This window comes from Actinoplanes sp. NPDC051494, assembly GCF_044454705.1.
In the GTDB taxonomy this organism is placed as follows: domain Bacteria; phylum Actinomycetota; class Actinomycetes; order Mycobacteriales; family Micromonosporaceae; genus Actinoplanes.
Genome location: NZ_JBITDZ010000012.1, coordinates 178654 through 234717 on the forward strand (window position 1 = coordinate 178654; position 56064 = coordinate 234717).

General features: G+C 71.0%; 56 protein-coding genes (2 of these 56 cut by a window edge). 20 read left to right on the top strand and 36 right to left on the bottom strand.

The genetic code is table 11. The annotated features are described in order from the left end of the window. Positions 1-52, top strand: the final stretch of a protein-coding gene (locus tag ACIA6A_RS33785) for an alpha/beta hydrolase (protein ID WP_396102034.1). Its footprint begins 476 nt before the window's first position; the window shows 52 of its 528 coding nt (coding positions 477-528); the start codon falls outside the window, past its left edge; its stop codon occupies positions 50-52. Here the strand turns inward: ACIA6A_RS33785 and hisS are convergent. Both hisS and ACIA6A_RS33795 read right to left on the bottom strand, forming a co-directional pair. Continuing rightward, positions 35-1363 carry a histidine--tRNA ligase gene (hisS, locus tag ACIA6A_RS33790; protein WP_396102035.1) on the bottom strand — a complete coding sequence of 443 codons (1329 nt, stop codon included), beginning with the start codon at positions 1361-1363 and terminating at the stop codon, positions 35-37. The genes ACIA6A_RS33785 and hisS overlap by 18 nt on opposite strands. 7 nt (positions 1364-1370) lie before the next feature. Beyond that, positions 1371-2045: an MBL fold metallo-hydrolase gene (locus ACIA6A_RS33795; protein WP_396102036.1), complete on the bottom strand. Its 675-nt coding sequence runs from the start codon at positions 2043-2045 to the stop codon at positions 1371-1373. A 211-nt stretch (positions 2046-2256) separates the two neighbouring features. Between ACIA6A_RS33795 and ACIA6A_RS33800 the strand changes: the two genes are divergently transcribed. Together ACIA6A_RS33800 and ACIA6A_RS33805 are read left to right on the top strand one after the other, a co-directional pair. Continuing rightward, complete coding sequence (locus ACIA6A_RS33800; RefSeq protein ID WP_396102037.1) at positions 2257-3141, top strand: peptidylprolyl isomerase; 885 nt, start codon at positions 2257-2259, stop codon at positions 3139-3141. A 65-nt stretch (positions 3142-3206) separates the two neighbouring features. Next, on the top strand, positions 3207-4031 hold the full coding sequence (locus ACIA6A_RS33805) for a peptidylprolyl isomerase (RefSeq protein ID WP_396102038.1): 825 nt from the start codon (positions 3207-3209) through the stop codon (positions 4029-4031). Between the two features lie 60 nt (positions 4032-4091). On the opposite strand, the gene ACIA6A_RS33810 is transcribed toward ACIA6A_RS33805, so the two are convergent. The 8 genes from ACIA6A_RS33810 to ruvC form a co-directional block, all read right to left on the bottom strand. Beyond that, the gene (locus ACIA6A_RS33810) at positions 4092-6521 is read right to left on the bottom strand and encodes a RelA/SpoT family protein (RefSeq protein WP_396102137.1); all 2430 of its coding nucleotides are present in this window, start codon (positions 6519-6521) and stop codon (positions 4092-4094) included. Between the two features lie 1257 nt (positions 6522-7778). Then, on the bottom strand, positions 7779-8342 hold the full coding sequence (locus ACIA6A_RS33815) for an adenine phosphoribosyltransferase (protein WP_396102039.1): 564 nt from the start codon (positions 8340-8342) through the stop codon (positions 7779-7781). A gap of 78 nt (positions 8343-8420) precedes the next feature. Then, a complete protein-coding gene (secF, locus tag ACIA6A_RS33820; RefSeq protein ID WP_396102040.1) occupies positions 8421-9626 on the bottom strand; it encodes a protein translocase subunit SecF in 1206 nt (401 codons plus the stop codon). A gap of 1 nt (position 9627) precedes the next feature. Continuing rightward, positions 9628-11565, bottom strand: coding sequence for a protein translocase subunit SecD (secD, locus tag ACIA6A_RS33825; RefSeq protein WP_396102041.1), 1938 nt, complete (start codon positions 11563-11565; stop codon positions 9628-9630). 229 nt (positions 11566-11794) lie between these two features. After that, complete coding sequence (yajC, locus tag ACIA6A_RS33830) at positions 11795-12217, bottom strand: preprotein translocase subunit YajC (protein WP_396102042.1); 423 nt, start codon at positions 12215-12217, stop codon at positions 11795-11797. A gap of 133 nt (positions 12218-12350) precedes the next feature. Next, entirely contained in the window at positions 12351-13409 is a 1059-nt protein-coding gene (gene ruvB, locus ACIA6A_RS33835) for a Holliday junction branch migration DNA helicase RuvB (RefSeq protein ID WP_396102043.1), read from the bottom strand. After that, a complete protein-coding gene (gene ruvA / locus ACIA6A_RS33840; protein WP_396102044.1) occupies positions 13406-14011 on the bottom strand; it encodes a Holliday junction branch migration protein RuvA in 606 nt (201 codons plus the stop codon). The genes ruvB and ruvA overlap by 4 nt, the downstream gene beginning before the upstream one ends. Then, positions 14011-14541 carry a crossover junction endodeoxyribonuclease RuvC gene (ruvC, locus tag ACIA6A_RS33845; protein WP_396102045.1) on the bottom strand — a complete coding sequence of 177 codons (531 nt, stop codon included), beginning with the start codon at positions 14539-14541 and terminating at the stop codon, positions 14011-14013. The genes ruvA and ruvC overlap by 1 nt, the downstream gene beginning before the upstream one ends. A 112-nt stretch (positions 14542-14653) precedes the next feature. On the opposite strand from ruvC, the gene ACIA6A_RS33850 reads away from it, so the two are divergent. Continuing rightward, positions 14654-15187: a hypothetical protein gene (locus ACIA6A_RS33850; protein WP_396102046.1), complete on the top strand. Its 534-nt coding sequence runs from the start codon at positions 14654-14656 to the stop codon at positions 15185-15187. A 6-nt stretch (positions 15188-15193) separates the two neighbouring features. Here the strand turns inward: ACIA6A_RS33850 and ACIA6A_RS33855 are convergent, their stop codons facing one another. The 8 genes from ACIA6A_RS33855 to pgsA all read right to left on the bottom strand — a co-directional run bounded on the left by ACIA6A_RS33855 (position 15194) and on the right by pgsA (position 21417). Further along, positions 15194-15745, bottom strand: coding sequence for a Uma2 family endonuclease (locus ACIA6A_RS33855; protein ID WP_396102047.1), 552 nt, complete (start codon positions 15743-15745; stop codon positions 15194-15196). A 31-nt stretch (positions 15746-15776) separates the two neighbouring features. Continuing rightward, on the bottom strand, positions 15777-16529 hold the full coding sequence (locus tag ACIA6A_RS33860; RefSeq protein ID WP_396102048.1) for a YebC/PmpR family DNA-binding transcriptional regulator: 753 nt from the start codon (positions 16527-16529) through the stop codon (positions 15777-15779). Positions 16530-16548: 19 nt separating this feature from the next. Continuing rightward, the gene (pdxT, locus tag ACIA6A_RS33865; protein WP_396102049.1) at positions 16549-17154 is read right to left on the bottom strand and encodes a pyridoxal 5'-phosphate synthase glutaminase subunit PdxT; all 606 of its coding nucleotides are present in this window, start codon (positions 17152-17154) and stop codon (positions 16549-16551) included. Between the two features lie 4 nt (positions 17155-17158). Beyond that, positions 17159-18055 carry a pyridoxal 5'-phosphate synthase lyase subunit PdxS gene (gene pdxS, locus ACIA6A_RS33870; RefSeq protein ID WP_396102050.1) on the bottom strand — a complete coding sequence of 299 codons (897 nt, stop codon included), beginning with the start codon at positions 18053-18055 and terminating at the stop codon, positions 17159-17161. Positions 18056-18155: 100 nt separating this feature from the next. Beyond that, positions 18156-18674 carry a hypothetical protein gene (locus tag ACIA6A_RS33875; protein WP_396102051.1) on the bottom strand — a complete coding sequence of 173 codons (519 nt, stop codon included), beginning with the start codon at positions 18672-18674 and terminating at the stop codon, positions 18156-18158. 25 nt (positions 18675-18699) lie between these two features. Then, positions 18700-19854: a glycosyltransferase family 4 protein gene (locus tag ACIA6A_RS33880; protein WP_396102052.1), complete on the bottom strand. Its 1155-nt coding sequence runs from the start codon at positions 19852-19854 to the stop codon at positions 18700-18702. A 10-nt stretch (positions 19855-19864) separates the two neighbouring features. Further along, positions 19865-20755 (bottom strand): phosphatidylinositol mannoside acyltransferase, encoded by an 891-nt coding sequence (locus tag ACIA6A_RS33885; RefSeq protein WP_396102053.1) that lies wholly within the window; start codon positions 20753-20755, stop codon positions 19865-19867. Next, positions 20752-21417 (bottom strand): phosphatidylinositol phosphate synthase, encoded by a 666-nt coding sequence (gene pgsA / locus ACIA6A_RS33890; protein WP_396102054.1) that lies wholly within the window; start codon positions 21415-21417, stop codon positions 20752-20754. Before pgsA ends, ACIA6A_RS33885 begins: the two co-directional genes overlap by 4 nt. Positions 21418-21631: 214 nt before the next feature. Here pgsA and ACIA6A_RS33895 point away from each other — a divergent pair, with 214 nt between their 5' ends. Continuing rightward, complete coding sequence (locus ACIA6A_RS33895) at positions 21632-23743, top strand: elongation factor G-like protein EF-G2 (protein WP_396102055.1); 2112 nt, start codon at positions 21632-21634, stop codon at positions 23741-23743. Here the strand turns inward: ACIA6A_RS33895 and ACIA6A_RS33900 are convergent. After that, positions 23730-24878 carry an FAD-dependent monooxygenase gene (locus ACIA6A_RS33900; protein WP_396102056.1) on the bottom strand — a complete coding sequence of 383 codons (1149 nt, stop codon included), beginning with the start codon at positions 24876-24878 and terminating at the stop codon, positions 23730-23732. The genes ACIA6A_RS33895 and ACIA6A_RS33900 overlap by 14 nt on opposite strands. A 54-nt stretch (positions 24879-24932) precedes the next feature. Between ACIA6A_RS33900 and ACIA6A_RS33905 the strand changes: the two genes are divergently transcribed. Genes ACIA6A_RS33905 through ACIA6A_RS33915 form a run of 3 tightly spaced genes read left to right on the top strand, consistent with a single transcriptional unit; the run spans position 24933 to position 28712 of the window. Further along, the gene (locus ACIA6A_RS33905; protein ID WP_396102057.1) at positions 24933-25493 is read left to right on the top strand and encodes a TetR/AcrR family transcriptional regulator; all 561 of its coding nucleotides are present in this window, start codon (positions 24933-24935) and stop codon (positions 25491-25493) included. A 31-nt stretch (positions 25494-25524) separates the two neighbouring features. Next, complete coding sequence (locus ACIA6A_RS33910; protein ID WP_396102058.1) at positions 25525-27456, top strand: putative bifunctional diguanylate cyclase/phosphodiesterase; 1932 nt, start codon at positions 25525-25527, stop codon at positions 27454-27456. Then, positions 27453-28712 carry an extracellular solute-binding protein gene (locus ACIA6A_RS33915; protein ID WP_396102059.1) on the top strand — a complete coding sequence of 420 codons (1260 nt, stop codon included), beginning with the start codon at positions 27453-27455 and terminating at the stop codon, positions 28710-28712. The genes ACIA6A_RS33910 and ACIA6A_RS33915 overlap by 4 nt, the downstream gene beginning before the upstream one ends. On the opposite strand, the gene ACIA6A_RS33920 is transcribed toward ACIA6A_RS33915, so the two are convergent. The 3 genes from ACIA6A_RS33920 to ACIA6A_RS33930 form a co-directional block, all read right to left on the bottom strand. Then, positions 28709-29164: an HIT family protein gene (locus ACIA6A_RS33920; RefSeq protein ID WP_396102138.1), complete on the bottom strand. Its 456-nt coding sequence runs from the start codon at positions 29162-29164 to the stop codon at positions 28709-28711. The two genes, ACIA6A_RS33915 and ACIA6A_RS33920, sit on opposite strands and share 4 nt — an antisense overlap. Before the next feature lie 267 nt (positions 29165-29431). Beyond that, positions 29432-31420, bottom strand: coding sequence for a threonine--tRNA ligase (gene thrS / locus ACIA6A_RS33925; RefSeq protein ID WP_396102060.1), 1989 nt, complete (start codon positions 31418-31420; stop codon positions 29432-29434). Positions 31421-31459: 39 nt separating this feature from the next. Further along, positions 31460-32308: an ADP-ribosylglycohydrolase family protein gene (locus ACIA6A_RS33930; RefSeq protein ID WP_396102061.1), complete on the bottom strand. Its 849-nt coding sequence runs from the start codon at positions 32306-32308 to the stop codon at positions 31460-31462. 102 nt (positions 32309-32410) lie between these two features. Between ACIA6A_RS33930 and ACIA6A_RS33935 the strand changes: the two genes are divergently transcribed. The 4 genes from ACIA6A_RS33935 to ACIA6A_RS33950 all read left to right on the top strand — a co-directional run bounded on the left by ACIA6A_RS33935 (position 32411) and on the right by ACIA6A_RS33950 (position 36994). Next, positions 32411-33100, top strand: a complete 690-nt coding sequence (locus tag ACIA6A_RS33935) for a response regulator transcription factor (RefSeq protein ID WP_396102062.1) — start codon at positions 32411-32413, stop codon at positions 33098-33100. A 104-nt stretch (positions 33101-33204) separates the two neighbouring features. Next, complete coding sequence (locus ACIA6A_RS33940) at positions 33205-34485, top strand: ATP-binding protein (RefSeq protein ID WP_396102063.1); 1281 nt, start codon at positions 33205-33207, stop codon at positions 34483-34485. Positions 34486-34714: 229 nt separating this feature from the next. Then, positions 34715-36805: an RICIN domain-containing protein gene (locus tag ACIA6A_RS33945; protein WP_396102064.1), complete on the top strand. Its 2091-nt coding sequence runs from the start codon at positions 34715-34717 to the stop codon at positions 36803-36805. Positions 36806-36835: 30 nt separating this feature from the next. After that, positions 36836-36994 (top strand): hypothetical protein, encoded by a 159-nt coding sequence (locus tag ACIA6A_RS33950; protein ID WP_396102065.1) that lies wholly within the window; start codon positions 36836-36838, stop codon positions 36992-36994. Positions 36995-37001: 7 nt separating this feature from the next. Here ACIA6A_RS33950 and ACIA6A_RS33955 read toward each other — a convergent pair whose 3' ends face one another. Together ACIA6A_RS33955 and ACIA6A_RS33960 are read right to left on the bottom strand one after the other, a co-directional pair. Beyond that, positions 37002-38018: an adenosine deaminase gene (locus tag ACIA6A_RS33955; protein WP_396102066.1), complete on the bottom strand. Its 1017-nt coding sequence runs from the start codon at positions 38016-38018 to the stop codon at positions 37002-37004. A 9-nt stretch (positions 38019-38027) separates the two neighbouring features. Beyond that, complete coding sequence (locus tag ACIA6A_RS33960) at positions 38028-38792, bottom strand: trans-aconitate 2-methyltransferase (RefSeq protein WP_396102067.1); 765 nt, start codon at positions 38790-38792, stop codon at positions 38028-38030. 76 nt (positions 38793-38868) lie between these two features. On the opposite strand from ACIA6A_RS33960, the gene ACIA6A_RS33965 reads away from it, so the two are divergent. Together ACIA6A_RS33965 and ACIA6A_RS33970 are read left to right on the top strand one after the other, a co-directional pair. Then, positions 38869-39846, top strand: a complete 978-nt coding sequence (locus tag ACIA6A_RS33965) for an aldo/keto reductase (protein WP_396102068.1) — start codon at positions 38869-38871, stop codon at positions 39844-39846. Further along, positions 39833-40273, top strand: a complete 441-nt coding sequence (locus ACIA6A_RS33970; protein ID WP_396102069.1) for a hypothetical protein — start codon at positions 39833-39835, stop codon at positions 40271-40273. The genes ACIA6A_RS33965 and ACIA6A_RS33970 overlap by 14 nt, the downstream gene beginning before the upstream one ends. Positions 40274-40302: 29 nt before the next feature. On the opposite strand, the gene ACIA6A_RS33975 is transcribed toward ACIA6A_RS33970, so the two are convergent. From ACIA6A_RS33975 to ACIA6A_RS34010, 8 genes are all read right to left on the bottom strand, one after another. Then, positions 40303-41433, bottom strand: a complete 1131-nt coding sequence (locus ACIA6A_RS33975; RefSeq protein WP_396102070.1) for an SDR family oxidoreductase — start codon at positions 41431-41433, stop codon at positions 40303-40305. A 474-nt stretch (positions 41434-41907) separates the two neighbouring features. Beyond that, complete coding sequence (locus tag ACIA6A_RS33980; RefSeq protein ID WP_011905669.1) at positions 41908-42111, bottom strand: cold-shock protein; 204 nt, start codon at positions 42109-42111, stop codon at positions 41908-41910. Between the two features lie 269 nt (positions 42112-42380). Next, positions 42381-42653, bottom strand: coding sequence for a DUF4235 domain-containing protein (locus ACIA6A_RS33985; RefSeq protein ID WP_396102071.1), 273 nt, complete (start codon positions 42651-42653; stop codon positions 42381-42383). Beyond that, positions 42650-43087, bottom strand: a complete 438-nt coding sequence (locus ACIA6A_RS33990) for a DUF3618 domain-containing protein (protein WP_396102072.1) — start codon at positions 43085-43087, stop codon at positions 42650-42652. Before ACIA6A_RS33990 ends, ACIA6A_RS33985 begins: the two co-directional genes overlap by 4 nt. Continuing rightward, positions 43084-43521 carry a phage holin family protein gene (locus ACIA6A_RS33995; protein WP_396102073.1) on the bottom strand — a complete coding sequence of 146 codons (438 nt, stop codon included), beginning with the start codon at positions 43519-43521 and terminating at the stop codon, positions 43084-43086. Before ACIA6A_RS33995 ends, ACIA6A_RS33990 begins: the two co-directional genes overlap by 4 nt. 72 nt (positions 43522-43593) lie before the next feature. Then, entirely contained in the window at positions 43594-44823 is a 1230-nt protein-coding gene (locus tag ACIA6A_RS34000) for a mechanosensitive ion channel family protein (protein WP_396102074.1), read from the bottom strand. 98 nt (positions 44824-44921) lie between these two features. Continuing rightward, on the bottom strand, positions 44922-45746 hold the full coding sequence (locus tag ACIA6A_RS34005; protein ID WP_396102075.1) for a DUF1206 domain-containing protein: 825 nt from the start codon (positions 45744-45746) through the stop codon (positions 44922-44924). A gap of 35 nt (positions 45747-45781) precedes the next feature. Further along, complete coding sequence (locus ACIA6A_RS34010) at positions 45782-46105, bottom strand: hypothetical protein (protein ID WP_396102139.1); 324 nt, start codon at positions 46103-46105, stop codon at positions 45782-45784. Positions 46106-46151: 46 nt separating this feature from the next. On the opposite strand from ACIA6A_RS34010, the gene ACIA6A_RS34015 reads away from it, so the two are divergent. Continuing rightward, positions 46152-46433 carry a GNAT family N-acetyltransferase gene (locus tag ACIA6A_RS34015; protein WP_396102076.1) on the top strand — a complete coding sequence of 94 codons (282 nt, stop codon included), beginning with the start codon at positions 46152-46154 and terminating at the stop codon, positions 46431-46433. A gap of 5 nt (positions 46434-46438) precedes the next feature. Here ACIA6A_RS34015 and ACIA6A_RS34020 read toward each other — a convergent pair whose 3' ends face one another. Then, on the bottom strand, positions 46439-47998 hold the full coding sequence (locus ACIA6A_RS34020) for a glycoside hydrolase family 3 protein (protein WP_396102077.1): 1560 nt from the start codon (positions 47996-47998) through the stop codon (positions 46439-46441). A gap of 160 nt (positions 47999-48158) precedes the next feature. On the opposite strand from ACIA6A_RS34020, the gene ACIA6A_RS34025 reads away from it, so the two are divergent. From ACIA6A_RS34025 to ACIA6A_RS34035, 3 genes are read left to right on the top strand one after another with little or no spacing between them, the layout of a single operon-like run. Then, positions 48159-48290 (top strand): hypothetical protein, encoded by a 132-nt coding sequence (locus tag ACIA6A_RS34025; RefSeq protein WP_396102141.1) that lies wholly within the window; start codon positions 48159-48161, stop codon positions 48288-48290. Positions 48291-48309: 19 nt separating this feature from the next. Further along, positions 48310-49251: a TIGR03557 family F420-dependent LLM class oxidoreductase gene (locus tag ACIA6A_RS34030; protein ID WP_396102078.1), complete on the top strand. Its 942-nt coding sequence runs from the start codon at positions 48310-48312 to the stop codon at positions 49249-49251. Positions 49252-49290: 39 nt separating this feature from the next. Continuing rightward, positions 49291-50931 carry a RecQ family ATP-dependent DNA helicase gene (locus tag ACIA6A_RS34035; RefSeq protein WP_396102079.1) on the top strand — a complete coding sequence of 547 codons (1641 nt, stop codon included), beginning with the start codon at positions 49291-49293 and terminating at the stop codon, positions 50929-50931. A gap of 24 nt (positions 50932-50955) precedes the next feature. Here the strand turns inward: ACIA6A_RS34035 and ACIA6A_RS34040 are convergent, their stop codons facing one another. Then, positions 50956-52401: a methyl-accepting chemotaxis protein gene (locus ACIA6A_RS34040; protein ID WP_396102080.1), complete on the bottom strand. Its 1446-nt coding sequence runs from the start codon at positions 52399-52401 to the stop codon at positions 50956-50958. A gap of 37 nt (positions 52402-52438) precedes the next feature. Continuing rightward, positions 52439-53974: an insulinase family protein gene (locus ACIA6A_RS34045; protein ID WP_396102081.1), complete on the bottom strand. Its 1536-nt coding sequence runs from the start codon at positions 53972-53974 to the stop codon at positions 52439-52441. Positions 53975-54080: 106 nt separating this feature from the next. Here ACIA6A_RS34045 and ACIA6A_RS34050 point away from each other — a divergent pair, with 106 nt between their 5' ends. Both ACIA6A_RS34050 and ACIA6A_RS34055 read left to right on the top strand, forming a co-directional pair. Beyond that, a complete protein-coding gene (locus tag ACIA6A_RS34050) occupies positions 54081-55115 on the top strand; it encodes a zinc-binding dehydrogenase (RefSeq protein ID WP_396102082.1) in 1035 nt (344 codons plus the stop codon). A 65-nt stretch (positions 55116-55180) separates the two neighbouring features. Then, complete coding sequence (locus ACIA6A_RS34055) at positions 55181-55684, top strand: hypothetical protein (RefSeq protein WP_396102083.1); 504 nt, start codon at positions 55181-55183, stop codon at positions 55682-55684. On the opposite strand, the gene ACIA6A_RS34060 is transcribed toward ACIA6A_RS34055, so the two are convergent. Then, positions 55685-56064, bottom strand: the 3' portion of a protein-coding gene (locus tag ACIA6A_RS34060; protein ID WP_396102084.1) for a response regulator. It continues 259 nt past the right edge of the window; the window shows 380 of its 639 coding nt (coding positions 260-639); its start codon lies beyond the right edge, outside the window; its stop codon occupies positions 55685-55687.

Consider the following 56064-nt stretch of genomic DNA (forward strand, 5'->3'; position numbering starts at 1 on the left):
GCTCGGCACGGTCGGCACCGCGATCGAAAAGTTCCTAGACGCCCTGGACTGACGGCACGAAATCCTCCGCGGGGGGCGCCCAGGTCGCGGCGTCCGCCTCGACCTGCTCCCCCGACCGGATGTCCTTGACCGTGTCCGGCTCGCCGTCGGCACCCGGGAACCACACGTACGGGATACCGCGGCGCTCGGCGAACCGGATCTGCTTGCCGAACTTCGCCGCCGACGGGGCCACCTCGGTGCTGATCCGCCGCGACCGCAGCGACCGGGCCACCGCGTCACACCGGCCCCGGAGCTCCTCGCTCGGCAACGCGACCACGACCGCCGTCGGGACACTGCGCGACACCGTCAGCGCGCTCTGGCCGAACAGCAGGCCCAGCATCCGTGACACGCCGATCGAGATGCCCACACCGGGGAACCGCTCGTTGCCCGACGACGCCAGGTTCTCGTAGCGGCCCCCGGAACAGATCGAGCCGTGCCGTTCGTACCCCTGCAACTGGGTCTCGTAGACGGTGCCGGTGTAGTAGTCCAGACCGCGGGCGATCTTGAGTTCGGCCCGGATCAGGCCCGGCGCGTGCTCGTTCGCCGCGTCCACCACCGCGACCAGCTCGCCGAGACCCTCATTGAGCAGGTCGTTGTCGACACCCAGCTTGCGGACCTCGTCCACGAACGACGCGTCCGCGGTCGAGATCTGTGCCAGCCGCAGCACCGCGTCCACCTGGGCCGCGCTCGCCCCCAGCGTGGCCAGCAGCTCGCCGACCTTCGCCGGGCCGATCTTGTCCAGCTTGTCGACCGTGCGCAGCACCTCGTCGGGATCCTCGAGGCCCAGCCCGCGGTAGAAGCCCTCGCACACCTTGCGGTTGTTGACCAGGATCGTGGCCGGCGGGATCGGCAGCGACCGGAACGCGTCCCCGATCACCAGCGGCAGCTCCGCGTCGTAGTGGAACGGCAGCGAGTCGCGGTCCACCACATCGATGTCGGCCTGCAGGAACTCGCGGTACCGGCCCTCCTGCGGGCGTTCACCGCGCCACACCTTCTGGATCTGGTACCGCCGGAACGGGAACTGCAGCTTGCCGCTGTTCTCCAGCACGAACCGCGCGAACGGCACGGTCAGGTCGAAGTGCAGACCGAGCGCGTCGTCCTTCTGGTTCGCCGGGTCCTCCTGCAACCGGCGCAGGACGTAGACCTCTTTGGACGTCTCCCCCTTGCGCAGGAGCTGGTCCATCGGCTCGACCGCGCGGGTCTCCAGCGGTGCGAAACCGTACAGCTCGAACGTCGACCGGATCCGCTCGACGACGTTCTGCTCGATCATCCGCTGGGCGGGCAGCCACTCCGGGAAACCGGACAGTGGCGTGGGCTTGCTCATGACTCTCCTAAAGATCCCGCAGGTACGGGTTCTGGGCGCGCTCGCGGCCGATGGTCGTCTCGGGTCCGTGGCCGGGCAGCACCACCGTGTCGTCGGCCAGCGGCAGGACCTTGCCCTTCAAGCTGGTCATCATCACGGCCGTGTCACCGCCCGGCAGGTCGGTGCGTCCGATGGAGCCGGCGAAGAGCACGTCACCGGAGAGGCAGATCTCGTCCGCGTCCCACGACGTGCCCGCACCCGGCAGCCGGAACATCACCGACCCGCCGGTATGGCCCGGCGCGTGGTCCACGGTGACCTCCAGGCCCGCGAGGCTCAGCGTGGCACCGTCGGTGAGCTCGGCGACGTCCTCGGGCGGCGTGTACGTCAGCGCGCCCCCGAACATGTCCCGCAAGCTCATGTTCAGGCCCTTCTCCGGGTCGGCGAGCATCTCCAGGTCGGCGGGGTGCACATACGCCGTGATGCCGCGCGCGCCGCACACCGGCGCGACGGAGAAGGAGTGGTCGAAATGGCCGTGGGTCAACAACACCGCGGCCGGTTGCAGCCGGTGCTTCGCGAGCACCTCGTCGAGCTCCCGCAACACGCCGACGCCGGGATCGACGATCAGTACCTGTTCACCGGGACCGGCCGCGACCACGTAACAGTTGGTGCCGAACGCCTGCGCCGGAAAGCTGGTGACGAGCACTCCGCACCCCCTCGAGACTTTGTTGGTACGCCCGAAGCCTAGTCCGACGCACCGTACACACCGTCACGGAACCTCGCACACCACATTCCCAGCAGTTACCCGTACACTCTTGCGGGCGTGTGGCATGGCGCACTGGATCGGAATTTCGCCTCTGTTTTCTGAGCGTCTTCCGGTCCCGGGCGTCTCTGGTTTTGAGGAGAGGGAGCACTCGGTGCCTTCCAGCAAGGACCGGCAGCGGAAGCTGGCGCGGGACAAGTTCGACCGCCAGTTGGCGCGCCGGGCCGTCAGGCAGCGTCGGCGACGTCAGATCCAGGCCGGCGTCGGCGCCGCGGTGGCGCTCGTCGTCATCGTGGGCGGCATCGCCTGGCTGGGTGGCGCGTTCGACCAGGACGAGACGCCCGTCGACGCCGCGAACTCCGACATCTGCGCGTGGACCCCGCAGAGCGCGGATTCGAACCCCAGCCTCAAGGACGTCGGTGACCCGCCGACCACCGGCATCCCGACCTCCGGCACCCGGGACATGACGATCACCACCGACAAGGGTGACCCGATCGTGGTGAGCCTCGACCTCACGGACTCCCCGTGCAGCGCCGCCAGCCTCGGTTACCTCGCCGGCAAGCAGTTCTACGACAACACCACCTGCCACGAGATCACCACCGAGGGTGCGATCAGGTGCGGCGACCCGAGCGGCACCGGCCAGGGCGGCCCCACGTACAGCGTCTACAACGAGAACGTGCCGGTGGTCCCGAGCCCCGAGCCGTCCGCGTCGGCCTCCACCGGGAAGGCCGCGCCGCTGTACCCCAAGGGCACGGTCGCGATGATCGGTGACCCGCCGGGCAACAACAGCAGCCAGTTCCTCATCTTCTACAAGGACTTCACCCCGAAGACGGAACCCCAGTACTCGATCGTGGGCACGGTGACCAGCGGCATCGCCACCGTCGACAAGATCGGCAAGATCCCGGTGACGGCGAACGCGGCCGGGGACAACGTCACCCCGAAGAGCAAGATCGCCGTCAAGAGCGTCACCGTCGGCGAGTACACCCCCGAGGGGGCGGCACCCGCATCCGCCGCGCCCTCCGCTTCCAGCAAGTCCTGAGCTTTCCGGAGCAGAATTCACCCGATCGCCCCCTCACCGCACGTAGGCAAAACAGGAGGAACACCGTGTCGTCGATCAAGGACAGGCAGCGCGCGGCGGCGCGGGCGCGCCTCGAGAAGGAGATGGCCGAGCGCGCCGCGACCGCCAAGAAGCGGCGCCAGCGGCAGGCCATCATCGGCTCCGCCCTCGCCGTCGTCGTCATCGCCGGCGCGGCGGTCTGGATCGTGGCCGCCCTCGGCAACGACGACGACTCGACCCCGTCGGCCTCGGCCCCGCCGGCCGGCACGGTCGCCTGCGAGTGGATCCCCGAGGACGGCAGCGCCGGTGGAAAGGTCACCGACACCGGTGGCGTCCCGCCGGCCAACGCGCCCAACACCGGCACCAGCACGCTGACCATGGACACCAACCTCGGCGCGATCACCGCCACGGTCGACCTGGCCAAGGCCCCCTGCACCGGTGCGGCGTTCACGTACCTCGCGAGCAAGAAGTTCTGGGACGGCAGCAAGTGCCACCGGCTCGTCACCGAGGGCCTCAAGGTCCTGCAGTGCGGCGACCCGAGCGCCAAGGGCAAGGGCTACCGCGACACCGACGGCCAGGGCGGCCCCAACTTCCGCTACGCGGAGGAGAACCTGCCGACCAACGCCACCCCGACGTACCCCAAGGGCACGATCGCGATGGCCAAGACCCAGGCGCCGAGCAGCACGGGAAGCCAGTTCTTCATCGTGTACGAAGACACCACGCTCCCGGCCGAATACACCGTCCTCGGCACCATCACCAAGGGCTTGGACCTCGTCGAAGGCGTCGGCAAGGCCGGCACCACCACCGGCGAGACCGACGGCCCGCCCAAGAAGGAAGTGGACATCAAGACCCTCACGATGTCCGCGGCCTGACCTGAGCAGAAGGAAAGGGCGGGTCCCCTCGGGGGCCCGCCCTTTTCGTATGTCCCGCGGTCAGGCGCCGGAGGTCACCCGGTAGGCGTCGAAGACCCCGTCGACCTTGCGGACCGCGGCCACCAGGTGCCCGAGGTGTTTCGGGTCGGCCATCTCGAACGTGAACCGGCTGACCGCCACCCGGTCCCGGGTCGTGGTCACCGTCGCGGACAGGATGTTCACCCGCTCCTCCGACAGCACCCGCGTCACATCGGCCAGCAACTTGTGCCGGTCCAGCGCCTCGACCTGGATAGCGACCAGGAACGTCGACGCGGACGTCGGCTTCCAGCTCACCTCCACCACCCGCTCGCCCTGCACCCGCAGGTCCTCGGCGTTGGCGCAGTCCTCACGGTGCACACTCACGCCGCCGGAGCGGGTCACGAAGCCGAACACCGCGTCACCGGGCACCGGCGTGCAGCAGCGGGCCAGCTTCACCCACACGTCGCTGACACCCTTGACCACGACACCCGGGTCCTGAGCGGACGTACGGTTGCGCGGCGGCCGGGTCGCGACGGCGGTCTCGGCGATGTCCTCGACCGCGCCCTCCTCGCCACCGAACCCGGCGACGAGCTTCTGCACCACCGACTGGGCGGAGACCGCACTCTCACCGACCGCCGCGTACAACGAAGCGACATCGGCCAGATGCAGGTCACGGGCGATCGTGGTCAGGTTGTCGCTGGTCAGCATGCGCTGCAGGGGCAGACCCTGCTTGCGCATCGCCTTGACGATCGCTTCCTTGCCGTCCTCGATCGCCTCTTCGCGGCGTTCCTTGTTGAAGTACTGCCGGATCTTGGTGCGCGCCCGGGGACTCTTGACGAAGCCCAGCCAGTCCTGTGTGGGCCCGGCGGTCGCCGACTTCGACGTGAATATCTCGATGACGTCGCCGTTGGACAGCGTCGACTCCAACGGCACCAGCTTGCCGTTGACCCGCGCACCGATCGTCTTGTGCCCGACCTCGGTGTGCACCGCGTACGCGAAGTCCACCGGCGTCGACCCGGTCGGCAGCGGGATGACGTCGCCCTTCGGCGTGAAGACGTACACCTCCTGGCTGGACAGGTCGAAGCGCAACGCGTCCAGGAACTCGCTGGGGTCACTCGCCTCGCGCTGCCAGTCCAGCAGCTGCCGCAGCCACGTCATCTCGTCGACGTGCGCCGGCGGCCCGACGATCGCGACGCCCTTCTGCTCCTTGTACTTCCAGTGCGCGGCGATGCCGAACTCGGCGGTCCGGTGCATCGCGAACGTCCGGATCTGCATCTCGACCGGCTTACCGGTCGGCCCGATGACCGTCGTGTGCAACGACTGGTACATGTTGAACTTGGGCATCGCGATGTAATCCTTGAACCGCCCCGGCACCGGCTGCCAGTTCGCGTGGATGACCCCGAGCGCCGCGTAGCAGTCCCGCACGGTGTCGACCAGGATCCGCACCCCGACCAGGTCGTAGATGTCGCTGAAGTCCCGCCCCCGCACGATCATCTTCTGATAGATCGAATACAGGTGCTTCGGCCGCCCGGTGGTCTCGGCCTTGATCTTGGCGGACTTCAGATCCAGCGAGACCCGGTTCGTCACCTGCCGCAGCAACGCCTCCCGCTGCGGCTGGTGCTCCCCGATCAGCCGGTTGATCTCCTCGAACCGCTTTGGGAACAGCGTCCCGAACGCCAGGTCCTCGAGCTCCCACTTGATCGTGTTCATACCAAGGCGGTGAGCCAGCGGCGCCAGGATCTCCAGCGTCTCCTTGGCCTTCTGCTCCTGCTTCGGGCGCGGAAGGAACGTCAGGGTACGCATGTTGTGCAGCCGGTCGGCCAGCTTGATGACCAGCACCCGGGGATCCTTGGCCATGGCGACGACCATCTTGCGGATCGTCTCCGCCTTGGCGGCATCCCCCAGCTTCACCCGGTCGAGCTTCGTGACCCCGTCGACCAGCAGCGCGACCTCGGGCCCGAAGTCGGACTTCATCTGCTCGAGGCCGTAGTCGGTATCCTCGATCGTGTCGTGCAGCAGCGCGGCCACCAGCGTGGTGGTGTCCATGCCCAGGTTCGCCAGGATCGTCGCGACCGCGAGCGGATGCGTGATGTACGGATCCCCGGACTTACGATACTGCCCGGAGTGCCACCGGGCGGCGACGTCGAAGGCCCGCTGCAGCGCCCGCCCGTCCGCCTTGGGATGACTGGCCCGATGCGTGGCGATCAGCGGCTCGAGCACCTCACTGACCTGCGTGCTCTGCCACGGAGCATTGAACCGCGCCAGCCGCGCCCGCACCCGCCGCCCGGTAGGAGCACTGGCCAGCCCGAACCCACCCGGAGCCGCCTCGACCACCGGAACGCTCTCCGGCACAGCCACAGCCGCACCCGCCCTGACACCGTCGGCCTTCACCCCATCGGCCCTGACTCCGTCAGCCCTGACACCGTCAGCCCTGACACCGTCGGGGGTCCCGGTCCGACCGGCCGCCGGCACACCGGTCCCGACACCGCCTGCCGGGTCACCCTTACCGCCACCCGACGCCGCGGCTGTCGCGGACGCGGCATTCACCGACCCAGCCTTCGTGGCCCCAGCCTTCGTCGCCCCAGCCTTAGCGGACTCAGCCTTAGCGGACTCAACCGTCGCCGGCTCAGTCTTCGCGGATCCAGCCTTCCCCGACCCGACCTTCGCGGACTCAGCCCTCGCGGACTCAGCCCTCGCGGGTGAAGCCTTCGCAGACTCAGCCTGCGCGGGTGAAGCCTGCGCGGATGAAGCCTGCGCGGATGAAGCCTGCGCGGATGAAGCCTTTCCGGGCGCGTCCTTCGCCGCAGAATCAGCCTTCGCCGCGGCGGAAGACCCGCCGGAAGCCGTCGTGCTCGATGCCGACCCGGAAGACGTCGCGCCGACCACACCCGAAACGGAACCGATCACACCAGGAGCCGCATCATCGGTCACCACCGGAGCCGGAATGCCGGTCCCACCCGGAGCCGAAGCGCCGGTCGCCGCCGGAGACGGACCGCTCGTCGCGCCTGAATCCGGACCGCCGCTCGCAGTGGAAGGCCCCGAATCCGTGGGTCCAGAAGCCGTGGGTCCAGAAGCGGTCGGCCCAGACCCGGCAGGACCGGACGCGGTCGATCCAGACCCGGCGGGACCAGACCCGGTGATCTCGGCTGCGGTGGCAGGCGCGGTCTTCCCCGCCGCTCCCTTGGTGGCCGTCGACGAGGCCACCACAGCACCGTCCGCCACAGCACCGTCCGCCACAGCACTATTCGCCGCAGCACCGTTCGCGGCGGCGCCGTCCGCCGCGGCAACCTTGGCCGCAGGGACCTTGGCCGCACCGTCACCCGTTGCGGCCGCGCTGTCACCGTTCAGCGCAACACCGTCACCTGTCGCCACCACGTCCCCACCCATCGGCGTCTTTTGGTGTGATTTGTCGGCGCTCAAGCTTGGCCTCACGGACGTCGGCGCACCAGCGGGAGCTGAGAGGACACCATCGGCCGCAGCAGCGCCACCCTGGGGCGCCGCGCCGGCGAGGGGCAGGTCACGCCCCGCAGCGCCGGTCTGCGGCGTCGAGGCCCTGGCCGCGTCGGTCGGCTGCACCGTGCCCTCCGTCGGAGGGGCGACGTCGCTGGACACCGGCCTCCTCACGTCGCTTCTGCTCACCTGGATCGAAACGCCATCCTACCCGCCACGTCTTCCCCGCCGCCCTGGCCCGAAGCTCCGAAAGCGCGCCACCGCACGGACAGACAAGGATCAAACAGTCAACATGGCATGCACCGTACGGGGTTCGAGGCGCGTGCGGCCGTCGAGGAAGCCGAGTTCGAGCAGGACCGTGAAGCCGGAGATCGTTCCGCCGGCTCGTTCGACCAGGTCGAGGGCGGCTCCGGCGGTTCCTCCGGTGGCGAGCACGTCGTCGACCACGAGGACGCGGTGGCCGGGGACGAAGGCGTCCTGGTGGACCTCGAGGGTGGCTTCGCCGTATTCGAGGGCGTAGGACGCGGCGTGGACCTCGCGCGGCAGTTTGCCGGCCTTGCGGATCAGGACGACGCCCTTGCCGGTGGCGTAGGCGATGGCCGCGGCGAGCACGAAGCCGCGGGCCTCGACGCCGGCCACCACGTCGAAGGAGTCTTCGCCGTGGTGGGTGATGATCTCGTCGATGACCTGGTGGAACACCTGACCGTCGGCGAACAGGGGCATCAGGTCCTTGAAGACGATGCCCGGCTTGGGGAAGTCCGGCACGTCCAGGGCCCGGCTGGCGACCAGCTGGGCGACCTTCGGGCCGCTGTCCCCGCGTACCTCTGCAGCAGTGTCCGTCACCCGCACAGCCTAGATGGCCCCCCAAAGCGACGACCCGCTGTCCCCAGGGGGCAGCGGGCCGTCGGGCCGTCCGGTGTCTCAGCGGCGCTTCTGACCGCCGCTCGGGCGGTTGCCCGCGGCGCCGCCACGGTTGTTGGTGCTGCGCTTGACGACCGGGCGGGCGCCCGGGCGCGGGGTGGTGGAGGCGGGGGTGGTGGAGGCCGGGGTGGAACCGGCGTAGGCCGGGACCTCGTCCGTGCCCGCCTCGGTGGCCGGCCGGGCGCGGTCGCCGCGGGCGACGTCGCCGGAGCGGCCCGAGGAGCGACGGGCCAGGACCCGGGCGTTGTGCGACTTGATGCGGGGGTCGGTGTCCTTGAGCGCGGCCAGCATCGGGGCGGCGAACACGATCGAGGACACGACGCCGAGGCCCATGCCGACGAACAGGACCAGGCCGAGGTCCTTCAGGGTGCCGGCGCCGAGCAGGCCGGCACCGATGAAGAGCAGGCCGCCGACCGGGAGCAGGGCCACCAGACCGGTGTTGATGGAGCGCATCAGGGTCTGGTTGACGGCGAGGTTGGTGGCCTCGGCGTACGTCCGGGTGCTGCCCGCGGTGATGCCCTTGGTGTTCTCCTGGACCTTGTCGAACACCACGACCACGTCGTAGAGCGAGAAGCCGAGGATCGTCAGGAAGCCGATCACCGTCGACGGCGTGACCTCGAACCCGACCAGCGAGTAGACGCCCGCGGTGAGCACCAGGTCGAGCAGCAGCGAGGAGACCGCCGCCACCGCCATCCGCCACTCGAAGCGGACGATGAGGTAGGCCATCACCACGATGAGGAAGATGGCCAGACCGAGCAGGGCCTGCTTGGTGACCTGACCGCCCCAGGCCGCGGAGACCCGGTCGTCGCTGATGTCGGTGGCCGGCACGCCCAGGTCCTGGACCAGTGCGGCCTTGACCGCGGCCGACTCCTCCGGGGAGAACGATCCGGTACGCACGTTGTAGCTGGCGTTGTCACCCGAGCTGAGCTTCTGCGCGGTGGTGACGTCGGCGTCCTCGCCGACCCCGGCCGTCTGGACCGCCTTGACGACGGCGTCGTGCGCCGCCTCGACGCTGCCGACACTGGCCGGCAGCGTGAACTGGGTGCCACCGGAGAACTCGATGCCGAGGTGGAAGCCGCGGATGAGGAAGCTGCCGAGCGCGAGGACCACGAGGGCTCCCGCGATGGCGAACCACATCTTGCGCCGGCCCACGATGTTGAGGTTCGCCTCGCCCCGGTAGAGGCGGTCGGCAAAGCCGTTGGCCATGTCAGGCCTCCTTCTCGGTCGGCTGGCGCTTGAGGGCGCGGCCGAGACCGCTGACCCGCGGCGACATGAACGCCCGCGTGTTCGCGAACATCGTCATGATCGGGTGACGGAAGAGGAACACCACGACGAGGTCGAGCACCGTGGACAGGCCCAGCGCGAACGCGAAGCCCTTCACGGCGCCGATCGACACGATGTAGAGGACCACGGCCGCCATGATGGTGATGGTGTTGGCGGAGATGATGGTACGCCGCGCACGGGCCCAGGCCCGGGGTACGGCACTACGGGGACTTCGACCCTCGTGGATCTCGTCCTTGAGTCTCTCGAAGTAGATGACGAACGAGTCGGCCGCGACGCCCAGTGACACGATGAAGCCGGCGATGCCGGCGAGGGTCAGCGTGAAGCCGGTGGTCCGGCCGAGCACGACCAGCGCACCGAACGTCAGCAGGCCGGACAGCACCAGGCTGAGCAGGATCACGGTGCCGAGCAGGCGGTAGTAGAAGAACGAGTACAGCGCGACCAGGCCGAGGCCGATCGCGGCGGCGATGAGGCCCGCCTGCAGCTGCTGGATGCCCAGGGTCGCGGAGACGGTCTGGGTGGCCTGCTGGGTGAACGTGACCGGCAGCGCACCGTACTTGATCTGGTCGGCGAGCTCCTTGGCCGAGGCCGAGGTGAACTGGCCGGTGATCTGCGACTGGCTGCTCAGCACGGCCTGGATCTCCGGGGCCGAGATGACCTTCTTGTCGAGGACCACCGCGACGAGACAGTGCGTGGCAGTGCTGGACAGCGCCTGCGCGGCGGTGAGGCAGGTGTCGCCGGCGGCCGGCTGGTAGGCCTCACGGGTCAGTTCGGTCCACTTGCCCTGGCCGGTGCTGGTGAAGTCGAGCGAGACGACCCACTGGCTGCCCTGCGACTGGTCGACCTGGGCGCTCGCGGTGGAGATGTCGGTGCCGAGCACCTTCGCGACGTCCAGCAGCAGCTTGGCGCCGGTCTGGCAGGCGACGACCTTCTGGTCGATGACGTCGATGGCACCGCTGGTCCGGGCTTCGAGCTGCGCGCAGCTGATCGTCGGGACGTTGAACTGCATCTCCGTGGAGAGCGCGTTGACCTCGTTGCCGTTCAGCTTGTTGAACGCCTTGAACGGCTCGCCCGCGGTGGGGTCGGTCTGCAGGTCGACCGGGGCGGTGAGCTTCTCCGCGGCGGCCCAGGCGGCGGCGCCGACCTTCTTCTCGATCGCGGCGCGCTGCTGCTCGATGCTCTCGGAGACCTCGGGCTCGGCGGCCGGGGCCGACGCGGCCGGGGCGGGAGCCGCGGACCCGCTGGGAGCCGGGGTACTGGGGGCCGGCGTGCTGGGCGACGCCGACGGGGCACGCTCGCCACCGCCCTGACCGCCGCTGGACGCGGACGGTGCGGGGTTCGCGGCCGGGACACTGCCGCTGGGGGCGGCGCTGGGGGCACCGCTGGGCGCCGCGCTGCCGCTCGGGGCGGCACTCGGCTCGGCGGTCGGGGGGTTGATCACGTAGTCGGCGGTGTCGCCGGTGACCCCGATGACCTTGCGGAAGCGCATCTGCGCGGCCTGGCCGACGTTCTTGAGCTGGTCGTTGGCCTCGCCCGCGACCGAGACCACGATGTTCTGGTTGCCCTCGATGACAACCTCGGCCTCGGCGACGCCGAGCGCGTTGACCCGCTGATCAATGATCTTGCGGGCCTCCTCCATGCTGTTCTGGTTCGGCACCTGGCCGTTGGCCAGCAGCGACGCCTTGTACGTCGCCTGCGTGCCGCCGATCAGGTCCAGACCGAGCTTGGGGTGCAGCCGGTCCGCGTAGCCGAGGTCCTTGGTGCCGGGTCCCCAGAACACCAGAACATAGAGCACGGCGAAGAGGAGACCGAGTACGGCGAGTTGCCGCCCGGGATGCTGTTGTCCCTGTGGTGGTCGTGCCACGACTTTCGATCTCCTCGAGCTGAGAGCAACCGCGGGAGCGCGGCGGCAGGTGGGGATAGGGCGGGCAGGCGATCTCGGACCCGAAACGAATTTCCGGCCGTTTTGCCCGGTGACGATTATTCACAACAACGGGCCGCGTGGGGGGCCTGCCCCGCCCGCGGCCCGTGACTTGCCTCTTCGAGTCAGAAAGACCGACGGCCCGCCGGGACGGGCGGGCCGCTGCGGACCATCAGTCCTTGGGCTTGCGGGTCTCGACGACCGGGCTCTCGATCGGCTTGTCGCCGGCGTTCACCACCGCGTCGTCCACGATCGGGTCGTCCACGACCGGGTCGTCCTCGACCGGCTCGGGCACGACCGCGGACTCCTGCTTGATCACGCGGGCGATCGCGGGGCGGGCATACCGCGCGTTGACCCCGGGGTAGATCTCGACGGTCACCACGTCGTCGTCGGCTTCCACCACCGTGGCGTGCAACCCGCCGATGGTGACGATCTCGTCGCCGGGGCCGAGGGCGGACTGCATCGCCTGCGCCTCACGGCGCCGCTTCTGCTGCGGGCGGATCATCATGAAGTACATGACGCCGAAGAGCAGGACGATGAGGAGCAGGGGCGCGAAGCTGCCGCCGCCGCCCTCCGCTGCTGCTGTGTGAAGCACGAGGTGAAACCTTCCGTGGGGCCGTAACCGGGGCTTATAGCACCCGGAGCGGTGATGGAGCCATCCCGCTAGACGGCGGCGAGTCTAATCCCTCTTGCTGGGAAAGGATGACGCGGCACACGTCACGTTCACATTACGGAGAGGCATTTTCGTCACGCGTGAACAGATCGGGCAGCTGACTCGCGATCCCCCGGTTGTCCGGCGGGGTCTTCCCGAGGTGGTGCCAGCCCGCGTCGGTGGCCACCCTTCCCCGCGGGGTACGGGCCAGCAGCCCCGCCCGGACCAGGAACGGCTCGCACACCTCCTCGACGGTGTCGGACTGCTCCCCCACCGCCACGGCCAGCGTGGAGAGCCCGACCGGCCCGCCCCGGAACGACTCGATCAGCGCCCGCAGCACGGCCCGGTCCAGCCGGTCGAGGCCGAGCTGGTCGACGTCGTACACCTGCAGTGCGGCCTTGGCGGTCTTCTCGTCGACCACGCCGTCCCCGCGCACCTCGGCGTAGTCGCGCACCCGGCGCAACAGCCGGTTGGCGATCCGGGGCGTGCCCCGGGACCGGCCGGCGATCTCCGCGGCCCCCTCGGCCCGGATCGGCACACCGAGGATGCGCGCGGACCGGTGCAGCAGCGAGTCCAGGTCGGCCGGCGAGTAGAAGTCGAGGTGCGCCACGAACCCGAACCGGTCGCGCATCGGCCCGGACAGCAGACCGGCCCGGGTAGTGGCCCCGACCAGCGTGAACGGCTCGACGTCGAGCGGGATCGCGGTGGCTCCCGGGCCCTTGCCGACCACGACGTCGACCCGGAAGTCCTCCATCGCGCTGTACAGCAGTTCCTCGGCGGGCTTCGCGATCCGGTGGATCTCGTCGATGAACAGGACGTCGCCCTCGCTGAGCCCGGTGAGGATCGCGGCCAGGTCACCCGACCGCTCGATCACCGGCCCGCTCGTCGTCCGGATCCCGGTCCCCAGCTCCGCCGCCACGATGTTCGCCAGCGTCGTCTTACCGAGGCCGGGCGGGCCGGAGAGCAGGATGTGGTCGGGTGGGGTGCCACGGCCCATCGCGCCTTTGAGGAGCAGGTCGAGCTGGTCGCGTACCCGGTGCTGGGCGATGAACTCGGCCAGCCGCCGCGGACGGACGCTGGCCTCCTCGTCCAGGTCGGCGTCCTCGGCGAACGGTGAGACCAGGTCGTCGGTCATCGGGTGCGGCCCAGCAGGCGGATCGCCTGGCGCAGCAGGATCGGCACCGGCGGGATCTCGCCACCGTCCAGGGTCTCGGTGACCGCCGCGACCGCCTGCTCGGCCTGCTGGTTGCTCCAGCCGAGGGCGATCACACCCTGGCGGACCTGCTCCTGCCACCCACCGCTGAGCGCCCCGGCGACGCCGTCCGGCCCGGTGGAGACCGCGCCGATGCGGTCCCGCAGCTCCAGCACGAGACGTTCGGCGCCCTTCTTGCCGATGCCGGGCACGCGGGTCAGCGCGGCGATGTCACCGGAGGACACCGCGCGGCGTACGGCCTCGGGCTGGTGCACGGCCAGGACGGCCTGGGCGAGCCGGGGACCGACGCCGCTCGCGGTCTGGAGCAGCTCGAAGAGATGTTTCTCCTCGTCCTCGGCGAAGCCGTACAGGGTCAGCGAGTCCTCCCGCACGACCAGGCTGGTGGCGAGCCGGGCCTCGGTGCCGGTCTTGAGCCCGGCGAGCGTGCCGGGCGCACACTGCACGGACATGCCGACGCCGCCGACCTCGATCACGGCGCTGTCCGGGGCGATCGCGGCGACCACACCGCGCACGCTGGCGATCATCAACGGGCTCCTGTCCGGCGGGCTGCTCTGATCGCGGCCGCTTGGATCTTGCTTCGGGTGCCACCACGCCAGATGTGGCAGATGGCGATGGCCAGCGCGTCCGCCGCGTCGGCCGGGCGGGGTGGGGCATCGAGGCTCAGCAGCCGGGTGACCATGGCGGTGACCTGTGCCTTGTCGGCCGTCCCGGACCCGGTGACGGCGGCCTTGACCTCGCTCGGGGTGTAGGTCTGCACCGGCAGCCCGGCCCGCGCGCCGGCCAGGATGCCGACCCCGCTGGCTTGCGCCGTACCCGTGACGGTCTGGGTGTTGTGCTGGCTGAACACCCGCTCCACGGCGACGCTGTCGGGTTTGTGCTCGGCGACGAGCTCCCCGAGGGTCCGGTCGAGGTGCAGCAGGCGCAGGGCGATGTCCTCGTCGGGCTCGGTGCGGACCACGAAGTAGCCGACGAGCTTGCAGGGCCGTCCCGGCAGGCCCTCGACGACGCCGACACCGCAGCGCGTGAGACCGGGGTCGATGCCGAGCACCCGCACAGGTCACCCCTTTTTCCTCGGACGTGTGTTCGACACCCTAATACCCGGCGCCGGGCGTCCCGCAGCCGACACAGCCCTTGCGCTGTGACCGACATCACTCGATGCTGGGACCGTGGCCTACCTCTTCCCACCCATGGACGACGAGCCGCCGGCGGACTACTTAGGGTTCGCGACGGCCCGCGCCGGCGCCGTGCACCACGAGGCCCACCGCCTGACCGGCGGCGATCGCCTGGCCGCCCAGGTCATCACCATGGAGGTGCTGACCGACCTGGCCGGCCACTGGCGCCGGCTGCGCTGGCAGGGCCGCCTCAGCCGCCACGACGCCCGGGCGCGTTATCTGACCCACCGCCTCGCGACCAGGACCGGACACTGGCGCGACGAGCAGCTCCATCCGGTCGAGGTCACGGTCGACCGGCCGGCTCCGCGACGGTCACCCACGGGACGCACGGTCGCGCTTCGACTGGCGGCGATCCTGCCCACCACGGTACGGGACCAGAGCGGCGCTCTCGCGGAAGCGGAGATCGCCTGGGTCCACGCATACCGGCGTTACGTCTGGCACTGCTACGCCCGGGTGAGCGCGGGAAGCTTCCTGCTGGTCTTCGCGATCATCCACTTCTTCACCCGCATCTCGGGCGCCGAGACCTGACGCCGGTCAGCGACCGCGATACTCCGGCTCAAGCTCCGACAGGAGCAGGCTGCGCTCACACACATAAGCAGCTTTGGCCCCGGAGGACGACAAAAGATGGATGTGGACGAGCGCGTCGTCGTCGGAGCGGTCCGACGTCTGCTCGACGATCCAGTACTCCGGGATACCGCGTTCGGCATACCAGGACATCTTGTCGGTGAACTCGCCGTTCAGCGAGTTCTCCGACACCACCTCGACGACCAGGCGGTAGGCCGAACCGGGCAGGTTCGAATACGTTGCCAGGCCCGGGGGAAGCGCGTCGACGACCCCGAGGTCGGGAAGACGGCAGTCACGCGGCCGGACTCCCCGCACCCCAGGATCCTGGAACGCGTCGAGGCCGGCCGCGTGCAGCATGAAAAGCAGACGGCGCGCCATCGCCTTATGCCAGAAGGACGACGGCGTCATGATGACGAGGTTTCCTTCGTGCAGCTCGTAGCGATAGCCCGAGGGCAGGGTGAGGAGATCCTCAACATCGAGATCCTCGATCGGGGGGATGTTCAGAGCCATGAAGGCGAGCACCTCCTCACACTACCCGTCACATGACTAGATGTCACGCGTCAATGGCGGCCATGACCTCTTCGGAGACGTCGAAGTTGGCGTAGATGTTCTGGACGTCGTCGCTGTCCTCGAGCACGTCGATCAGCTTAAAGATCTTGCGCGCCGCTTCCTCGTCGACCGGGACCGTCATGGTCGGGACCAGCGACGACTCGGCGGAGTCGTAGTCGATGCCGGCATCCTGCAGGGCCTTGCGGACCGTGACCAGGTCCGTGGGCTCGCTGACGACCTCGAAGGAGTCGCCGAGGTCGTTGATCTCCTCGGCGCCCGCTTCCAGGGACGCCATCATGATGTCGTCCTCGGTGACCGTGCCCTTGGGGACGATGATGACGCCCTTGCGGTTGAAGAGGTACGACACCGAGCCCGCGTCGGCGAACGTGCCGCCGTTGCGGGTCAGGGCGGTGCGGACCTCGGTCGCGGCGCGGTTGCGGTTGTCGGTCAGGCATTCGATCAGCAGGGCGACGCCGTTGGGGCCGTAGCCCTCGTACATGATCGTCTGCCAGTCGGCGCCGCCGGCTTCGAGGCCGGAGCCGCGCTTGACCGCGTTGTCGATGTTGTTGTTGGGGACCGAGCTCTTCTTGGCCTTCTGGATGGCGTCGAAGAGCGTCGGGTTGCCGGCCACGTCACCGCCGCCGGTGCGGGCCGCGACCTCGATGTTCTTGATGAGTTTCGCGAACATCTTGCCGCGCTTGGCGTCGATGACGGCCTTTTTGTGCTTGGTCGTCGCCCACTTTGAGTGGCCGGACATGCAGAACCTCCGTGTATCGCTACCGTGCGTCTACGGCCTGGCGGACCATCTCGACGAAGTACCGGTGAACGCGGAGGTCTCCGGTCAGCTCCGGGTGGAAAGCCGTGGCGAGCAGGTTCCCCTGCCGAACGGCGACAATCCTACCGGCGGCGGGACCTTCGGTGACGCGGCCCAGCACCCGGACTTCCGGACCGGTCTGCTCGACCCATGGCGCGCGGATGAAAACGGCGTGGAAATCGTCGCCCTCGACGTCCTCGATCCGCACCGGCGCCTCGAACGAGTCGATCTGCCGGCCGAACGCGTTGCGGCGCACGGTCATCTCGATCCCGGCGAAGGACTCCTGGTCGGGGCGTCCGTCCAGGACCGTGGTGGCGAGCATGATCATGCCGGCGCAGGAGCCGTAGACCGGCATGCCGTCGGCGATCCGCTTGCGGACCGGGTCGAGCAGGCCGAACGTGACGGCCAGGTTGCTCATGGTCGTGGACTCGCCGCCGGGGACGACCAGCGCGTCGACGTCGTCCAGCTCGCCGGGGCGGCGGACCGGGCGGGCGAGGACGTCGCTCTCGGCGAGCGCGGCCAGGTGCTCACGGACGTCGCCCTGCAGGGCGAGTACGCCGATGTTCACCGGATCACCAGCCGCGTTCGGCGAGGCGGTGGGGCTGGGGGATCTCCTCGACGTTGATGCCGACCATGGCCTCACCGAGCCCCCGGGAGACCTTGGCGATCACGTCGGGGTCGTCGTGGAACGTGACGGCCTTGACGATGGCCTCGGCGCGCTGGGCCGGGTTGCCGGACTTGAAGATGCCGGAGCCGACGAAGACGCCCTCGGCGCCGAGCTGCATCATCATGGCCGCGTCGGCGGGGGTGGCGATACCGCCCGCGGTGAACATGACCACCGGCAGCTTGCCGGCCTCCGCAACCTCTTTGACCAGGTCGTACGGCGCCTGGAGTTCCTTCGCGGCGACGAACAGCTCGTCCTCGGGCAGGGACGTGAGCCGGCGGATCTCGCCACGGATGGTGCGCATGTGGGTCGTGGCGTTGGAGACGTCGCCGGTGCCGGCCTCGCCCTTGGAGCGGATCATGGCCGCGCCCTCGGTGATGCGGCGCAGGGCCTCGCCGAGGTTGGTGGCTCCGCACACGAACGGGGCGGTGAAGGCCCACTTGTCGATGTGGTTGGCGTAGTCGGCCGGGGTCAGCACCTCGGACTCGTCGATGTAGTCGACGCCGAGCGCCTGCAGCACCTGGGCCTCGACGAAGTGGCCGATGCGGGCCTTGGCCATGACCGGGATCGAGACGGCGGCGATGATGCCGTCGATCATGTCGGGGTCGCTCATCCGGGAGACGCCGCCCTGGGCGCGGATGTCGGCGGGGACCCGTTCGAGCGCCATGACGGCCACGGCGCCGGCGTCCTCGGCGATCTTGGCCTGCTCGGCGGTGACCACATCCATGATCACACCGCCCTTGAGCATCTCGGCCATGCCGCGCTTCACACGGGCGGTACCGGTGGTGGTTCGGCTCTCGGACACGGTGACGGGCTCCTCACGGAAGGTCGAACAGTGGCTTCGTGAGGAACTTTAAGCCGGTCACCCCGGTCCACCGATGGCCAATCGACCCCTCGGTGGACTGCTACGAGAGAACAGTCGCGTCCGGGAGCGGGCGCCGGGCGGCGGGCAGGGTCGGCTCGACCATCTCGAAGTAGGTGGGCAGGTCGTACTGCCGGGCCATGCCCAGCGCGCGGACCAGCGGTCGGCGGCGGGCGGTCAGCGCGTCGCGGACCAGGTCGGTGTGCACCTGGCGGGCCAGGACGGCCCGGCGGCTGGTCGCCACGAGGGTACGGGTGGCCGGGTCGGCCCCGGTCAGCGTGGCGGCCTGCAGCTGGCGGGTGAGGTCGTTCTCGGCGGCCTCACGGTCGTCGTCGTCGGCGTCCAGGGCGAGGCGGGCGGCCGCGTACAGCTCGATGAAGTCGGTCTGTTCGGCGACCACCGCGGCGGCCGCGGCGCGGCGCAGCAGGTGGGCGTCGAGGGCTCGAGCGGCGGACCGGGCGCGGACGTGCACGCGCTCCACCCGGTGGGCGGTCCAGGCCAGGTATGCGGTCAGTACGGCCGCCACCGCGATCGCACTCATGACCCACCACATGCGGGGCATCGTAATGCCTGACCGTTACGGGACGTCACTTCCCGGGACGTGGTTCCGCCCACTCCTCGTCGATCACGCGCCCGTCGGTGGCTTCGATCGCCGCTGCGTAGACCTCGAGAACACGCTGAGCGACACTCGGCCAGTCGAACGCCTTGACCGCGACCCGTGCGCACTCCGCCAGCTCGGCCCGCCGGGCCGGGTTGTCGAGCAGGTCCGCGAGCAGTTCGGTGAGCGCCGCGGCGTCGCCGTTGGGGAACAGCGCACCGGCCCGGCCGCCGTCGAGGACCCGCCGGAACGCGTCGAGGTCGCTGGCCGCGATGGCCGCACCGGCCGCCATCGCCTCGGTGAGGATCATGCCGAACGACTCGCCGCCGGTGTTCGGCGCCACGTAGACGTCGACGCTGCGCAGCATGCGGGCCTTGTCCGCCTCGCTGACCAGGCCGAGGAACTCGATCCGGGGGTGCAGCTCGGGCGGGAACTGGGCGTACAGCGCCTCGCGGTCGCCGGGACCGGCCACCAACAGGCGCAGGCCGGGGCGGTCGGCCGCGAGCGACACGAAGGCCGTACGGAGAATGGGGAAGCCCTTGCGGGACTCGGTGAACCGGCCCAGGAAGCCGAGCGCGAGGCCGTCCCCGGGCCAGCCGTCGAGGCGGGGGACATCGGCGAACTTGGCCACCGCGACGCCGTTGGGGATCTCGACCGCGCCGCCGCCGAGGTGTTCGACCTGGACCTTGCGGGCCAGTTCGCTGACCGCGATCCGCGCGGTGATCTTCTCGATGACGAGCTGGAGCAGGCCCGCCCCGGCCGACAGCACCCGGGAGCGGGTCATCGCGGTGTGGAACGTGGCGACCACCGGCCCCCGCGCCGACAGGACCGCGAGCAGCGACAGGCTCAGCGTCATCGGCTCGTGCACGTGCAGCACGTCGAACTTGCCGCGGGCGATCCAGCGGCGCACCCGGGCGGTGGAGACCGGGCCGAACGCGATGCGCGCCACCGAGCCGTTGTAGGGCAGCGGCAGGGCGCGGCCGGCCGGGACCACGTACGGCGGCAGGTCGGCGTCCTCGTCGGCGGGGGCGAGCACGCTCACCTCGTGACCGAGACCGATCAGCGCCTCCGCGAGGTCGACGATGTGGTTCTGCACGCCGCCGGGCACGTCGAACGAGTACGGCGAGACGATCCCGATCCGCACGCCCGCCGCCTCAGACCCGGGCGTTCTGGTTGAGCCACAGTTTCTGCAGCATGTGCCAGTCCTGGGGGTGCTCGGCGATCCCGATCGCGTACGCGTCGGCGAGCCGCTGGGTGGTCTGCCGGACCCGCACGTCGAGTGCACCCTCGGTGGCCGGCTCGACCCGGCGGATCCGTCCCACCGTCTTCGTCTCGGTGAACCACAGGTCGACGGCGTACAGCGGGGCGCCGGTGCGGATCGCGAGCAGGGCCGGGCCGGGTGGCATCCGGGTACGGCCGCCGAAGAACTCCACCTCGACGCCGCTCTTGGTGAGGTCACGGTCGGCGAGCAGCGCTACGGCGTACCCGTCCTCGGCCTTCTCGGCCAGGACCTCCAGCGGCGGCCGCTGCCCGCCGGTGAGCGGGAGGACCTCCATGCCGAGCTTCTCCCGGTACGCGACGAAGCGCTCGAAGAGTCCCTCGGGTTTGAGCCGCTCGGCGACGGTGATCAGCCGGTGGCCGTTCGACACCACCCAGGCGGCGGCCGCGTCCCAGTTGCCGACGTGCGGCAGCGCGAGGATCACGCCGTTGCCCTCGGCCAGCACCCCGAGGAATTCCTCGGCGTCGACCAGCTCGAAGTCGCGCAGGAAGTCGGCCTTCGACTGCGACGGGAGCCGGAAGGCCTCCATCCAGTACCGCGCGTAGGAGCGCATGCCGGCCCGGACCAGCTCGTCGAGCTCCGGGTCCGGCAGCGCGGGGCCGACGACCTGGCGCAGGTTGCGCCGCAGCCGCTGGATGCCGGGGCCGTTGCCGCGGGCGGCCCGGTCGGCGCCCATGTCGAACAGGGCCCGGGCGGCCCGCCGCGGGAGCATGCGCGTGATCCGCCAGCCCGCGGCGTAGCCCAGCTCGGTGAGCTGATCCTTCACGGCAGGTCGGGGGCCGGCGGGGTGACGGTGAGCGGCACCGGCGGGGCGGCGTCCGGGTCGTCGGACTTCGAGGCGTGGATGAGCCGCTGGAAGATGGTCACCACGGAGAGCGCGGCGAGGACCCACAGCGCGGCCGGCAGGCCCCAGTCGAGGCCGAAGCCGCCGAGCAGGCCGCCGGCGCCGACGATGAGCAGCCGTTCGAGGCGCTCGGCGATGCCGACGTCGGCGTTGAGGCCGAGGCTCTGCGCGCGGGCCTTCACGTAGGAGACGACCTGGCCGCCGACGAGGCAGACGAGCGCCGCCCAGGTGCCGCCGTACGGGTTGCCCTCGGAGGCCATGTAATAGACGACGGCCCCGAACACGGCGCCGTCGGCGATGCGGTCCATCGACGAGTCGAGCAGCGCGCCGAAGTGGCCGCCACCCTTGGGGCGCATCCGGGCCATCGTCCCGTCGAGCGCGTCGGTCAGCGCGAACGCGGTGACGACGACGGTGCCCCAGATGAGTTCACCCTGGGAACCGAGCCACGAGCCGAACAGCACCCCAACGGTGCCGGCGACGGTGACGGCGTTCGGCGTGACGCCGATACGCAGCAGGAATCGGGCTACTGGATTGACGCCGTAACTGACGACGGCACGGGCTGTCACGTTCACGATCTTTGCCATGGCCGTCCCACCATAACGGTGGCCGCCGACGGGCGGTACGCCGTGCGTCACGCGTCGCCGGATCGTCACCTGCGAAACCCTGATGATTACGAAGGGTTGCGATCGTCACGACGCTGGGTGTCATATCCAAGGGTGGCGCGTTACAGGTCCGTGACAAAAGGCCGCCGGGGGCCGCGCCGAGGGAGTCCGGGAGAATGAGGGCCGAGGAGGACCAATGGCGCAGAGAACGCATGACAACACAGCCGGGCCGGTGGTGACCGAGCCCGGCAGGGTACGCAACGTGGTGCTCTTGGGGCACGCCGGCGCGGGCAAGACGACGCTGATCGAGGCCCTCCTGGCCGCGACCGGCACGATCAGCCGCGCCGGGTCGGTGGCCGAGGGCACCACGGTGACCGATCACGATCCCGCCGCCGTGCACCGGCAGCACTCGGTGGCGCTGTCCTGCGCGCCGCTCGTGCACCAGGACGTGAAGGTCAACCTGCTGGACACCCCCGGGTCTCCCGACTTCGTCGGGGAGCTGCGCGCCGGCCTGCGGGCCGCGGACGCCGCGCTCTTCGTGGTGTCCGCGGTCGACGGCGTGGACGACGCGACGGTCGCACTGTGGGAGGAGTGCGCCGCGCTCGGCATGCCCCGGGCGGTCGCCGTCACCCGGCTCGACCACCCCCGCGCCGACTACGAGCAGACGCTGCAGGACTGCCAGGACGCGTTCGGCGAGAACGTGCTGCCGATCTACCAGCCGATGCTGGGCGACGACGGCGACTCGTTCGCCGGGCTGATCGGCCTGATCACGCTGCGGGTGCTGGACTACTCGCAGGGCTACCCGCCCCGGGAGGCCACGTTCGAGCAGGCCCACATCATGCCGATCAAGGACGACCGCGAGACGCTCATCGAGGCGATCATCGCCGAGAGCGAGGACGAGAGCCTGATGGACGCGTACGTCGCGGGCGAGCTGATCAGCACCGCGACGCTCGTGCCGGACATGCAGAAGGCGGTCGCCCGGGGCACGTTCCACCCGGTGATCCCGGTCTGCGCGGCGACCGGGGTGGGCCTCGACGCGCTGCTCGACGGCCTGGTCGACGGCGCGCCGTCACCGCTGGAGCACGACCTGCCGGTGGTGACCGGGGTGGACGGCGCGCCCCGGCCGCCGCTGGCGTGCGACCCCGACGGCCCGCTGGTGGCCGAGGTGGTCAGGACCACGATCGACCGGCACGTCGGGCGGGTCTCGCTGGTCCGGGTGTTCTCCGGCACGCTGCGCCCCGACCTGACCCTGCACGTCTCCGGGCACGGCCTGCAGGAGCGCGGGCACCCCGACCACGACGCGGACGAGCGCGTCGCGCACGTGTACTCCCCGCTCGGCGCCCAGCTGCGCGAGGTGCCGTTCTGCCTGGCCGGGGACATCTGCGCGATCACGAAATCGGGCAGCGCCGAGACCGGTGACACGCTGAGCGGCAAGGAGGCGCCGCTGCTCATGGAGCCGTGGACGATGCCGGAACCGCTGCTGCCGGTCGCCGTGGTGGCCCGGTCGCGCTCCGACGAGGACGCGCTGGCCCGCAACCTGGCGAAGCTGGTGGCCGGTGACCCGGCGCTGCGGCTGGACCGCAACCCCGAGACCCGCCAGCTGGTGCTGTGGTGCATGGGCGAGTCGCACGCCGAGGTGGCCCTGGAACGGCTCCGGGCCGGCGGTGCCGAAGTGGACACCGAGCCGGTGCGGGTCGCGCTGCGTGAGACGTTCAGCACCGCGGCCAAGGGTCACGGCCGGCACGTCAAGCAGTCCGGCGGGCACGGGCAGTTCGCGGTCTGCGACATCGAGGTGGAACCGCTGCCCCGCGGCGAGGGCTTCCGGTTCGTCAGCGAGGTGGTGGGCGGCGCGGTGCCGCACAACTACGTCCCGTCGGTGGAGAAGGGGGTCCGCGCCCAGCTCGAACGCGGCCTCGTCGCCGGGCACCCGGTGGTGGACCTGCTGGTCCGCCTCGTCGACGGCCGGGCACACAGCGTGGATTCCTCGGACGCCGCGTTCCAGACGGCCGGCGCGCTGGCCCTCAAGGAGGCCGCCGGGCAGGGCGGGATGACCCTGCTGGAGCCGGTGGACGAGATCGTGGTGCGGGTGCCGGACACGTTCGTCGGCGCGGTGCTGAGCGACCTGTCCGGGCGCCGGGGGCGGCCGCTGGGCACCGGCACCGACGACGACGGCGGGTACGCCGTGGTCCGCGCCGAGGTGCCGGCCGCCGAGCTGGTGCGCTACGCCGTCGACTTGCGCGCCCTGACGTCCGGATCGGGCTCGTTCACCCGTACCTATGTTCGGCACGAGGCGGTCACGAGGGAATGACCACGGCGTTGGCCGCTTCGTGAAGGGGCCGGGTCACCTGCTCGATGATCTGGCGCTTCCAGGGGTTGAACCGCAGCGTACGCATGCCGTAGTTGCGGAACGCGAGCTGGAAGCGCCCACCGGGCACCATGTCCCCGGCCATCTTGCGGCCGTAAGCGAGGTTGCGGTCCACGTAGGGCCGCATGACGCGCTCGTACCCGGCGAGGTCGCCCTTGTCGATCGCGTCCGCGAGCACGTACGCCCCGACCAGCGCGAGGCTGGTGCCCTGGCCGGACGCGGGTGACGGGCAGTAGCCGGCGTCGCCGAGCAGCACGACCCGCCCGCGTGACCATTGCGGCATCTCGATCTGGCTCAGCGAGTCGAAGTACAGGTCGTCGACGCCGTCGAGCGCCGCCAGGAACGAGTCCACCCGCCAGCCCATGCCCGCGAACCGCTCGCGGAGGACCGCCCGGGGCCGCGGGTCCGTCAGCGGCGGCGACGCGAACACCATGCCGATCTTGGTGGGGGTGCCGGGACCCGTGCTGTAGGCGAAGACCATCCGCCCGGGCGCGCTGAAGAAGATCTCCTCCCGGTCCAGGCCGAGGTCGTCCGGCACGTCGAAGATCGAGATGTACGCCCCCAGGTGCCGCGCCGCGACCTCGCCGAACGCCATCCGGCGGGTCGCCGAGTGCAGCCCGTCGGCGCCGACCACGTAGTCGTAGCGCTCGGTGGCCCCGCTCGCGAAGAGCACCTCGCCGTCGTCGCGCAGCTCGGCGATCGAGTCCCCGAAGCGGTAGCCGACGTCGGCGGCGGTGGCGTCGTGCAGGATCCGGACCAGCTCGGTGCGGACCACCTCCAGGTCGTCGCCGCGCCGGCCCATCAGCAGGCTCGCGTCGAGCGTGGCGATCGGCCGCCCGTCCGCCTTGATGTAGGTGACGGTGCGCATGTCGGTGTCGGCGGCCCGGGCCGCTTCGAACAGGCCCATCCGCTTGAGCACCTCGGTCGCCGCGCCCCGGATGTCGACCTTGTAGCCGCCGTCGCGCAGGGCGGGGGCCCGCTCGACGACCGTGGCGCGGATCCCGCGCCGGTGGAGCTGGTGGGCGAGGGCCGGGCCGGCGAGGCCCGCACCCGAGATCAGTACCGATCGCTGCGTCATGCTCCGAACTATACAAACGTCTTACACGCTTGTATAGATTCTAGGATGACAAACATGGGACACCGCGAGAACCTGCTCGACGGCGCGAAGCGCTGCCTGTACGAGAAGGGCTACGCCCGCACCACCGCCCGCGACATCGTGGCCGCCTCCGGCACCAACCTCGGCTCGATCGGCTACCACTACGGCTCCACCGAGGGCCTGCTCAACGCCGCGATGCTGAGCGCGATCGAGGAGTGGGGTGACGCCGTCGCCACCGCCCTGGCCACCGAGGGCGACGAGGACGCGGACCCCCTCGTGCGCTACTGGCGGCGGGTCATCGGCAGTTTGCAGACCGACCGGCGGCTGTGGCTGGCCAGCGTCGAGTCGACCATCCAGGCCGAGCACAGCCCCGAGCTCCGCGCGCAGATCGCCGACGGCATGGACCAGGGCCGCGCCGGGCTCGCCGCCATGCTCACCGGCCGCGACGAACAGGACCTCGACGACGAGACCATCCGTACGGTCGGCTCGGTCGCGATGGCCCTCATGTCCGGCGTGATGATCCAGTGGCTGATGGACCCCGCCCGGGCCCCCTCCGCCGAACAGGTCGCCGCGGGGATCCGGGCCCTCACGGCCTAACATCCGGCGCCGAGGTGTCGATCTCACTTCCGTGGCCCCCCGACGGCGAACCGAGCCGCGCGCCCTGACGTCATGGCGCGTCCTGCTCGTCGTCCTGCTCGCCGTCCTGGCCACGCTCGCCGGCGGGGTTTACGCCCTGCGGCAGCAGATCCGCACCCGCACCCTGGACAGCGCGGTGCAGGGCGCCGTGATCATCAGCTCGCTGATCCTCGAGCGCAGCGTCACCCTCGACGACCTCACCGTACGGCTGCACCCCGCCAACCGGGCCCAGCTCGACACCGACGTCGTGCTCCTGCAGCAGAAGGGCGAGCTGCGCGGGCTGATCATCTGGTCGGTCGCCGACGGCCACCTGGTGTACGCCGACCCGGACCACGCCGACGCCGGCCCGCTCACCGCCGCCCGGCGGGCCCCGGACAACCTGGCCCGGCCGTACGCCGCCGACACCGCCGACCCGAACACCGATGAGGACCAGCTCGAGGTCAGCTACCCGTACGACGCGAACGGCGACAGCGTCATCGACGCGCTCGCCGTGCTGCTGCTGCCCCGCCGCGACGTCGACACCTCGATCGCCCACGCCACCCGGCTGCTGTACGCCGGCGGCCTGTTCGTCCTGCTCGTCACGATCGGCGGGGTGCTGCAGGTGCGCCGCCGCCAGAAACTGCAGGACCACGCCGCCGTGCACGACCCGCTCACCGCGCTCGGCAACCGCGCCAAGCTGCGCCGGCTCGCCGTCCCCGCGTTCGCCGCCGCGACCCCCGACCGCCCGGCCGCGCTGCTGCTGCTCGACCTCGACGGTTTCAAGGGCATCAACGACACGCTCGGCCACCATGCCGGCGACCAACTGCTCGTCGAAGTCGCCGCCGCGGTCGCGACCGCCTGCCAGAGCGCCGGCACCGCCATCCGGCTCGGCGGCGACGAGTTCGCCGTCCTGCTGCCCCGCGCCGACGAGGACCGGGCCATGCTGATCGCCGAGGCGGTGGCCGCGGCGGTCCGCCGGCCGGTGCTCGTCGAGGGTCTCACCGTCGAGGTCGGCGTCAGCATCGGCGTGGCGCTCGCCCCCACCGACGGCACCGACCTGGCCATCCTGCTGCAACTCGCGGACCAGGCGATGTACCGCGCCAAACAGGGCGGCGGGGGCGTGCAGCGCACCGACGACGGCACCGCCCGCAACGCCACCGTGCTCCCCCAGCTGCGGCAGGCCCTCGACGACGACCTGCTGGAGCTGCACTATCAGCCGGTCTTCACCGCCGCCGGCGAGGTGCACGAGCTGGAGGCCCTGCTGCGCTGGAACCACCCCCAGCACGGGCTGCTCACCGCCGGCGACTTCCTCGTCGCCGTCAAGCAGACCTCCATCGTGCGCCCGCTCACCGAATGGATGCTGCGCACCGCGATGGCCGAGGCCGTCACCTGGCGCGCCGCCGGGCACGACGTACGCCTCGTGGTGAACCTGGCCGCGCAGAACCTCGTCGACGACACCCTGCCCCACCTGGTCACCGGCACCGCCGAGACCACCGGGCTGCCGCTGGACGGATTCAGCATCGAGTTCAGCGAGGCCGCCGTGGCCACCGACCCGCCCCGGGTGGCCGCCGCCCTGAACCGGCTCGCCGCGGCCGGGATCACCGTCGGCCTCGACAACGTCGGCGCCGGCACCACCCACTGGCTGACCGTCGCACACGCCCCGGTCAGCCGCCTCAAGATCGACCGCGAGCTGGTCCGGCTCATGCCCGGCAACGAGGCCGCCGACCGGATCGTCGCCGGGCTCGTGCGCATCGCCGACGACCTCGGCCTGACCAGCGTCGCGGTCGGGGTGGAGAGCCGGGAGACCGCGCGCCGGCTGATCGACCTCGGCGCCGGCGGACTGCAGGGGTACGCCCTGTGCCGCCCGATGCCCGCCGCGAAGATCCCGCTCTGGCTCTCCGCGTGGAAACTCGCCCGTACCCGCTCCGAGAAGGTGGCGCCATGATCCGCAGGTTCCTCGCCGCGTTCGCCGGCCTGGCCTTGTTGTCCGGCAGCGCCGCGTGCGGGACCGGCGACGGCACCGCGGACGACCGGATCACGCTCACCGTCGACGACTTCGGCTCGTTCGGCTACAAACAGCTGCTCGACGAGTACGAGGCCGCCCACCCCGAACTGCGCGTGGTCGAACGGGTCACCGAGTTCAAGCAGCACCACCAGGACCTCGCCGCCCGCCTCGACGCGGGCACCGGCGCCGGTGACGTCGTCGCCGTCGAGGAGGGCTACGTCGTGGAGTTCCGCAACCGCTCCGCCGACTTCGTCAACCTGCTCGACCTCGGCGCCGGGGCCCTGGAGAGCACCTGGCTGCCCTGGAAGTGGGATGCCACGCTCAGCGCCGACGGCACCGGCCAGATGGGACTCGGCACCGACGTCGGTGGGCTCGCCATGTGCTACCGCCCCGACCTGTTCACGGCCGCCGGGCTGCCCGCGGCCCGGGAGTCGGTCGCCGCGATGTGGCCGTCCTGGCCGGACTACATCGCCGCCGGACGCCGGTTCCAGGCCGCCGACCTGCCGGTGAAGTGGACCGACGCGGCCAGCAACATCTACAACCAGATCCTCGCCCAGCAACCGACCGGGTACTACGACCGCGGTGAGAACCTGACCATCGAGACCCAGCCGGGCGTGAAGACCGCCTGGGACCTGACCGTCAGCATGGTCCGCGCCGGGGAGTCCGCCAAGTACGTGGCGTTCAACCCGCAGTGGCTCGCGGCGCTGCAGGGCGGCCGGTTCGCGACCCTGACCTGCCCCGCGTGGGTGCTCGGCTGGATCCAGCAGAACGCGCCGGCCACCCGCGGGCAGTGGGACGTCACCGCGGTCCCGGGCGGCGCCGGCAACTGGGGTGGCTCGTGGCTGACCGTGCCCCGGCAGAGCGCGCACCCCCGGGAGGCGTACGCGCTCGCGGCCTGGCTGACCGCCCCCGAGCAGCAGCTGCGGATCTTCAAGGAGACCGGCAACCTGCCGTCCGTACCCGCGCTGTACGACGACCCGGCGGTGACCGGCTTCCAGAACGCGTTCTTCTCCGGGGCGCCGGTCGGCAGGATCTTCACCGCCGCGGTCTCCCGTAAGCCGGCGCAGTACCTCGGCCTGCACAACGCGTCCGTCCGCACCATCGTGGAGGACAAGCTCAGCAAGGTCGAGATCGGCCGGCTGACCCCGGAGGCCGCCTGGCAGGAGGCCGTCACCGAGGCGACAGCGGTGCGCTAGACCGCCGCCCAGGCCTTGGCCAGCAGCTCCCGGGTGTCGCTGAGCAGCTGCGGCACGACCTTGGTCTGCCCGATCACCGGCATGAAGTTGCCGTCCCCGCCCCAGCGCGGCACCACGTGCTGGTGCAGGTGCTCGGCGATCCCGGCACCCGCCACCGACCCCTGGTTCATACCCAGGTTGAAGCCGTGCGGGCTGCTCGCCCGCCGGACCGCCCGCATCGCCCGCTGGGTGAACTCGGCCACCTCCACGGTCTCCGCGGGCGTCAGGTCGGTGTAGTCCGCGACGTGCCGGTAGGGACAGATCAACAGATGACCCGGGTTGTACGGGTACAGGTTGAGCACCGCGTAGACCAGCTCGCCGCGCGCCACGACCAGGCTGTCGGCCTCCGGCAACCCGGGTGCCACGCAGAACGGGCAGTCCGCCGGCCGGCCCTCCCCGGAGACGTACGCCATCCGGTGCGGGGTCCACAGCCGCTCGAGTCCGTCGGGTGCCGCTGCCTCACTCACCTTGCCACCCTAACCGCACAGCACATGTGACGCTCCCGGCGTCTGTACAGAGGGAAGTGTCCGCGGGGCGAGGAGGACGGATGGGCTTCGAGGAGTTCGTGGCGATGCGGTCAGCCGCGCTGCAGACAGCGACGACGGCTGGGGACCCGTCGTCCGCTGAGACCAAAAGGGGGTACGGGGCTGCTGTGCCCCGTACCCCCTTACTGATGTCGATCAGGCCGCGGACGGCCCGGTGTTGACGCGGGAGCGGACCACCTCGGCGACGTGGGCCACGGCCTCGTCGATGGTGACGCCGTTGCGCTGCGAACCGTCCCGGTAACGGAACGAGACCGTGCCGCCGTTGACGTCGTCGTCACCGGCGATCGCCATGAACGGGATCTTCTGCTGCTGGGCGGTGCGGATCTTCTTCTGCATGCGGTCGGTGGAGAAGTCGACCTCGGCGCGGATGCCTTCCTTGCGCAGCCGGGTGACGAACTCCTGCAGGTAGTCCGCGTGGTCGTCGCGGATCGGGATGCCGACCACCTGCACCGGGGCCAGCCAGGCCGGGAACGCGCCGGCGTAGTGCTCGACCAGCACGCCGAAGAATCGCTCGATCGAGCCGAACTTCGCCGCGTGGATCATCACCGGTTCCTGGCGGGAACCGTCCGCGGCCTGGTACTCGAGACCGAAGCGGGCCGGCTGGTTGAAGTCGTACTGGATGGTCGACATCTGCCAGGTCCGGCCGATGGCGTCCTTGGCCTGCACGCTGATCTTGGGGCCGTAGAACGCCGCGCCACCCGGGTCGGCCACCAGCTGCATGCCGGACTCGGTCGCCACGTCCTCGAGCACCTTCGTGGCCACGGCCCACTGCTCGTCCGTACCGATGAACTTGTCGCTCTTGGGGTCCCGGGTGGACAGCTCCAGGTAGAAGTCGTCCAGACCGAAGTCGCGCAGCAGCGACAGCACGAAGTTGAGCAGGTGCCGGACCTCGTTCGGGGCGTCCTCGGCGGCCACGTAGGAGTGCGAGTCGTCCTGGGCGAACCCGCGGACCCGGGTCAGGCCGTGCACGACGCCGGACTTCTCGTAGCGGTAGACCGAGCCGAACTCGAACAGGCGCATCGGCAGCTCACGGTAGGACCGCCCGCGCGACTTGAAGATCAAGTTGTGCATCGGGCAGTTCATGGCCTTGAGGTAGTAGTCCGCCCCCTCCAGATGACTCGGGGGGAACATCGTGTCCGCGTAGTACGGCAGGTGGCCCGAGGTGTGGAACAGGCCCTCCTTGCTGATGTGCGGGGTGCCGACGTACTGGAAGCCCTCCTCGATGTGCCGCGCGCGGACGTAGTCCTCCATCTCGCGCTTGATCACACCGCCCTTGGGGTGGAAGACCGGCAGGCCGCTGCCGATCTCGTCGGGGAAGGAGAACAGGTCGAGCTCGCTGCCCAGCTTGCGGTGGTCGCGACGCTCGGCCTCGGCCAGCCGGGTCAGGTACGCCTTCAGCTCGTCCCGGCTCGGCCACGCGGTGCCGTACACCCGCTGCAGCTGGGGGTTCTTCTCACTGCCGCGCCAGTAGGCGGCGGCGGAGCGCATGAGCTTGAACGCCGGGATGAACCGGGTGCTGGGCAGGTGCGGGCCCCGGCAGAGGTCGCCCCAGACCCGGTTGCCATCCTTGTCGAGGTTGTCGTAATGGGTCAGCTCGCCGCCGCCCACCTCCATGACCTCACTGAGATCGGCGTCTGGGCCACCTTCACCCTTGATGTCGACGAGCTCCAGCTTGTACGGCTCGTGCACCAGCTCGGCCTTGGCCTCGTCCAGCGAGGTGTACTCCCGCCGGCGGAACGTCTGGCCGGTCTTGATGATCTCCTGCATCTTCTTCTCGAGCTTGACGAGGTCGTCCGGCTGGAACGGCTTCTCGACGTCGAAGTCGTAGTAGAAACCGTCGCGGATCGGCGGGCCGATGCCGAGCTTCGCCTCGGGGAAGATCGCCTGCACCGCCTGGGCGAGCACGTGCGCGGCGGAGTGGCGCAGCACGTCGAGGCCGTCCGGCGAGTCGACCGGGACCGGGGTGACCTCGGTGTCCTGGGCCGGGGCCCAGGTGAGGTCACGCAGCTGACCAGCGGGGTCCTTGACCACGACGATCGCCTTCGGACCGCTCAGGGGCAGCTTCGCGGCGGCTACCGCGTCAGCCGCCGTCGTCCCGCCCGGGACAACGAGAACGTCGGACACGGTGAGCTCCTTAAGTCTTGTTTTGGGTCGGGGGTGATGCTATCCGGTCACCCAGTCCGGCAACGGCTCCCGGGCCCGCAACCATTCCCCCGGGACACCGTCGGCCCCGGTGTACGCGGCCACGACTCCCCCGGCCATCGCCGCCGTGGTGTCCATGTCACCGCCCGCCGCGATGCAGGCCTGGACCGCGCCCGGGTAGTCGTCGAGGTGGTGGGCGGCCACCCACAGCGCGAACGGCACCGAGTCCAGGGCCAGCGAGCGGGTGCCGTTGCCCAGCTCGTGGGCCGCCTCCGCGGCGGTGCGGATCGTGGTGGCACGGCCGAGGCTGTCGCGTACCCGGCTGTGCGGGGTGTGGGCGAGCACCGCGCCCAGCAGGTCCACCGGTTGCCCTTCCAGCCGCGCGGCGGCCGCGACCGCCGCGGCGACGGTGACCGCGACGGCACCGGCGATCCCCTCGGGATGGGCGTGGGTCACCTCCGCGGCCCGGGCACCTTCCGTGGCGGCGTGCACGAGGGAGTCGGCGTGCCAGGCCCCGAGCGGAGCCGCCCGCATCGCGGCACCGTTGCCGGCCGACCCCTGACCGTCGAACGCGGCCGCGGCGGCGATCGGCCAGGGCGTGCCCTCGCGGATCTGCCGCAGCATCACGACCGCACCGGATCCGTAGCCCCGGGAGGCGTCGAAGTGCCGGCCGAGCAGATCGGCGAAATGGTCCCGGTCCAGGCCGTCATCGTCGGTCAGCGCCTTGACCAGGCAGCACGCCTGCTCGGTGTCGTCGGTCCAGCGCCACGGCGGCCCGTGCCCCGCGCCCCGCGCGTCACCCACCGACAACCCGGCGAGGCTGTCGGTGGCGAGGGCCGCGCGGGTGTCGGGAAAGAGCGTGAAGGACATCGGTCACCGACTCTATCGCTTTTATCAGCAACCCTCAGTAGTCAAGCGATGGCCCTGAATGACGGATTCGGTCTATCTTGCCAGGGGCAGTACCTTCTCTGCATGGCCACGGTGTTGCTCGTCGAGGACGACCACGTCGTGCGCGGTGCGATGCTGCGGTCGCTGGCCGACCGGGGACACGCCGTGCACGCCGTCGGAACGGCTCTCGACGCCCTGCGCCGCGTCGCCGCCGAGACCCCCGACCTGGTCGTGCTCGACCTGGGGCTGCCCGACCTCGACGGCTCCGACGCGCTGCGCATGCTGCGCGGCATCACCGACGTGCCGATCATCATCGCCACCGCCCGCGACGACGAGCAGACCGTGGTGCGGCTGCTGCGCGCGGGCGCCGACGACTACATGGTCAAGCCGTTCACCGGCGCCCACCTCGACGCGCGCATCACCACCGTGCTGCGCCGGGTCGGCCGGGCCAGCCGCACCGCCCAGCCGGCCGTGCACGAGGTGGGCGAGCTGCGCGTCGACATCGGCGAGCGCAGCGCCACCCTGGGCGACCAGACGCTGGCACTGACCCGCAAGGAATTCGATCTGCTGGCCTACCTGGCCGGCCGCCCGGGCCGGGTGGTCTCGCGTCGTGAGCTGTTGGAGGAGGTATGGCGACAGCCGTCAGTCGGCGAGGACCAGACGATCGACGTGCATCTGTACTGGCTACGTCGGAAACTGGGCGAATCCGCGGCGAAGCCTCGCTACCTGCGCACCGTGCGGGGGGTCGGATTCCGGTTGGTGGCGCCGGACTGAGGGCCCGGCTGGCCTACGTCACCGCCGCCACCACCGCGATCGCCGCCCTCTCGTTCCTCATCCCGCTGGGCTGGGAGCTGCGCGCCGACCACCGCGACAAAGCCATGTCCATCGCGGAGACGCGCAGTGCCACGGTCGCCGGCGCGGTCACCGCCGGTGCGAACAAGAAAGGCGTCGACGCCGCGGTCAAGGCCGCCGGCGGCGAGCTGATCCTGCACGCGCCCGGCACCACCGACAAGAGCCGGGTCTCCGCCGGTGCGCTGACCGGCGCCGCCTCGGGCACCGAGCCGGTCGAGATCGACGCCGACGGCGGCACGGTGCTGCTGCACCCGGTCACGGTCGGCGGCAGGACGTCGGTCGTCGAGGTGTTCGTCTCCGGCCACGAGCTCGGCGAGGGCACCGCCCGGGACTGGTGGATCCTGCTCGGCATCATGGCCGGCCTGGTCATCGGCTCGGTGATCGTGGTCGACCGGCTGGCCCGCGGCGCGGTGTCGTCGGCGCGCAACCTGGTCCAGGCCGCGATGGCCGTCGGCGGCGGCGACCTCGGCGTGCGCATCCAGCCCAGCGGCCCGCGCGAGCTCGCCGAGGCCGGGTACGCCTTCAACCGGATGGCCGACCGCCTCGTCACCACCCGCACCAGCGAACGCGAGATGGTCGCCGACCTGTCGCACCGGCTGCGGACCCCGCTCACGGTGCTGCGCCTGGACGCCGAGGCCCTCGACCCGGACGACACCCACATCGGCGAGTTCTCCGCGGCCGAGCTCGACCGCCGCCGCGGCATCCGGCGCATCCGGCAGGCCATCGTCACGCTCGAGGGCGAGGTCGACCAGCTGATCAACACCACCCGCGCCGCGGTCGCGGCCCAGGTCGCCGAGGCACCCGAGGAGGGGCTCTGCGACGCCGCCGAGGTGGTGCGCGACCGGATGGTCTTCTGGTCCGCGCTGGCCGGCGACCAGAACCGGAAATACCAGGTGGTCGGCGCCCAGCTGCGGGTGCCGGTGCCGGTCGCCCGCGCGGAGCTCGCGGCCGCCCTCGACGCGGTGCTCGGTAACGTCTTCCGGTACACCCCGCAGGGCACCGAGTTCGAGGTCGTGCTGTCCCGCCGGGACGGCTGGGTGGCGTTGCGCATCGACGACGCCGGGCCCGGCATCGACGACCCCGAGAAGGCACTGCAGCGCGGCCAGAGCGACCAGGGCTCGACCGGGCTCGGCCTGGACATCGCCCGGCGCGCGGCCCAGGACGCCGGCGGCTCGGTGAGCCTCGCCCGGGCCGGCCTGGGCGGCGCGAGCGTGGTCATGCTCCTGTCCGACCCCGAGGCCTCGCCGAAACAGGCGAACCGTTTCGGGCTGGTCGGCCGGCTCGCCCGGGAACGGGACCGGCGATGACAGCCGTACGGAAATACCCCGGACGAGTCAACGATTGCTTAGATCTGTATTAAAGGCATTCCCAGGGCGGGCCGGCGCCTGACAGTCTCGAACCGCGATCCCATCCGGCTTCCCGGCCCGAAGCCTTCCGGCAGGTCCCCACACCCAGGGCCGGCGAAGTCCCCCCGCGGTGGGAGGTGGTCACCCCATAACCCCCTCCCACCGCGACCCCGCAGTACGAGGAGATGGTTTGTCCGCCCACCGACGGATCGCGCTTCGTGGGGAAGCACCGCAGCCCGGGCGCCGGCAGGCCGCCGACCGGGGCCGCCGGCGTGCGTCGGTGCACCCGCGACGGCTGATCCTGGTGCTGCTCGGGATCCTCGCGCTCGGCGTCGGCGGGGTGGTCGGCCCCGGCCTGGTGACCGGCGCCTTCACCGGCGGGGCGGACGACGACGGGCCGGTGTCGTACTCGGTGCTGCCCCGCGACAACCGCGCCGAAGGGCTCGTCTACACCGGGCTGACCGCGGCCGACACCGGGACACGGTGCGCCGGGACGTACCAGATCGATGACGTGACCTGCAGTTACGGCCCCATGCCGGCTCCCGCCGGGATGTCGGTGAGCCAGGACGCCGCACCGGTCGCGGCCAAGGGCGCCGCACCCGCCGCCCCGGCCCGGGAATCCCCCGCGGTGCCTCAGGACGCCGAGATCATCCGCGACGAGGGCGGCATCTCGCTGTCCGCCGGGGCGCCCGCGCTGATCCCGGACGCCGCCCCCGGCCAGGCCGACTTCGTCATCGGCGCGCACGACGTGGCCTGCGAGGCCGACGGCCACTCCGGCAAACGCGTCCAGGTGCTGTACCTGCACGAGTTCGGCACCCCGAGCCGCTACAGCGACTACGTCGGCTCGATCCGGACCTGGGCGGCCGGCGTCGACGAGATCTACGACGAGAGCGCGGCCGAGACCGGCGGCTCCCGGCACCTGCGGTACGTCACCACGCCGCAGTGCCGGGTGGACGTGGCCGAGGTCCAGCTCCCGGCCGGGGCGCTCGCCTCGTTCACCGCCAGCACGGCCGCGCTGGCCGAGCTCGGCTACAACCGCACCGACCGCAAGTACCTGATGTTCGCCGACAGCCACGTGTACTGCAGCATCGGCACGTACATCGCCGACACGCGCAAGGGGCTGGGCAACCGCAACAACGGCGGGCCGTCGTACGGGCGGGTCGACGCCGGCTGCTGGAGCTCGTCGGTCGCCGCGCTGGAGACCACCCACATGCTCGGCGCGGTCCTGCGCGACTCCCCCAACGCCACCGGCGGCGGCAGCTGCACCGACGACTACGACCTGCTCTGCGGCCCGGACCGGTCCGGCAAGGAGGTCCGCGAGGTGTGCCCCAAGCGGCACGAGACGCGCCTCGACTGCGGCCACGACGACTACTTCAGCACCAACCCGGCGCCGGGCAGCTACCTCGCCGAGCACTGGAACGTCGCGCTCAGCGAGTTCCTGCTGCGCGGTGACGGCGGCGACGACGTGCCGGACGCCCCCAACGCGGCCCCGGCACCCTCGGCGGCCCCCGGCACCGCGGCCTCCGCGCCCCCGGTCGGCGGCGGTGGAGACGAACCGCCCGCCGGCGGCGCCCCCTCGTCCGCGCTGCCGACCACCAGGGCCGCCGCCGGGGTGCAGGCGGTGGTGGAGATCCGCGACCCGACGAGCACCTCGGTGCGGCTGACCTGGAGCGCCGCCACCGCCGACGCGACGTACGAGGTGGTCGTCGACGGGGTGACCGTGGCGACCACGACCGCCACCCGGGCCCGGCTCGTCGGCCTGCGCCCGGACGCGAAGTACCAGGTCGCCATCCGCAGCGCCGAGAACAGGTACGAGGCCAAGGGCACCGCCCGGTCGGCGCCCGCGGCCCGCCCGGCGGCCAACACGTGGTTCGTGCTGACGAACTCGCTCACCGGCGACGCGGCCGACCTGTACGCCGCCCGGACGGCGAACGGCACCCCCATCACGCTCGGCGGTGCGGAGGGCGGCTCCCAGCAGCAGTGGAAGCTGGTGCCCGCCGCGGCCGGCACGTTCTCCCTGCAGTCGCGGGCCACCGGCAAGTGCGTGGTCCCGCTGGACGGCAACCCGGTCGCCGGGACCCCGCTGGTGCAGGGCGAGTGCGACCGGGACGACAGCGGCCGGTGGAAGCTGTTCGCCACCGACTACGGGTTCGGCCTGCGCACCAGCGTCGGCGGCCTCGCGGCCGGCGTGGGCAGCCAGCGCTTCGACGAGTCGCGGCTGCTCGTGCTGCAGAACCCGAACCGGACCCGGCACCAGAGTTGGACGGCACTGCCCGGCTGAGCGCCGGGTCATCAATCGTCAGGAGAGGCCATGCTGGACACGGACGTTCGCACCACACCGCTGACCGACGAGGACGAGCCTCGCGACGGCTTCAACCGCCGCCGGCTGATCCGGGTGGTCGCGGTCCTGACGCTCGGCATCCTCGCCGTGCTCGCGGTCTGGCAGGAGCCGCTGTACGCCGGTCACTGATCCCTGCTCACCGGGCCGCGTAGGCACCGATCTCGGCCAGCAGCTTCTCCTTGCCGGCGGTCGGCAGGAAGGACGCGCCGACCGCCGCTCGCGCGAGGTCGGCGACACCGGTGCGGTCCAGGCCGAGCAGGTGCGCGGCGACCGCGTACTCCTCCTCGAGCGTGGTGCCGAACATCGGCGGGTCGTCGGAGTTGATGGTCACCGTGACCCCGGCGGCCACCAGTCGCGCCAGCGGGTGCTCCTCGATCGTGGCGACGGCCCGGGTCCGCACGTTCGAGGTCGGGCACACCTCCAGCGGGATCCCGTGCCCGGCCAGATACGCCATGAGCTGCGGATCCCCGGCGGCCGCGATGCCGTGCCCGATCCGCTCGGCGCCCAGGTCGCGCAGCGCGTCCCAGATCGTCTCCGGGCCGGTGGTCTCGCCCGCGTGCGGGACGCTGTGCAGCCCGGCCGCCCGGGCCTTGTCGAAGTACGGCTTGAACTGCGGCCGCGGCACCCCGACCTCGGGACCGCCCAGGCCGAAGCTGACCAGCCCGTCCGGCCGCTCCTCCAGCGCGATCCGCAACGTCTCCTCCGCGGCCGGCAGCCCGGCCTCCCCGGGGATGTCGAAGCACCAGGCGAGATCGATGCCGAAGTCCTTGGCGGCGCCGGTCCGCGCGTCCTCGATGGCCGCGCAGAACGCCGGCGCCGGGATCCCCCGCCGCACGTGCGAGTACGGCGTGATGGTCAGCTCGGCGTACCGGACCTGCTGGCGGGCCAGTTCCCGGGCGACCTCGTAGGTCAGCGTCCGGACGTCCTCGTCGTCGCGGATCAGGTCCACGACGCTCAGGTAGACCTCGATGAAGTGACCGAAGTCCCGGAACGCGAAGTAGTCGGCGAGCGCCGCCGGGTCGGCGGGCACGGGCGAGCGCCCCTCGTGCCGGGCGGCCAGCTCCGCGACGATCCGCGGCGACGCCGAGCCGACATGATGCACGTGCAGCTCCGCCTTCGGCAGACCGGCGATGAACGAGGCGAGCTCGGTCATGATCACTCCCTACAGATGGGCCACCACGAAGATCCGGCGGAACGGGAACGCCACGTATCCGCTCCGGGCAGGGTAGACCGACTCGAGCCGCTGACCGAGCGCGGCCCGGAAGGACCCCCACAGCGTGTCGTCCAGCGCGGCCCGGACCGGCCGCAGCGCGGTGCCTTCCATCCAGCGCAGGACCGGGTGCCCGGCGCCGTCCGCGGGCAGCAGGTGCAGGTACGTCGTCTCCCACGCGTCGACGCTCGCACCGGCTGTCAGGAAGCGGGCGGCGTAGTCCGCCGGGTCGTCCACCGGCGCCTCCCGGACCAGGTCACCGAGGATCGCGGCGTAGGGCTCGCCGCGGGCCAGTTCGCGCAGCGTCCGGTGGGACGGCGCGTCGAAGTTGCCCGGCACCTGCATCGCGAACCAGGCACCGGCGGGCAGTTCCTTGATCCAGCCGTCGATCAGCCGCTGATGCCCGGGAACCCACTGCAGCGCGGCGTTGGTGACCACCACGTCGGTGTCCGGGTCCGGGTGCCATTGCGCCAGGTCGCCGACCTGGAATTCCGGACCGGCCGCCGGCGGCGCCTTCGCGATCATCTCCGCAGCGCTGTCCAGGCCGCGGACGCGGGCGCCGGGCCAGCGGTCGGCCAGGGTCGCGGTCAGTTCGCCGGAGCCACACCCCAGATCCATCACGGTACGGGGTTGAGCTGCCCCGATCCGGCTGACGAGATCGAAGAACGGGCGGGACCGTTCGGTGCCGAACCGGTGGTAGACGGTGGGATCCCACATGGCGTGCCCTCCAAACCGTACGTACGTTTTGTTTGGTCAGCGTAGCGCACGGCAGAGCTTGGGCTAGGCTTCCGGCGTGGAAAAACGTGGGTTCGGGCGGCTCGGCCGCGATGTCGGTGTTATCGGTCTCGGCGCCTGGCAGCTCGGTGCCGACTGGGGCGAGGTCAGCGAGGAGGACGCCCACGCGACCCTCGCCGCCGCGGTCGACGCGGGAGTGACGTTCATCGACACCGCCGACGTCTACGGCGACGGCCGCAGCGAGCAGGTCATCGGCAGCTTCATCAAGAACCGGCCCGGCCTGACCGTGGCCACCAAGATGGGCCGGCGCATGGCGCAGGAGCCGGCCAACTACACGCTCGACAACTTCCGCGCCTGGAACGACCGTTCCCGCACCAACCTCGGCGTGGACACCCTCGACCTGGTCCAGCTGCACTGCCCGCCGACGCCGGTGTTCAGCAGCGACGCGGTCTACGACGCCCTCGACACCCTCGTCGAGGAGAAGCGCATCGCGGCCTACGGCGTCAGCGTCGAGAAGGTCGACGAGGCCCTCGCCGCCATCGCCCGCCCCGGCACCGCCAGCGTCCAGATCATCCTCAACGCCCTGCGCCTCAAGCCCCTCGAGCAGGTCCTCCCCGCGGCCGCGGCGGCCGGCGTCGGCATCATCGCCCGCGTCCCGCTCGCCTCCGGCCTGCTCTCCGGCCGCTACGACGAGCACACCACGTTCGGCGCCGACGACCACCGCAACTACAACCGCAAGGGCGAGGCCTTCGACGTCGGCGAGACGTTCTCCGGCGTCGACTTCGCGACCGGCCTCGAAGCGGTCCGCCGCCTGCGCCCCGAGGTCCCGGCCGAAACCACGATGGCCCAGTTCGCCCTGCGCTGGATCCTCGACCACCCGGCCGTGACCGTGGTCATCCCCGGAGCCCGCAACGCCGGCCAGGCCCGCCTGAACGCCGCGGCGGCCGGCCTGCCCACCCTGCCGGGATCCACCCACGACGTGGTCCGGTCGGTCTACGACGAGCTGATCCGCCCCCAGGTCCATGACCGCTGGTGACCAGACGCCGCGCCCCCGCGGCCAGGAACCCTGGGGCCAGCCTTCCCTGGGCCAGCCCTCTCCGGCGGGCGGGCCTCCTCGGCTCTCCCGGCCGATCGGGGACGGTCAGTCCTGGGAACAGGCGCCGGCCGCCCCTCCCGGCCTGCCGCCCGCTTCGCCGCCGGTGAGCGACGAGGCCCCGGCCACCGCGCCGGCGCGGGCCGAGGCCGTCCTGCTCAAGGGCTGGCCGTGGATGACCGGCGGCATGCTCGCGCTGGTCATCGGCGGACTCTGGACAGCCCAGGGCCTCGACCTGGTGCACGACAGCATCATGAGCGGCGTGACCGCGTTCGCCCTGATCGGGCCGGTGGTGGCCATCGCCGGGCTGGCGCTCATCGTCATGGGCGTCCGCTCCCGCGGCAGGTACAAACGCGACCTCGCCGCCTGATCCCGGACCGCTGGATCCGGACCGCCGGATCAGGGCAGGATGCGCTCGGCGCGATAGCGGTCGAGCAGACGCGGCAGAGCTCGCTCGGTGCTCACGTAACCGGTGAACCCGGCGAGCCTGCTGTTGGTCATGTCCGCCAGCACCTCGGTGTCGCGGCCCAGGTCGGCATCGGTGTGCCACCAGGACGCGACCCGGGACAGGACCGGCTCCACCAGGTTGTGCTCGGCGACCAGCCGGGCCCAGACCGGCTCCGCGCCGGCCATCTGCTCCTCCAGGGGCAGCACGGTGTCCCCCGGTCCGCGCGCCTCGACGCCGAGGTGGGCGGCCAGGCGCGGCCAGAGCCGGCGCCAGCGCACGACATCGCCATCGACGATGTTGAACGCGGTGTCCGCCGCGGCCCCGGTGGTGGCGGCCCACAGCTGATGATCGGCGAGCAGCGCCGCGTCGGTCAGATCCACGACGCCGTGCCACGAGGTGAGCGACCCGGGGAACTGGAACGGCCGCCCCGTCGCGCGCACGATCGCCGCGTAGGCACCGAGCGTCGACACCAGGTTCATGGCGTTGCCGACGGCATGCCCGATGACCGTGTGCGCACGATGCACGGACCAGGTGAAGCCGAAGGCCTTCGCCGCGGCGAACACCTCGTCCTCCTGGGCATAGTAGAAATTCTCGACCGGACGTCGCTCGGCGTCCTCGAGGAACGGGGTGTCGGGCAGGACGCCCACGCCGTACGCCTCGAACGGGCCCAGATAGTGCTTGAGCCCGGTCACCAGCGTGACGTGCCGCAGCGAACCCTGCGGCCCGAGCACGGCCAGCAGGTCGCGGACCATGCCACCGTTGACCCGGATGTTGTCGGCCTCCGTGGCCTGACGCGACCACGCGGTGATGAAGACGTGAGTGGGCCGCAGCTCCCCCAGGGCCGCCCGCAGGCTGTCCGGGGACAGCAGATCAGCGGCCACATGCCCGGCCCCGGCGATCTCGGCCGGCTTGCGGGACAGCCCGGTGGCCCGCCACCCGGCGGCCACCAGCTGCTCCAGCAACGCCGACCCGGCAATCCCGGTGGCCCCGACGACAAGTGCGTGCGCCCCCTCCGGCGGCCGGCGAACCGGGGTCGGCGCCCGGTCGGCAGCCGGGGTGGGTGTGGTGACGACGTCCGGCACGATAGTTTCCCCTCGATCAAGAATGCATCCTGCACTGACAAGGGTTGACTACCCCGCAAGATCAATTCTATCCGGCCGCGGAAGATATACGCGGCGTATGGGGCGAGCGGCAATCGATCGTCACGTAGCGGAATCATTGATTACCGCCGGCAAGGAATGCGCGGAGTTAACAACCGCGTGCCGAACGGGCAAATCGGGACGCTTCATAAGGGTAGATCCGGCATGAGCAGGACGGATACCACTCTCTTATGCGAGGCCGCGCGCCGCGACTCAATAACTCAGCGTGGAACCTGACCTCAGCAGCATAGATTACCCAGAGTAGGTGACACGCGACCGGATGCCCTCACCCGGCGTGCAGGGGCGGTGACAGCGAAAGCCCCGCGCGCCCGGGAGGATCCGGGAGCACGGGGCTGACCGCTAGAGCCGATCTCCGCCAGGCGATCGGCGGCCGGCGTCACCACCGGCTGGTTGGTCTCAGAGCGGGCGAACCTGCTCCGCCTGCGGGCCCTTCTGGCCCTGGGCGATCTCGAATTCGACCCGCTGGTTCTCCTCCAGAGTGCGGTAGCCGCTCGTCTGGATGGCCGAGAAGTGGACGAACACGTCAGCACCCCCGCCGTCGACGGTGATGAAGCCGAAGCCCTTGTCTGCGTTGAACCACTTCACGGTGCCTTGCGCCATGCTGAACTCTCCTTCTGAAAATTCCGGCCCGGTGATGCAGAGCCGACGGTTGTTTTCGAGCAGCGGCGCCGCGAACGGCATCAGAAGGAAGAGCCCTCTGCAGAAAGGCTTACCACCTGAACCACTTCTACAAAAACTGGCCATACTGTACCTGAAGAATGCCTCTGAAAGCTTCCCCCAAGTTCGCATCCGGCGCTACTCCCGCGGAGACAAGGAAAAGGCCCTCAGCATCGCTGAGAGCCTTGACCATGGTCTATACAGTTGCCGGACTAATCCGGCCAGGATCCGGTCACCTTGCGGACCCCGACCGCTCCGCCGCGCTGGACGGCCGCGCGGACCACCGAGAAGATGGCGCCCTGGATGGCGGCCGCGGCGAGGATCTCGCCCCAGCCGCGCTCCTCGTCGCTGTAGTCGGGAGCGTCGTCGTCGCCCGCGGTGAGTTTCCAGACCTCTTTGAACACCGCGCCGGCGATGGCACCGGCCGCGACGCCCAGCAGGAGACCGACCGGCTTGTACGCGATCTTCTGTGCCCTGCCGCTCATCGGCGCCGCCCCCGCACGATCAGGATGACGCCCGCCAGGGCCAGTCCGGCCGCCACGATCGCGGTGAACGGGATCGGGTTGCGCCGCACCTGGTCGCGGGCGTCCTGGGCGATGTCGAGGGTGCCGGAGTCGCGAACCTTGTCACCGGCCACGGACGTCGCCGCGCGGACCTTGCCCGACGCGGTGGCCGCCGCCGAGGAGGCGGTCGCCGCGGCCGAGGTGGCCACCTCGCGTACCTTCTCGGTCGCGTCCAGGACCTGGGCCTTCGCCTTCGCCTTGGTCACCTCGACCTGTTCCTTGGCCCGCGCCTTGACGTCGGCCTTGGCCGCGAGGGCCTGGACCGTCTCGCCGAGTTCGGCGCGGGTCTGCTTGATGTCCTCGCGGAGTGCTTCCACGTCGGGCTTGGCGCCCCCGGACCCGTTCTTCTCGCTCATGCCCGGCTCCTGCCGCTCTTGATCGCGTGCTTGACCTCGTCGACGTCCGCCTTCGTGCTCGCGATGGCGGATTTCGGCTCCGGCGGGACGGCTTTGGTGACCTGCTTCTTGCCGAGCAGCGCGAGGATCCCGGCCGCGGCGAACAGCACCACGGTCATGATCAGTGCGGCGAGCCACAGCGGCAGGAAGAGGTCCAGCACGATGATCAGCGTGGCGATCATCGCCCCCACGCCGTACATGGCGAGCACGCCGCCACCGCCGAACAGACCCACACCGATGCCCGCGTGCTTGCCCTTCTCGGCCAGTTCCGCTTTCGCGAGAGCGATCTCGTCCCGGACGAGCCGGGACAACTGCTCACTCGCCTTCTGAACCAGTTCCGAGGTGGACTGGTCGGACCCCGGACGGATAGGGGTGCCGTTCAGGACATCGGCCATGAGTCCTCCTTCTTCGTCTGAAGGCTGTATGCCCTGCGTGACGCCAAGTCAATCCTGCTGGTCCGGATGACCTCAGGGCCGATGTCCGGCGGTCACCGGGTCGAGCCCCCGGACCGGGGCCGGCTGGGCACCCGGAGCGGGCGGCAGCTCCTCGTCCGGGCCGGAGAACACGGCGGCCCGGTCGTCGCTGAAGACGCGGGCGTCCTCGGGGTGCCCGGATCCCGGGACCGGGGACGGCGCGGGATCGGCCTGGCCGGGGTGCACGGGGACCGGGCGAGCGGCGGAGCCGATGTCGGCGCGCATCCGGGGCAGCGAGTCCTGGCGGTGTTCGAAGACCCAGGTGACCAGGCGCTCCCGGACGAGGCAGCGCAGGTCCCAGAGCGACGGGGCGTCGTTGGCGCTCACCAGGGCCCGCAGCCGGATCATGCCGCCGACCGCGTCGGTCACCTGCAGCACGCAGACCCGGCCGTCCCACAGCTCGGTGCCCTCGCAGACGGTCCGCAGCTCGGCGCGCATCGGCTCGATCGGCAACGACCAGTCGACGTCGATCTCGGCGGTGCCGAGCACCGCGGAGCCGCGGCGGGTCCAGTTCTGGAACGGTTTCTGGGTGAAGTACGAGGTGGGCAGGATCAGCCGCCGGTCGTCCCAGATCTGCACCGCGACGTACGTCAGGGTCAGCTCCTCGATACGGCCCCACTCCCCCTCGACGACCACGACGTCGTCGATGCGCACGGCGTCGCTGAACGCGAGCTGGAGGCCGGCGATGAGGTTGCCGAGCGTGCTCTGCGCGGCCAGCGCGGCGATCACCGACACCAGGCCGGCGGAGGCGAGCAGGCTGGCGCCGACCGTACGCACGCCGGGGAACGTCATGAGCATGACGCCGATGGTGAGCACCACGATCGCGGCAACGGTGACCCGGCGCAGCATCTGCACCTGGGTCTTGAGCCGGCGGGCCTTCATGTTGTCCGGCACGTCGACGCGCCACCGGGCGAGCGCGAGGTCCTCCACCACCAGCAGCAACGCGCCGACGAGCCAGGCGGTCGCGGCGATCACCAGGATCACCATGGTGTGCAGGACACCGGTACGGCCGGGGAAGTCACCGGCGAAGCCACGCACGGCCACCTGGACGGCGAAGACCACGGCGGCGAAGAGGAACGGTTTGTGCGCGGTGTTGGCGAGGTCGCGCAGGAACTCCGATTTTTGACCGAGTCGTTTGAGCACCCGATGGATGGCCTCGACGAGCACGATCGCTGCTCCGGCCGCAATGACGACGGCGAGCAGGGCGGTCAGAACGCTGGTCACGGTTCCCTCTCCTCAACAGGGTTGGTTGCCAGCGATCTACCTTGCCCCGCTCGCCTGTGTTTTTCACGTGCGATCGGAAAGTCAGACTTTGTCCTTGATCACACCTTGCGGTAGCGCGCCTGGAAGAAGCAGTAGACGCCGAACGCGGCGATACCGAGGGCGATCAGGCCGAGCATCCAGGGACCGTACGGCGCGGTGGCCACGGTCTTGAGCGCGGAGTCGAGACCGCGCGCCTTCTCCGGGTCGTAGTTCACGGCGGCGACGACGACCAGGACACCCGCGATGGCGTACGCGATTCCCTTGGCCATGTAACCCGCGCGGCCGAGGCGTTCGACGGTCTTACGCACCTTGGCGTCCATCTGCTGGGTGTTCAGGTGCTTCTCGAACTTCTTCTTGAAGCCGTAGATCGCCAGGCCGATGCCGACGCCCACGACGACCACGCCGATGAAGCCGACGAGGAAGCGGCCACCGCTGTTGTCCATGAGCGTCGACGCGCCCTGCTGCGAGCTGTCACCGCTGGAGGCGTTGGCACCCGAGAGCACCTTGATGCCGAGGAACGCGAAGTAGAGGTACATGACCGTGCGGCAGCCCGAGATGAACCGCTCGGCGAGCGCCGTCTTGTTCTGCTCGCCGCTCTCCCCGATCGCGGCCTCCAGCGCCTGCCAGATGGCCAGCCCGATCATGCCGACGATCGTGATGATCACGAGCGTCTTGCCGAGCGGCTGCTGGGCGAGCTCCTGGAAGGCACCGGACTGGTCGTTGTTGCCTCCCGACCCGGAACCGAAGGCGAGCTGCAGGGCGATCCACGCGAAGATCAGGTGGATCACGCCGTACGCGACGAAGCCGCCGCGGGCGAGGTATTCGAGCGGTTTGCTGTCGGCGGCGCGCGATGCCGTGTTCCGGGCTTGTGAGGAGGCAGTCATGCCGCCTTATGTCTCCGGAACAGCGAAAATCCAAACTACCGTGACACCTGGAGACCGATGGTGTCCGCGGTGACACTGTCGAGTGTCACCTGCAGGCCCGCCACGTCGACGGCCTGCTGGCCCTTGGTGAGCTGGATCTGCTCCCCGGCGATCTCGAGCGTGACCGTGTTCTGGTCGGCGCTGAGGAATTTCGCCTCCACGCCCAGGAAGCTGGCGCTGGCGTTGACGCTGCGGTCGATGGTGACGGTGCACTGGTCGAGGCCGCACGAGACGTTGTCGTTACTGCACCCGGACACGAGGCCGAGGCCGAGAACGGCGGCGGTGAACAGGGCGGCCAACTTGGGTGCTGCGGTGTTCATCACCCATCCGAGGATACCGGGCCGATGCGAGCCTAATCTGGGACTCATGGACGTCACTGTGCAGGACAACCCCGAGCGTCGCCGATTCGAGTTGCTGGTCGACGGCGAGGTCGCAGGCTTCGCCGACTACCGGGTCCGCGACGGGATCCTGGTGATCGTGCACAGCGAGGTCGACCCGGCGCGACGGGGCCAGGGCCTGGGCAATGTGCTTGCCGAGCAGACCCTGGACACCCTGCGGGAGCGCGGCGAGAAGATCGTTCCCGCCTGCCCCTTCTTCGCCCACTACGTCTCCGAGCACCACGAGTACGACGCGATGCTCGTGGATTAGAAGCCTCAGGCGGCGAGCGCCTGCTTACTGCGATCCGGCACGGTGGCACCGGCGATCAGTTCGGCCGCGGCCTGCCCGCAGGCCCGGGTCGCACCGTACGTGGCCAGGTGCAGCCCGCCGCTCACCGCGACCGGCACGCCCATCTCGACCACGATCGCGTCCGGGCGTACGGCCAGCGTGCGGGCCAGCGCGTCGGCGAGCCACGGGTGCCGGTGCGCGTCGCGGACCACCAGCACCAGCGGGCGCGCCCCGGCACCGCGCAGCACGGGCGCGACCGGGTCGCTCACCCCGGCCAGGTCGTCGGCGGTGAGCCGCACGGACGTGGTGCCCGGCAGCAGCTCGACAAGCGGCGCCCCGACGCCCCACGGGGTCTCGGCGCCGATGGCGATGTTGCGCGGCGGGGCGAATTCCACCACGTGCGGCGCGACGGTCAGCGGCAGTCCGGGCGCGTCCGCGGTGGCGGTCACCTTGAGCGCCCGCCGGGCCGCGGCCTGCCCGACCACCGAGCTGTGGGTGACCCCGACCAGGGAGTCGGCGACCGCCCGGGCACCGGTGGCGGTCTGGGTCCCGAGGGTCCAGGCAGCGAGGGAACGGACCCGGGCCGCGGCGTCGCGCAGGCGGTCCTCACCGAGCTCGCCGGAGCGCACGGCCGCCACGATGGCGTCGCGCAGGCGCACGGCGGTGTGCTCGTCGGCGTGGTCGCCACCGACACAGATCGCGTCGGCACCCGCGGCGAGGGCCCGGACGGTGGCACCCTCCAGGCCGTACTTGCGGCGCACGCCCTGCATCTCGATGCCGTCGGTGACGATCAGGCCGTCGAAGCCGAGTTCCTCGCGGAGCAGGCCGGTCAGGATGCGCCGGCTCAGCGTGGCGGGCAGGTCCGGGTCGTAGGCCGGGACGATCAGATGGCCGGTCATGATCGAGCGGACCCCGGCGGCGATGGCGGCCCGGAACGGCACGAGTTCGACGTCGCTCAGCCGGGCCCGGTCGTGGCCGATCACCGGGACGTCGTGGTGCGAGTCCACGGCGGTGTCCCCGTGTCCCGGGAAGTGTTTGGCGCAGGCCGCCACCCCGGACTCCTGCAGGCCCCGGATCCAGGCCGCGCCGTGGCGTGCCACGAGAGCGGCGTCGGCGCCGAATGCCCGTACCCCGATGATCGGGTTGTCGGGGTTGTTGTTGACGTCGGTGTCGGGTGCGTAGTCGAGCGTGATGCCGGCGTGCGCCAGGTCCCGGCCCAGGTCCCGGGCGACGGCGCTGGTCAGTTCGAGGTCGTCGACCGCGCCCAGGCCGAGGTTGCCGGGGCGGGAGCTGCCGTGGCGCGACTCGAAGCGGGTGACGTCCCCGGCCTCCTCGTCGATGGCCACGATGACGTCCGGCCGCTCGGCGCGCAGCTGGGCGGTCAGCGCCGCCACCTGCGCGGGCGTCTCGACGTTGCGGGCGAACAGCGCGACGCCGCCCAGCCCTTCACCGAGCCATCGGCGCACCCAGTCCGGCACGGTGGTGCCGACGAAGCCGGGCTGCAGCACCGCGGCGGCGAGATGGGACAGGTCGCCCGATTCCGGCATGACTTCGCGTACCTCCGCTGATGATCCACACGCGCTCCGGGAGCACGTTCCCCTCAATCGTCACCAATGGTCACCCACGCCCCCCGTTTTAGTCAACAAACCTTTCTATTAAACATATTTAAAGTCTTTGCGAACGACCGCGCCGGGTACGATGCGACGCGTGCTTTCACCCGCAGTGCTCGCCGCGTCCGGTGTCGACTGGTCCGAGGTCCACGCCGTCAAGTTGCTGGGCGTCGCCCTCGGCGCGCTGATCCTGTTCTGGGCGATCAAGCGCATGTTCGGCGGCAAGTAACCGGGGTATCCGCCCCGGTATGCGAATCGGATACTTCCTGTCCAGCGAGGAACTGACCCCCGCCGAGATCATCGAGCAGGCCAAGGGTGCGGAGCGGGCCGGGTTCTCGGCCCTGTGGATCTCCGACCACTACCACCCGTGGGTGGACGCCCAGGGCCAGAGCTCGTTCGTGTGGTCCATGATTGGCGCGCTGAGCCAGGCCACCTCCCTGCCCATCACCACCGCCGTGACCTGTCCCACCGTGCGCATCCACCCGGCCGTCATCGCCCAGGCGGCGGCGACCAGCGCGGTGCTGACCGGCGGCCGCTTCCGGCTGGGCGTCGGCACCGGCGAGGCGCTCAACGAGCACATCTTCGGCGACGCGTGGCCCGAGGCCGACGTACGGCTCGAGATGCTCGAGGAAGCCGTCGCGATCATGCGGGAGCTGTGGAAGGGCGGCGTGGTGTCGCACCGGGGCAAGCACTACACCGTCGAGAACGCCCGGATCTACACGCTGCCGGAGCAGCCGATCGAGGTGCTGGTCTCGGGCTTCGGGCCCAAGGCGGTGGACCTCGCGGCCCGGATCGGCGACGGGTACGTCAGCACGATGCCCGACGGCGACCTCGTCGCCCGGTTCCGCGAGCACGGTGGCGGCGCCAAGGTGGCCCAGGCCGGGTTCAAGGCGGCCTTCGCGGACACCGAGGAGGAAGGGGCCCGGATCGCGTACGAGAAGTGGCCGAACGCGGGCGTGCCCGGTGAGCTCTCCCAGGTCCTGCCGTCACCCAAGCACTTCGAGCAGGCATCCGAGCTGGTCACCCAGGACATGGTCAAGAAGGCGTTCGTGTGCGGCAACGACCCGCGGGCCCACCTGGAGATGATCGACACCTACGCGAAGGCCGGGTTCGACGAGGTCTACGTCGCCAACACCGGGCCGCACTGGCAGGGCCTGTTCGACCTGTACGCCAAGCATGTCCTTTCGTGACGTTTGTTTGTCACACCCCTCGGGCACAATGGCCGCTCGATGAAGCTCAACGTTCCTATCTATGGGCCGCGGCTGCGCAAGGTCGCGCGCAAGCACTTCGGCTGGCCGTCCCTGCGCCCGGGTCAGTTCAAGCCGATGCGCGCGGTGCTGCGCCGGCGCGACGCCCTCGTCGTGCTGCCCACCGGCGCCGGTAAATCGGCGATCTACCAGATCCCGGCGGTGCTGCTGCCGGGGCCGACGGTGGTGATCTCGCCCCTGCTCGCCCTGCAGCAGGACCAGATCGCCGCGCTCAACGAGAAGAACGACCCGAAGACCCGCGCCGTACGGGTCAGCTCGGCGGAGACCCCGGCCCAGCAGCGCGAGGCCATCAAGGAGATCCGCGAGGGCCGGGCCGAGTTCCTGTTCATCACGCCCGAGCAGCTCAGCGACCCCGAGCGGCTGGCCGAGGTGCGGGCGCTGCGCCCGGGCCTGGTCGCGGTCGACGAGGCGCACTGCATCTCGGCGTGGGGGCACGACTTCCGGCCCGACTTCCTGCAGATCGGTCACCTGATCAAGGGGATCGGCCGGCCGCCGGTGCTGGCGCTGACCGCCACCGCGTCGCCACCGGTGCGCGACGACATCATCGAGCGGCTGCACCTCAACAAGCCCGAGATCCACGTGTCCGGGCTGGACCGGCGCAACCTGTTCCTCGAGGTGGCCCAGTGCCCCGATGAGAACTACCGCTGGCGCCGGCTGACCGCGCTGCTCGACGAGACGGAACGCCCCGGCATCATCTACGTCGCGACCCGCCGGGCGGCCGAGGAACTCGCCGAGAAGCTCACCAAGGCCGGGTATCCCGCCGACTACTACCACGGCGGGATGGCCGCCGGCCTGCGCGAGCAGCGGCACGAGGACTTCACCGACGACAAGCTCGACATCATGGTGGCGACCTCCGCGTTCGGCATGGGCATCGACAAGCCGAACATCCGCTGGGTCGCGCACATGGCCCTGCCGGACTCCCCGGACAGCTACTTCCAGGAGATCGGCCGGATGGGCCGCGACGGCGCGCCCGGCCGGGCGCTGCTGCTGTGGCGCTCCGAGGACGAGGCGATCCAGCGCTTCTTCAACGGTGGCAGCCCCGACGTCGTCGAGGTCCGTGAGCTGGCCGCCGCGCTGCGGTCCGGGCCGGCCACGAAGGCGGCGCTCAAGGAGCAGACCGGTCTCGGCCCGCGCAAGCTCGGCCAGTTGCTGGCCCTGCTCGAGCAGGTCGGTGCGGCCACCTTCAAGGCCAACAAATGGTCGGCGCCGCGGTACGCCCCGCTGCCGGCCAAGGCCGCGGAGGCCGCCGTCGCCGAGCACGAGCGCCAGCAGTTGGTCCAGCGCTCCCGCACCGACATGATGCGCGGCTTCGCCGAGAGCCGGGCCTGCCGCACGCAGACGCTGCTCTCGTATTTCGGCGAGGACGTGAAGAAGGTCTGCGGCCACTGCGACAACTGTGTGGAGGGTGTCGCCGAGGAGATCGAGGAAGCCTCCGGTGACGAGCCGTTCAAGGTGCACAGCACGGTCACGCACCCGGAATGGGGCCCGGGCATGGTGATGGGCTACGAGGAGGAGAAGATCACGGTTCTGTTCGAGAGCCAGGGTTACAAGGTGCTGTCCGTACCCGTCGTCATGGAGCACAAGCTGCTCACGGCGGGGTGACCCGGCTGCGCTTGCGGCGGCGGATCAGGCGACGGCGACACGGGCATCGGCCATCGACGACACGTACGTGATGGGCGCGCCCGTCTCGTCCGAGGAGCGCTGCATCTGCATGGCCACCAGCGGGTTGGGCACGATCAGCGAGGCGTGCCGGATATGCTGGGCGACCGCCCGGCCCATGGTCCCCTCGATCACCGCCTGCACCCCCGGGATGGTCGCACCGAGCGCGCTCATGTCACAGATGACACTCCAGCCCTCCCGGGCCTCGGTGATCTTCTGCGCGAACTCCCGGCCGTACTCGTCGGCCAGCGACTGGTCGAACGTGCCCCGCAGGTCGATGTACATGCAGTTCGCGGCGCGGTCCCAGTGCACCTCGTAGCTCGCCTCGACGGTAGGCACGGCGGGCAGGCGCAGCGTGCCGGTCGACCGCTTGAGGTCGCCGGCGATCCGGCCGATCTCCGAGACCGCGAGCCGGTTGCGCTCGGCCGCGGTGGCGGTGGTCGCGGACCGCTCGCTGACCACCGCGATGGCCTTGGCGATCGACTCGGCCTGCTGGGACACCTCGCTGGTGGCGGCGTTCATCTCGCTGGTCGTCACGGTCTGCTCCTCGATCGCCGACGCGATCGAGTTCTGGTACTCCGAGATGCTGTCGATGATCTGCTGGATCCTGCTGATCGCCTCGATGGCCGACGCCGAGTCACCCTGGATCTGCTGCACCGTGGCGGCGATCTCCTCGGTGGCCCGTGCGGTCTCCGTGGCCAGGTCCTTGACCTCGGTGGCGACGACCGCGAAGCCCTTGCCGGCATCCCCGGCCCGGGCCGCCTCGATGGTCGCGTTCAGCGCGAGCAGGTTGGTCTGCTCGGCGATCGCGGTGATCGTCTTGACGATGCCACCGATGGTCGCGGACGATTTCTCCAGCGCGTTCATGGTCGTGGCGGTCTGCGCCAGCGTGTCGACACCGTCGCGGGCCACCCCCACAGCGTTGGTGACGTTGCGGGAGATCTCCTGGATCGCGGCGTGCATCTGCTCACCGGCGGCGGCGATGCCCTGCACCCGCGCGGAGACGTCCCCGGCGGACTCGACGATCGTGCCGACCTGCGCGGAGGTGTCCCGGACGCCGGACGCGATCGTCTCGCCGCTGGACTCCATCTCCTGGCCGGCGATGGTGAGCAGCTCGACGGCCGGGGCGAGCCCGCTCAGCGAGCGCCCGAGCGCACTGTTCCCGGCCGAACCGCTCAGGTCACCTTCCTGCAGCGCCGCCTCGGCCCGCGTGGCGGCGGCGATGAGGGTCCCGGTGAGCGCCACGGCCCGGCGGCTCAGCGCCAGCACGGCAACCGCCGCCACGCCCAGCACGATCACCACCGCGACGGTGGGCGCACCGGCCAGGACCAGGACGGCCCCACCCAGCATGCCGACGACCGCGGTCGCGGCGGGGGCCCAGACCACGCCGCTGAAAGATCGTGCCTGTGCCATGGAATCTCCTCACACCGTTACGCGGAACGCGACTTTCTCATCGCTCACCGTGATCAGGTTCTGAGGTTTTCCCACCGGGGACCAAACCGGCCAGCCGCCTGATCATGACCTGGAACCACGAGCTACCGGGCTCTTCCCCCGCTGCTGCCGGGGGCGTCGCGGCAGGTTCCCGGGCCGGCATCCCGACGCGGCGAGCGGCCGGGACACTCGCGTCGACCAGGGCCACGACGGCGTCCGCGCCCGCGTACGACGCCGGGTCGAAGCTGACCGAGAGCGCGTCGGAGCCGATCAGCCGCCGGGCACCGTCGGGCCACGCGAGCACCACCTCGCAGGCGGCGAAGCGTACGGTCGCGCTGTCGCCGTTCGCCGCGACCAGGCTGACCCCCTCGGGGCCGGCCACCAGCCGCGCGCGGTCGTCCGTCAGCGACCCGTATCCGGTGCCGGTCACCGCGGGCACCGAGGACCGGGGCGCCGCGGTGAAACCGGCCCGGTCGCCGTGGGTGCCGCGCGGGGTCATCAGCAGGCCGTCGTGCCAGGCCGCGACCGCGACCGCGGTCACGTCCGCCCGGGTCACCGCGCGCAGCTCGGCCACCGCCTCCTCGACCGGCTGGACCGGGCGCCCGGTGAGCACGGCGAACGCCTGACCCGGCAGCCGGGCCGCCCGGCTCTCGGCCCGTTCCAGCGCCGCGACGCCCTGCTCCACGACGGCGCCGAGGTCGGCCGGGTCGATCCGGCCCACCCGCAGGTCGGACAGTACGTCGACCAGGGCACCGAGCACCGCTGCCTGGTCCCGCGGCGGCGCCTCGGCCGACGCGGTGATCATGGTGGTGCCGTCACCGAGCGGTTCGTACGCGGTGTCGGCCACGCAGCTGAGGCCGCTCTCCTCGTGCAGGGAGTGCAGCAGCGCCCGGTCCAGCACCCCGGCACAGACCAGAGCGGCGGCCGAGCGCGGCACCACCGCGTTCCACGCGACCGTCCCGTCCGGCCCGGTGAAGTACGCCGGCCGGGTCATGGGCACCGCGGAGGGTATCGGCAGCGGCCGCCTCCGCCCCGGTGGCAGGGCGATCCGCAGGCCCTCGGGCAGATGGTCCGCCGCGACCCACAGCACCGCGTTCCGGGCGGTGAAGTACTCGGCCGCCCAGGCCCGCAGGACCTCCTCGGTGCAGCCGTCGAGGCCGAACTCCGGGAATCCCGGCGTACCGTGATCCCGGGCGCCGTACCGCCGGATCGTGAGCGGGTCGCCCACCCCGGCCGACTCCGCCCGCAGGATGTCCTTCTCCCGGTCCAGCCGGTCCATCGGCAGGTCGCCCAGGGCGGCGCAGACCCCGTTGACGAACGCCACCACCTCGGCTTCCGGGCCGCTGCGATGGAAGTACGTGTACCGCGCGCCGGTCGTGCCCCGCTGGTGGTACCCGCCGCCGGGCAGCGCCAGGTGCTCGATCAGGTGGGTGATGCCCCGCCGGGCCAGCGGCTCGTCGGCGGCACCCACCCGGAAGGCCAGGCCCGCGTGCATCGGCCCGGTCGTCGGCGCGAGCAGCGCGGGCACCCCGTCCACCACGAGCTGCTCGATCACCGCCGCGGGAACCTCTCCACTCCGGACATGGCGGGCAGCATAGATGATCATGCTTCGCGATTCCGCTTGAGGTCCCGTTCCCGCAGCTCAGAGGTAGTTTGAAGGGATGAGTCATCGTTACGCCACCGTCACCGCCGACCACCGGGCCGAGCTGCGGGACGCCCCCGCTGCCACCCCGGCCGCCGACGGCGTCGTCGTCGACATCACCTACTGCGGCATCTGCGCCACCGACACCCACGGGTGGGGCACGGCCGGCGCGCTGCCCGCGCCCGTCTTCGGGCACGAATGGACCGGTACGGTCAGCGCGGTCGGCGCCGACGCCGGGTCCCTGCGCGTGGGCCAGCGCGTCGTGGCCGCCGTCGGGCCCGCCTGCGGCCGCTGCGCGCAGTGCCGCGCCGGGCACACCGAGCAGTGCGACCTCGCGTTCGCCGAGGCCAACGGCGTCAGCCCGGGCGCCGGGGAGCACGGCGGGTTCGCCACCGCGGTGGCCGTCGCGGCCCGCCGGGTCGTCGCCGTCCCCGACACGCTCACCGACGAGCAGGCCGCCCTGGTCGAGCCGGCCGCGGTGACGTTCCACGCGGTGCGGCGCACCGCGTTCGAGCTCGGCTCGACCGTCGTCGTGCAGGGCGCCGGCCCGATCGGCCTGCTCACCGCGATGCACGCCCGGGCGGCCGGCGCCGGGCACATCATCGTGGTCGAGCCGTCGCAGGCACGCCGCGCGGTCGCCACCGCGCTCGGGTTCCGCGACGTGGTCGCCCCCGGCTTCGAGGAGCACCTCAGGGACGTCACCGACGGCCTCGGCGCGGACGTGCTGTTCGAGTGCACCGGCGCGGCGGCCCTGCTCCAGCCGTCGGCCGAGCTCGTGCGCCGCGGCGGCACGATGGCGCTGCTGGGCTTCCCGCTCACCCCGTCCACGGTGAGTTACGGCGACTGGCAGATCCGCGAGCTCACGGTGATCGGCTCGCTGGCCTACACGCACGCCGACTTCGCCGGGGCGATCAACGCCATCGCCAACGGCGCGGTCGACGTCACCCCGCTGCACACCGGCACCGTCGGCCTCGACGAGCTCCAGGAGACGCTGGCGCTGCTCGACTCGGGTGAAAGCGCCCACGCGAAGGTGCTTGTCGACCCCCGGCGGTGACAGCGGGTTTGCCCGACCGGGTTTGGGGATAGATCCTGGGCGCCAGCCTAGGAAGTGAGGACTTCGTGACGGACGAACCGTTGTACGCCCAGTTCGGCTTCACCGACGCCGAGTGGGGCCTGCTCGTGGGGCTGCCCCAGTCGGTGCTGACCGCGGCGAGCGTGGCCACCCACGACAGCGCCCGCAAGACCCGCCAGGAGACCGCCGCCGGCCTGGACGAGATCTCCGACGCCCGCGGTTCCGCCAGCCCGCTGGTCACCGCTGTCGCCTCCGCCGTGCTCGCCGCCACCGGCGACCCGGACCTCGGCGAGGAGCTCCCGGCCATCGAACCCGCCGACCCGGTCGGCTACGGCGAGGACGTGGTCACCCGCGCGGCCGAGGCGGCGGCACTGCTCGCGGCCAAGGCCTCCCCCGCCGACGCCGAGACCTACAAGCACTGGCTCGTGGAGATCGCGGACAGCGTCGTCGGCGCGGCCTCGACCGGGGGCCTGCTCGGCCTCGGCGGCGACCAGATCACCGACAGCGAGCGCAACTTCCGGGACAAGCTGGCCAAGGTCCTGACGGACTGATCACCCGTGGCCTCCTCGGCTGCCGAGGAGGCCACGTTCGAACGCGGCGGCCACCGCCGCGGCACGGTCACGGACCCCCAGCTTCGCGTACGCGTGCAGCAGGTGGGTCTTGACCGTCGCCTCGCTGATGAACAACTGACCCGCGGCCTCCTTGTTGGAACAACCGCGGGCGATCAGGCCCAGCACCTCCAGCTCGCGCTGGCTCAGCGAGTCCTGGGCCGGTGACCGCAGCTCCCCCAGCAACCGGCCGGCGACCACGGGCGAGAGCACCGATTCGCCCCGGTGGGCCGCCGACACCGCACGGAACAACTCCTCGCGGGGCGTGTCCTTGAGCAGGTAGCCGGTCGCGCCCGCCTTGATCGCCGGGAGCACGTCGCTGT

What these genes read in the sequence shown, in the direction of transcription:
- ACIA6A_RS34035 (WP_396102079.1), top strand. Translation starts at nt 49,291, where the DNA reads ATGAAGCTCAACGTTCCTATCTATGGGCCGCGGCTGCGCAAGGTCGCG.
- ACIA6A_RS33900 (WP_396102056.1), bottom strand. Translation starts at nt 24,878, where the DNA reads ATGACGCAGCGATCGGTACTGATCTCGGGTGCGGGCCTCGCCGGCCCG.
- ACIA6A_RS33915 (WP_396102059.1), top strand. Translation starts at nt 27,453, where the DNA reads ATGATCCGCAGGTTCCTCGCCGCGTTCGCCGGCCTGGCCTTGTTGTCC.
- ACIA6A_RS33955 (WP_396102066.1), bottom strand. Translation starts at nt 38,018, where the DNA reads ATGACCGAGCTCGCCTCGTTCATCGCCGGTCTGCCGAAGGCGGAGCTG.
- ACIA6A_RS34005 (WP_396102075.1), bottom strand. Translation starts at nt 45,746, where the DNA reads ATGACTGCCTCCTCACAAGCCCGGAACACGGCATCGCGCGCCGCCGAC.
- pgsA (WP_396102054.1), bottom strand. Translation starts at nt 21,417, where the DNA reads ATGGCAAAGATCGTGAACGTGACAGCCCGTGCCGTCGTCAGTTACGGC.
- ACIA6A_RS33950 (WP_396102065.1), top strand. Translation starts at nt 36,836, where the DNA reads ATGCTGGACACGGACGTTCGCACCACACCGCTGACCGACGAGGACGAG.
- ruvB (WP_396102043.1), bottom strand. Translation starts at nt 13,409, where the DNA reads ATGACCGACGACCTGGTCTCACCGTTCGCCGAGGACGCCGACCTGGAC.
- ACIA6A_RS33940 (WP_396102063.1), top strand. Translation starts at nt 33,205, where the DNA reads ATGTCCATCGCGGAGACGCGCAGTGCCACGGTCGCCGGCGCGGTCACC.
- ACIA6A_RS33935 (WP_396102062.1), top strand. Translation starts at nt 32,411, where the DNA reads ATGGCCACGGTGTTGCTCGTCGAGGACGACCACGTCGTGCGCGGTGCG.
- ACIA6A_RS33930 (WP_396102061.1), bottom strand. Translation starts at nt 32,308, where the DNA reads ATGTCCTTCACGCTCTTTCCCGACACCCGCGCGGCCCTCGCCACCGAC.
- ACIA6A_RS33860 (WP_396102048.1), bottom strand. Translation starts at nt 16,529, where the DNA reads ATGTCCGGCCACTCAAAGTGGGCGACGACCAAGCACAAAAAGGCCGTC.
- ACIA6A_RS33895 (WP_396102055.1), top strand. Translation starts at nt 21,632, where the DNA reads ATGGCGCAGAGAACGCATGACAACACAGCCGGGCCGGTGGTGACCGAG.
- ACIA6A_RS33970 (WP_396102069.1), top strand. Translation starts at nt 39,833, where the DNA reads ATGACCGCTGGTGACCAGACGCCGCGCCCCCGCGGCCAGGAACCCTGG.
- ACIA6A_RS33875 (WP_396102051.1), bottom strand. Translation starts at nt 18,674, where the DNA reads ATGCCCCGCATGTGGTGGGTCATGAGTGCGATCGCGGTGGCGGCCGTA.
- ACIA6A_RS34030 (WP_396102078.1), top strand. Translation starts at nt 48,310, where the DNA reads ATGCGAATCGGATACTTCCTGTCCAGCGAGGAACTGACCCCCGCCGAG.
- ACIA6A_RS34050 (WP_396102082.1), top strand. Translation starts at nt 54,081, where the DNA reads ATGAGTCATCGTTACGCCACCGTCACCGCCGACCACCGGGCCGAGCTG.
- ACIA6A_RS33960 (WP_396102067.1), bottom strand. Translation starts at nt 38,792, where the DNA reads ATGTGGGATCCCACCGTCTACCACCGGTTCGGCACCGAACGGTCCCGC.
- secF (WP_396102040.1), bottom strand. Translation starts at nt 9,626, where the DNA reads ATGGCCAACGGCTTTGCCGACCGCCTCTACCGGGGCGAGGCGAACCTC.
- ACIA6A_RS33905 (WP_396102057.1), top strand. Translation starts at nt 24,933, where the DNA reads ATGGGACACCGCGAGAACCTGCTCGACGGCGCGAAGCGCTGCCTGTAC.
- ACIA6A_RS34010 (WP_396102139.1), bottom strand. Translation starts at nt 46,105, where the DNA reads ATGAACACCGCAGCACCCAAGTTGGCCGCCCTGTTCACCGCCGCCGTT.
- ruvA (WP_396102044.1), bottom strand. Translation starts at nt 14,011, where the DNA reads ATGATCGCCAGCGTGCGCGGTGTGGTCGCCGCGATCGCCCCGGACAGC.
- ACIA6A_RS33920 (WP_396102138.1), bottom strand. Translation starts at nt 29,164, where the DNA reads ATGGCGTACGTCTCCGGGGAGGGCCGGCCGGCGGACTGCCCGTTCTGC.
- ACIA6A_RS33980 (WP_011905669.1), bottom strand. Translation starts at nt 42,111, where the DNA reads ATGGCGCAAGGCACCGTGAAGTGGTTCAACGCAGACAAGGGCTTCGGC.
- ACIA6A_RS34015 (WP_396102076.1), top strand. Translation starts at nt 46,152, where the DNA reads ATGGACGTCACTGTGCAGGACAACCCCGAGCGTCGCCGATTCGAGTTG.
- ACIA6A_RS34040 (WP_396102080.1), bottom strand. Translation starts at nt 52,401, where the DNA reads ATGGCACAGGCACGATCTTTCAGCGGCGTGGTCTGGGCCCCCGCCGCG.
- ACIA6A_RS33995 (WP_396102073.1), bottom strand. Translation starts at nt 43,521, where the DNA reads ATGGCCGATGTCCTGAACGGCACCCCTATCCGTCCGGGGTCCGACCAG.
- ACIA6A_RS33990 (WP_396102072.1), bottom strand. Translation starts at nt 43,087, where the DNA reads ATGAGCGAGAAGAACGGGTCCGGGGGCGCCAAGCCCGACGTGGAAGCA.
- ACIA6A_RS34020 (WP_396102077.1), bottom strand. Translation starts at nt 47,998, where the DNA reads ATGCCGGAATCGGGCGACCTGTCCCATCTCGCCGCCGCGGTGCTGCAG.
- hisS (WP_396102035.1), bottom strand. Translation starts at nt 1,363, where the DNA reads ATGAGCAAGCCCACGCCACTGTCCGGTTTCCCGGAGTGGCTGCCCGCC.
- ACIA6A_RS33985 (WP_396102071.1), bottom strand. Translation starts at nt 42,653, where the DNA reads ATGAGCGGCAGGGCACAGAAGATCGCGTACAAGCCGGTCGGTCTCCTG.